The organism is Sphingobacterium olei (genome assembly GCF_005048855.1).
Classification (GTDB): domain Bacteria; phylum Bacteroidota; class Bacteroidia; order Sphingobacteriales; family Sphingobacteriaceae; genus Sphingobacterium; species Sphingobacterium olei.
The window spans coordinates 115,344-173,014 of sequence record NZ_SUME01000005.1 but is presented as its reverse complement, the minus strand read 5'-3'; the positions used below and the strand labels follow the sequence as shown (position 1 = coordinate 173,014).

The following is a 57,671-nucleotide window of genomic DNA, read 5'->3' as shown; positions in this document are numbered from 1 at the left end:
TTATGAGATTTATTATATCACTTTTGTTGACGGGACTAGTTATCGCATTAGCATCCTATATTATTCCTGGTGTACAGGTAGCTGGCTTTGGTTGGGCTATTGTAACGGGATTAGTAATTGGATTCGTAAATGCAGTTATCGGCGGGATACTGCGACTATTCACGTTTCCACTCAATTGGCTTACTTTTGGACTGGTATCATTTATCATCACGGTATTGATGGTTATGCTCAGCGACAGCATCATGGGTTCTAAGTTTGATGTTTCGGGGTTCTGGGCTGCAGCTCTATTTGCTGTTGTGGTTGCCTTACTAGAAATGATCCTTGGAAGAATTGGCGGCGAAAAGTCTGCTCGATAAAAAACACGCGAACAATGACGCTTTACTTGTCTTTCACGATAATGGCTTTATAGTCGGGGAATTTTTTTAGTAGTTTTTTGCCCTTTTTATTTCCTAAAACCATAATGGATGTGCTGAGGAAATTGGCAAACTCTGCCGATGTTCCGTAGACGGTTACGCTGGTAAGCCCGGTAGATGGCCAGCCGGTGATAGGATTGATAATATGCGCATAGCGTTTGCCGTGTAGTTCTGCAAATTTCTCATAGCTCCCGGATGTTGCCACCGAGCCGTACCCCAATTTCAGGACCTTTATCATTTTATGGGGTTTGAACGGATTACGCACCCCTACTTTCCAGGGCTGTCTGTCAGGTTGTGTACCCCAAGCTGAAAGATCACCGGAAGCATTTACAATACCGCCTTGGATACCCAAAGATCGTAGGAGCTCGCGACCTTTGTCAGCGGCATAGCCTTTCCCGATAGAACCGAAGCCGATTTTCATACCCTTCTTTTCCAAAAAAATGGTCGAGTTTACGCTATCCAAAACAATATATTGGTAGCCTACATACTGCACAGAGTTACGAATAGCATCATCAGATGGCAACTGCTCCATGCTGCCGTCGAACACCCAAACTTTATCTAAAGCAGCTATGCTAATATCGAAAGCGCCGTCTGTTAGTTGGGAATAATAAATGGCACGGCGGGTAAGCTCGAAAACTTCTTTGTCTACTTGTACAGGGCGGATACCGGCATATTGGTTTACCTGGGCTATTTGCGTATGTGGCCTCCACTCGGAAATAAGGTTTTCGATGCGCTCTATTTCATTGGCGGCGTCCTGAATATGCTGGTCTGCCTGTATACTGTCACGAGCCACGACCGTGATATCGAAAAGCGATCCCATTTTGGTCAGCTGTCTTTTGACCAGAACCTGTGCATCCACCGTTTGAAATAACAGTCCCAAACACAAAAACAAGAGTGTGCTTCCAAGGTATTTAGACATTCCCAAATTTAATACGTACATATTCTATGTCTTAATGAGCCACCAATCACCAGTCACGAATCACCAGTCACTAAACTAATAACAATCCGCTAAAATCTGTCCTTTATACTGGCTGAGGTCTTTTGTTTGGAGTAGTTCACAAAGCAATTGTTCGACGTCCTTTTGCATAGCCAAGGAGCCACAGATCATGATGACACCTTTATTTTCTAATAATTCGGAAAAGAATATCGCATCTTGTCGGATCAAGTCCATTACATATTTCCGGTTTTCCTCGCGTGAAAAAGCGCTATAATAACCAATCAATCTTCCCGCAGCTATTTCTTCCTGGGCAAAGGAGTCGTATTGCTTTGACAAGCTGTTATTGTACCTGAAGCCTGCGTATAAGTGAGTCGAAATCGTTTTTTTGTTTCCCTTAATCATCCCTATAAATGGTGCAATACCAGTGCCATTCGCAATCATTGCGACAATGGGCGCATTCTTCGGAAAATGAAACTCCTTGTTGATGACGACCCGGGCAGATGTACTATCGCCCTTTCCGAGATGATATAAGTATTCGGATCCTAATCCGCTGGGATGCAACTTGACGATAAGCTGTATATTGCCATCTACTTTAGCTATGGAATACAACCGCTCTCGGCCATCGTTTGCGGGGTAAATAGCCAACAGATCGCCCGACTGGAAAGCTTGCGCGCCTTGTGGCTTCAGGGTGATTCTAAACGTTGCGTTATCTTCGGTAACGGTAGTTCTTTCCAAGACGGTGAATTTCTTCAAACCGGTTATTTTGGTGGCGTAGAGAGCGGGTGTGGTTCCTAATCCGCAGGCGGTTTTCCCATTCCATGCATTCACCCAGGTCATAAATTCTTCTACGGAACGGTCGTTCACGGTATGCAGATCGAGCAATCGTGTCGCCCAACTTTGTCGTGCCAACAGCTCGTCGACCTGTCCTGCATAGGCACAGAAGTCGGGATAGGCCTTTGATCCAAACCCGATAACGGAATATTGAGCGGGTTGATTTTGCGGAAACTTGGCAATCAATTTATCAAAAGCTATCGCATTTGCCGGTGCTGTACCCAACCCATATGTAGAACTGAAAACCAAGAAATGTGTTGCTTTGGGAAAGCGTGTAAACTTGTTCATCTCGGTCAGAAAGGATTTACACCCGAGGGCCAGTAGCTGCTGATGGATTTTATTGGCAAAAGATAGTGTACTGCCATTTTCTGTTCCGACCAAAATCACGTACTCGGCAGCGGAAGCATTGAACTTGTTTTTGACTTTAGTTCCTGATCTGCGGAAGGTAATCGCAAAACCAGTATAGATGAAAAACAGAATGTTGAGCGAAGCAAAACCCAAAATAATTGCCCAAATTGCATTCGTTCGTCCGGTGTGCAAATCCAAACTGAGTCTTTCCAATATCAAGCTGTAGGGGTATCGGGTTTCTTCCTTTATTTCGCCGGTAATTTGATTTACCGCCAGTTCCCTGTCTTTCAGCTTCAATACGTAAAACTCTTCGGGATCATCGGGTATAAATGGAAATTCGATTTTATCCACATCTGCCAGCCGTGTTTCGTTGAAAACGGGGAAATCGGCCAGCGGTTTCTGCGCTGCTGCCTCTTCATTTAATACGTAATCAACAGTTTGGTTTTCGCCACCGGTCAGACCAATCCTGACCATAAAAAGGTAGGTACCTGTGAGGGCTAGTATGAGTACCGGGATCAGAAAAATCCGTCCACTGACGACGTGAAAGTACTGGGCAAAGAAGTCTTTATTGATCTTGGCAAAGAAATTTCGCAGTCCCTGTTGGCGTTTGGCAATCAGTACAATTCCCGAAATAGTAATTAGAAAAAGCAGAAAGGACGCCACGCCGACGATGATACGTCCGGTTTCTTTCAAGAATAGCGAACGGTGTAGTGCAATATTCCATTGGATAAAATCGCTTTGGGGCTTTACTTCTCCCAAAACGGCTCCGGTGCGGGGGTCAATGTAGGCTTTGAGCGAATTGCCCTCCTCATCGAAAGCATCTATCGTTACGAACTGATTGTGATCTACGGTAAGTTCTGTAATTTCGGAATAAACCTCCCACAGCGTCGGAATGGTCTGTGCGAGGTTTATTTCATCAAAATTACTGACTTTATACCCCTGTGTCTTTTCGTCCACTGCCCCGATTGCCAGGATCACTCCTGTTACTGAAAGTATCAACAGGAACAGTGCCGAAACTAGGGCTAAAGCCAGGTGCGCATACCGCCAGATGGATAGGGTCATTTGTTGCGGCTTACTGAACTTTACTTAATTTCACGAAACGGATATATCCCGTGCCCTCGGCACGTTCTATCAGCCCTTGGGGTGTTACAGCAAGTTCTACGTCTTTTACGTGGTATTTTTGTTCTTCTACGGCTGATTCAAAGCGTAATTTATATCCTTTATTCAGTTTGGCATTGTCTATTTCGATAGTACGCACAGCACGGTCGCCACCGCCCACGGATGCACCGGTCACGGCACTGATTTTCTCTTTTGTCTTGGTCTGGAATTTATACCATTCTTTTAGGGTATTGAACCATTGCTTATCAGGACCAAGTACCGAAAGTGTCTTTTCGTATTCGCCTTTGGGGTTGATCAGGGAGATAATGACGTATGCTTTTTCGCCTTGGTAACTCACCATCTGGATCATGCACTTGTATTTACTCGTCTGGGCAAGAGATTGATTGGCAACTAAAAATAGGCTGCAGATTGCTAATATAAGTTTTACGTGTATTTTCATCTTATTATTTTAAGAAATCGATAGCGACATTATTGCTTTTCAAAAAGTCGTTGTCTTGAGCCAGATCATAGGCCGTCTCCTCGAACTCTGTTTTCAAATCTTTTTTTGCCCCCAATGCGACAAGTTCCTTTAAAAGCACATCGTCTTTAGCTATCAGAGCGGCTTTGTGCAATGCGGTCGTTTTTTCTGCGTCTTGGGCATTGATGTCTGCGCCCAATTCAGCTGCTTTTTTTATAAGGGCTGCATTTTCTTTAGCAACGGCTAAATGAAACAAGGTGCGTCCATTTGCTTGTGGAGAAATTACGTCAAGACCATTGGCTTTTAAAACAGCTAGCTTTTCGGCAAAGTCATCTGTCTGCGGTTGAGTCGACGCACCTCCTTGTGAACCTTGGCCCTGCGGTGCCCCCATCGGCCCGCCCGGTCTGCCTTCTCTGAATGAATTAAACCAATGATAAGCCAGATTGTTGCCATCCCGGTCTTTTACATTAATATCTGCACCATTTTTCAATAACAGGGACACGATCTCAGTCGAACCATCGGCAACTGCTTTCATCAGGGCCGATTCGCCTTTTTCATTGACTGCATTGATATCCGAGGTTTTGGCAATCAAGGTAGCAACTAATGCGGCATCCCTGCCACTTGCGGCATTCGCCAATACGGTATTGCCTTCGATATCTTTTTTGTTGACATCGACACCTTTAGCTAAGAAGTAATTGATAATATCCGTGTTCGGACGGCGCACTAATGGGTGTAAGATTGTAGAACCGTCTTTTTGATAGATCGCTTTAGGATCTAACTTTAATTCTTCGACTAGATACTGGTAGGTTTCGATACCATTCTGGGATGCTCTGGAGCCTTGTGTTGCGAAGAAAAGTGCATTGTTGGTTGGTTTTAGACCTTTAGCCATTAATTTCTGCATCAATTCTTTGTTACCCAATTTTGCAACATAATCAACAGCGGTGCTTCCGTACTCGTCGGTATCGTTGTATGACAGTCCTTTGGACACAAAATAGTCGGACTTCTTCAGGTCATTGTCGGTAGAAATCCCTAACAATAGTAATGAAGCACCGTCGCCGAATTTCTGCTTTGGATCTACACCAGCTTTGAAAAGGGCGTCTAAAACGGCGAAGTTATCCGTACTACTTAATGCAGCATTCTCGATAACGGAACGGCCGTGGCTGTCGTTTAGATGGATATCTGAACCTTTTTCGATGAGGTAATTTACCAGTTCGGCATTTCCTCTTCCTGCCGCCCAGTGTAAATAAGAAGCGCTGTGGTGTGTCTTTTTGGCTACGCCATTGCCTTCTTGTTCGACCATAAACTTGATGGTTTCTAAGGGTGCTTCGTTAAGAATAGCTCGTGCTGTTGGATCCCAGGAAGCGGCATCGGGTTGTGATGGGCTATTACCTTTGGCGATTTCTGCTTTTACCTGCTCTATAGTAGGCTGTGATTTCCAGAACTCGGGATTCATCAAGGTATTCGTGTTAGCTCCGCGCTGCTGTGCGGTGGCATATACCGAAGCGAATAAAAGTGATGCTAGAAGTATTTTTTTCATATGTGTGAATATTTATTTTATCTGGATAACATCGAAATTAATAACAAAATCTATCTTAAGCACAAATCAGGTAAGGTTCGTGGAACCTACCTGATTTGATAACTAAAGATATCTGCTTTAGTTTTTTATCGATTAATAAGAACCGATAAAGTGACTTCCTGCTTGCCCTTTAAGTTTGATTCCTTTAGCAACAGTTTTATTTTTCCAGTTGACAATATAAAGATTCCCTTCTTTGCCGCTAGGAGTCAAAGGCACATACACATCGTCTCCCGCAAAAGCAATATTTTGTAACTGGCCAAATGTTGTAGAGAAGGAAGCATCAGCTTGGATATCAATAGCCAATTTAGTAGCCGTATTATTATTCAGATCTACAAGTGCTATATAACCGCCGGCGACATCCGTTTCAGTATACATTACGATGCCAACACCATCTTTGATATATGACCATGCTTTGATAGCGACATTATTTGGAGTATTTAATGCTGCTTTCAAATCAAAGTTGTAGGTGTTATCGTAATTACCTGTTGACTTGTTGATGCGTAATATTTGGGATCCGGATGTAGCGGTCGCTTGGTAAACGTTTCCGTCAGTACCGACATACTGTGTCATCGTACGATAGCTATTGTTAGAAGATTTGCTTTGGGTAGACCAAATCAGTTTTGGGTTAGCCAAAGATGGATAATCAACAACCAGCGTTACGGAACCTTTAATATTCGCAGCATCATTAGCCCACCTCCAGCTCACAACACCTGTCTCTGAATTTACTGATTTCACTGGTGGCTTTGTAGGATCCACTTTACTAAGTGAACAGCCAATATAAATTTTATCTCCATTAATAACAGGAACATCAATTCGACCTACAGAATAACCAGCTTCTTTTTCTGCTTGTGTGAACGGGAATTCAAATTCAGTGGTATTAGGTACTCTAGGATCATCCAAATTGATAATTGCTACACTTGCAGTTCCTCTTATATACTCATAAGTTTGCGTGCCTGCCTCTGCTTTAGCAGGGTCTATCGGTGCAGAAGCACCTTCAAGTTTTACGCCGACTCCAATACCTTCTGCAGCTTTTACCCAACGCGGAGATGTACTTAATACTCCCGCAACATTCAATTCTTCTTTTGTATCCTCAAACTGCTTTCCGCCTAGAACCCTGTACTTATTAAAGATTCCTCCGTTAACTCCTGTATATTGGATGTTGTACAAAAAATTACCGTTAACGGATCCTTGCACGCGTGCAGTTCTTTCAGACCGAAGTCCATATCCATTTGCGTAAATATCTAACTCTTTTGTGGCATCCTTTGCCTCTTCAAGGCTTAGGCCGTATGCTAATGTTCCTCCATTACCTGCGGTATTACTTTCAGCATCTGGAAACGCAGCGGTCAACGTGATGAATTTCCTTGGACTGTTATCCGGACCTGAGGGACCATCGTTAGAATCATTCGGTCCATCGTTTTTGTCACATGACACCATCGTACCTAGCACGATAGCTGAACCGAACAATACGGATTTGAGTAGTCTTTTATTCATTTTATGTAGATTTTATTGTTTTCTATTTTCGATTAAAGTTATTAAGCATGTAATTCAATTTTACATATACACCCCTGCCCGGCTTTTGGACACCAAAGTTATCATATACCTCTGCATTGGTAATATTTTTCAGATCTAAGCTGACTACTATACGGCCATTTGGCGTACGATAACTACCTCCTATGTCGTGATAAAATTGCGTTGGAGTTGTAAACCATCCATCGGAATCAACCCAAACAGTCTGGAAAGGAGCAACATACCCGGTATTGTAAAATATATTAAAAGTTGATTTTCTTTGGATAAGGTTATCTATCCGATACTGTACACTGGCGTTCAGCATGAAATACGGTTCGTTGGGTAGTTGTCTGTTATAGAAACGATAAGGCTGACCATTTTCATCAAATTCTGTTTTCATTAAGGAATTAAATTTGGAAAAGTTTGCCAACACATTCAACCTATTATTATACACGTAAGTAACTTCTGCTTCAAATCCTCGGGATTGGGTTCGGCCGAGGTTAATGTAGCGTGTTGTCTCAATGTTAGCATCACTTTCTCGACCTGCAATCACGGAATCTACAGCCTGCACGGCTATTTTGTCATAGCCATTCCGCCAGAACGTATTTGCGTAAATCGAAAGCTTATTTTTCTTACCTTCTAAAACCGTGTACCTAAAACCTAAATTATAATTGACGTTTTTTTCAGGTTTTAACTCCAAATTTTCTAAAATATTCGTTTCGGGGCTTCCGAAAATTTGCTCGTCTCTTGGAGAGATAAACGAATTCTCACTAGATGCTATCACAAATAACTTGGGTATCACATTATAGGATGCAGTAATACCGTACCCAGGATTGCTATTAGTTAAGGTGGTTACCTGCCCCGCGTTATCGTAATGATTTTGATTAATCGTATACTTAGCCAGTAGATTTGTTCTTAATTTATTTCCGAGCGTCTGTGCTTCGTAATTAAACCCAAATATATTTGTCGTCGTAGTGCGATCATTCCCGGAATTCATTACGGCATTTGGATTGAGCAAATCTTCATCCTCACGGCGAGTGGAATTCAGATTGTGATTCACCGACAAACGATGACCTTGGGCGACTGTGTAGGACAAATTAGTCCGAGCGTTGATAATCTGACGGTCTATATCAGTAATAACCGCAACACCTTGTTGCCCCATACCGGGCCGCTTAACCCACGGAGTAGGTACACCATTAAACATACGTTCCATAGGACTTCCATCCCAGTTGTACATCATCCTTGATGTATCTTGTAGATAGGTACTTCTATTGCTATAAACGGCGTTTAAATTGAGTGCTAACCCGTCGATAAAAAGATTTGCCTTATTATAATTCAAACTAAACACATGCGCTTGATACTCGTTGAACCTTCCCACATAAGGTTGTGCCATAGTCGTTCCATGTGGAATATCTTGGTAGGTATCTGATATGTTATATCCTAAGAAAAATTGATCGGCCCATTTGACATCTGTAAAACCAAACTCAAAGCGTCCTCCGATGGATTTGTACGTATTATTGAACCGATTAAATCTGTTAAATCTCGTCAATTTTAGCTCAGCATCAGTTTTCATCGCAAATTTGCCCCACATCTCGTAACTATTATCTGTATAGGTATAAAATCCCGAAACCCTTGAAGTGAATCCTGTTTTTTGATCTCTATAGATAGCACTCAAATCTGATTGGAAGGTGTTAAAAGATCCATAGGAGACCGCCGCAGAGACATTATTAGCAGATGCATCTTTCCTCATAATCACGTTAATAGCTCCACCTACATAATCGCCCGTAAGGTGCGAAGGCAATACACCTTTGTACACCTCGATACGTTCGATCATCGCCGGAGGAATATTATTTAGGTTGAAAGAAGATCCAAAGGTCGAGATAGGGGTTCCATCTAGAAATATCCCGACAGCACTGCCGGACATACCATTCAAATTGTACTCTATCTGAGACCCAATTCCCCCATTCTGCCTTACCCTTACACCAACCGCTCGATCCAACAGCTCGTTCGTAGTCAGATTTCGTAACGAAGCTTCTCTGGTTTCAATTACTGCAACCGCAAATCCGCTGGTTTCCATTTCCCGCTTAACGGTCATGCCTTTCACAGCTACTTCATCTAATGTGATATCGCCCTTCGGACTGATATGCACATCCAGATGTTCTTTTGCCTTTCTCACGACAAGTGTCAACGTCGTTGCATCAATTTCTACCGATGAAACACGGATTTTTTGCGTTCCAAAAGGAACATTTTTTAAGGTATAGAAACCTTTGTCATTCGACATACCTCCAATTTCAGTCCCGACAACACGGATCGTTACGTTACTTACCGGTCTACCATCCTCCAAATGGACCTTACCTGTAATATCGCCCGTCTGCGCTGATACCAACACGGATAAAAAGGTAAATAAGACAGTCGAATAAAATTGTTTCATCAAAAAAGACTAATATATAACATTGATACTCTCCTTAGAACAAGTCTAAATAAAATCCAACGACGCAAAATTAGAATTATTCTAAATAGAAGAATGACGTATTCGGAAAAAAAACCTTCATAATCGGAAATATCTCTTGTTTTAGGTACAATCAATAGCAATAATGGGTGTATTCACTGTATTTGGTTGTTCATCCATGTGTGCTTTCAAAGGTATGCATGAGCTCACTGCATTCAGTTTGTAAATACAAAGCATTTTTTCTAAGTTTGTGTTTAAGTTGGAACTAGTCTAAATAAGATATATAAAAACAGGATCATTAATCGAGGTAGCGAAATGACACCATTAGAGAGTAACGATTCATTTTCAGAATTTACGACGCCTTTGCCGGCAAACAGCTTCTTCTCTGAGCTGAGCGCTGTTATGCAATATGGTATCTGGAATGGAGGCACTATCTCTGAACTTATTCTCCCAATATCAGGCTACTTAAATATACTCTGTATCGAAGGGCAGAACCCCTGTTATTATGCGGTAGGTAACTGTCAATATTCGTTAGCATGTGATTATACAAACGTCCATCTTGTAACAACAGGACAACTACTCGATATTTCCACGATAAAGGAAAATGCAAAAATCATGGCGTTCATTATTCCCAAGGAATATCTTGATGCATATCATACCGCAGGATTAATGCTTTCTTCAGACACATGGGTAATCCGAACCAACAGCCGTATCGATCTGATAAAGCAACGCATAGCAGATCTATATACCAGTGGAGACTTGTTGAGTAACATCAAGATGCATAGCCTATTATTGGAAGCCTTGGCGTTGCAGATGGAAATACTGCTGTCAGAGAATAAATCTATCGTGAAAGACCAACTGTTGGATAAGGTCATTCAAGCAAAAAAAATCATTCAGGAAGACCTCACCCAAAATCACAGCATAGGTGACCTGGCAAAAATGATCGGCACGAATGAACAATACCTCAAAAAATATTTCAAGCTGCATGTCGGGAAAACGGTGATGAGCTTTACGTTGGAAACGAAGATGCTATATGCTAAAAAACTGATCATGACCGGTAACCTCCGTATATCAGATGTGGCCCGTCTTACGGGGTACAAACATGCTACCCACTTTACAACGGCATTCAAAAAGTACTTCGGGTTTATACCAAATTCGTTAAAATATGCATTCTTAATATTCCACGAAGCCATCCTATCTCATTTAGAATTCGAAAGCTTAGCATTTTCCGTTGTTTTTGTATAATAATAACGAGAACATATCCCTTTTAATCATATCCAGTAGTGTACTGTTTGACTTGGATGCTTTCTTTAAGTTTCGCAGCGAACTGCCTGATTAAAATAAGGTACTGATCTCTAACTGCAAAAATTCTTGCCATGGCAAGTTGCTATCACCAACTAAAAGAACCCGATCGGGCTTTTGGGTTTTGTGAAATACTTGCATCCCGGATGTTTTTTGTGCCTGTCCGCTTTTTATTTCTATACCTATTACTTTACCACGATATTCCAAAACAAAATCCACTTCATGATTTCCTTCACGCCAATAATACACCTTAAATCCGGATGCGTAAGAACTATTGACAAGGTATGCTCCGACTGCTGATTCAACAATTCTTCCCCAGGCGTCGGGATGAGACCGTACTTCTTGAAATGTTTCTACTCGTTGCGCACTAATAAGAGCCGTATTATGTACTTGGAATTTAGGACTGGACGATCGTTTGCGTATAAGCTTGCTATCAAATTTTTCCAACCCATTTAATAATCCGGCTGTATCCAATAAACCAAGGTAGTGGGCGAGTGTAGTCGTATTTCCGGCATCTAATAGCTGCCCCATAATCTTGGTATAAGATAGTATCTGACCAGAAAGTTGCATCCAATTTCAAATAGCCGTTTCATGAGCGCAGGTTTATCCACCCGAGTGAGCATCAAGATGTCTTTTGAGATACTGGTTTCAATTAATTTACTCAATATATTGAGTAAATCAAAATTAACCCATAAATGAGGTGATAGAACGAAATGAGGTTCAACCGCAGGGTAAATTTGTGGACCCCTTATGAAGTAATCTCGAAGGAAACAACGTGCAGTCCATCCAATAACGACAAGAGGACAAGCGCCAATCTTAAAGGAAAAAGGAGCTGCTTAAAAGCAGCTCCCTCTCTTTTTACTATATAACTTTTAATCAAATTTCCAACGTACAAAAGCTTCAATCGCTTCGTAATTGGCAAGACCCAACTTATGGTATAGGTTTGCGGTATCGCTGGTGCGGTCTTCGGCACGCACCCAGAATTCACGTGGATCATCACCCGGGAAAACCGGAAGATCTTTCTGTGACTGGTGTTTGAATATGGCCAAACGTTTACGTTTTACCTCTTGTGGTGAAAGTGGTACTGCCATCTCTATTTCATGAATTGGATATTCATGCCATGCGCCACGGTACAACCACAGCCAGCAGTCTTTCGTCCATTCATCGGTCTTCGATAAGCGGTGCAAGGCTTCAAATAATATATCGAAACATACTTTATGTGTTCCATGTGGATCAGCAAAATCACCGGCAGCAAAAACTTGGTGTGGTTTTACCTTGCGAAGCAATTCTATGGTTTGCTGGATATCATCTTCGTAAGATACCTCTTTTGAAAATTTACCTCTATCATAGAATGGAAGCGCCTGAAAATGTATATTTTCGTCAGGAAGCCCTACAAAGCGTGCCCCTGCAATGGCTTCACCCTTACGGATATATGCTTTGGTGATACGAATGATTTCGGGATCAACCTGGTTTGGTTGTTTTGTCTTGAAAAATTCTCGTGCCTCTTCGTAAACTTTACGCGTGGTGCCATTATCATCGGCAATGGCCTGTGCAAAATCCATAACGAATTCAAGGTAACGCAATACATCGTCATCCCACACTGCCGTATTGCCGGAAGTCTGATAAGCGACATGAACGTTATGTCCTTGATCGGCTAAGCGGATGAAGGTACCTCCCATCGAGATCACGTCATCATCAGGATGTGGTGAGAACAACAATACATTCTTACGTGCGGGTTCGGCACGCTCTGGACGGCTACTGTCATCGACATTGGGCTTACCCCCTGGCCAACCGGTGATGGTACGTTGTAATTCGTTGAAAATACGAATATTAATATTATAAGCCGGTCCTTGTTCAGTAACAAGCTGTGCCATACCATGATTATTATAATCATCATCGGTTAACTTCAGGATGGCTTTATCAAGGTGTAATGACAGCCATACAACTGCTTTTTTAGCTAACGATTCGGTCCAAATAACGTCTTCAGCTAACCAAGGTAGATCAAAACGTGTCAGCAAGGAAGCGGCATCTTGATCCAGAACAAATTCTACATGGTCGGATAATTGCAGATAGGTTGCTGGAATATCGGAAGAGATATCTCCTTCTATCGCTTTTTTCACTATCTCTGCCTTCTTCTCGTTCCACGCCATCAAAATAATTTCTTTGGCTTTGAAAATAGTACCCACACCCATGGTAATCGCTTTGGTCGGTACATTTTCTTTACCCCCGAAATCACGGGATGCATCTCTTCGTGTCAAATCATCTAACGTAACAAGACGTGTCCCTGAATTAGGTGCAGATCCTGGTTCATTAAAACCGATGTGACCCGTACGTCCGATACCGAGAATCTGAATATCTAATCCCCCGAAAGAAGATATTTTTTGCTCATATCCTTCACAGAATGCGGGCACTTCTTCCAACGTCAGCGTTCCATCTGGAATATTGATATTTTCTTTTGGAATGTCGATGTGATCAAATAACTGTTTGTCCATAAACTGAACATAACTTTGATCGGCTGTCGGCTGCATTGGATAGTATTCATCCAAGTTAAAAGTCACTACATTTTTAAAACTCAACCCTTCTTCTTTGTGAAGACGAATCAGCTCTTTGTAGACTTTGATCGGCGTCGCCCCTGTAGCTAAACCTAATACAGCGGTTTCACCCTTTTCTTGTTTTTCTTTGATAATGGAAGCAATACGTCTTGCAACATCTAGCGAGGCCGCATCTTGATCTGGATATACCTTTACGGGCACTTTTTCAAAACGAGTCTCCTCTAACAAATTTAATCTTGCCATTGATAAGGAATAATAATTTAGAACGTGAATAACAAATTTAGAAATAAAAACATCGTTTTATCAATAAACTCTTATTTTTTTTGCGGTTTCTTGCGTTTTTCGTCTCCGCAACCGTTTGTCTATCTCATAATTCTTTTAGATGCTGAATTGCAGAAACTAACGTCGCCTCTTTTTTAGCAAAGCAGATCCGCAAGAGCTGCTGATTATAGACTTTGGAATAAAATGCGGAAACCGGAACCATCGCGACTCGGTGTTCTCTGGTGATATATTGGGCAAAAGATAACTCGTCTTGATCGCTGATATTGGAGTAGTCTACTAACAGAAAATATGTACCTTGGCTTGGCAAAATATTAAATCTGGTTTCTTGTAACCCCATCACTAAGAGATCTCTCTTTTTTTCGAAGAAGGACGATAGATTCAAATATCTCCCCTGCTGTTCCAGATAGCGCGCAACGGCATATTGCATCGGCGTATTCGAAGAAAACACATTGAACTGATGAATTTTTCTGAATTCGGTGGTGAGAAACGGGGGCGCAATGATATAGCCTAGTTTCCATCCAGTGGTATGCAGCAGCTTACCGAAAGAAGCTACTAGGAAAGATCTCTCCCGTAAACCAGGATATTGAATCACACTTTGATGGACACGTTCGTCATATATGATATGTTCGTACACCTCATCACTCAATACATAGATATTCCGATCGACTACAAGCCGCTCTAAAGCGAGTAAATCTTCTTGCGCCAGCACGGTAGCGGTGGGATTATTCGGGTTATTGATGATAATAAGCCTTGTTTTTTCTGAAATCAGACTTTCCACTTCATCCCAATCAATCTGAAATATAGGAGTCTGTAGGCGAACAGGAATTACTTTTCCGCCGAAGAGTTCTACACTGGGTTTATACGAATCGTATGCAGGTTCGAAAATGATCACTTCGTCTCCGGGTTGTACCACGGTACCTATCGCTGTAAAAAGCGCTTGGGTACCTCCCGAGGTGATGGTAATTTCGGTTTCTGGATTTACTTGTACACGATATAAGTATTCCAGTTTATTGGCAATGGCCTGTCGAAGTTCCATTATTCCGGGCATCGGTGCATATTGATTAAACCCCTGTTGCATATATTCAGTCACAAGGTTGATCAATTCTGGGTCGGCCGGAAAATCAGGAAATCCCTGTGATAAATTAACGGCACCATGCGCATTGGAAAGGGCTGTCATCTGTGAAAAGATACTTACAGCGGTTTCGGGAAGTTTGGAAGAGAAGGAGTTGTTCATAGATATGTTTATCTTTACATAAATTTTAATGACATGATTAGATTACTATTATCCCTATTGCTAATGATTCCGGTTCTTTTATTTGCCCAGTCAAAAGAGGAACTCGTGGCACAAATAAAAGATAAACCAACCGAAATTGCAACAATCCGCTTAATTCAACGGGCAGGAGGATATGACCCAGATTATAAGGAGTTAAAGGCGCTGTTTAAAGGTTTAGATAAAAAGGTAAGAAAATCCACTGAAGGTAAAATCTTCGAACGTTATTTGGATGCGCTGAAGAAGAGTTCGGTTGGAAAAAAGGCACCGGGTATTACACAGCTGGATTTACGTGGTGAACCCTATTCACTGCAAGATCTGAAAGGCAAGTATGTATTGGTGGACTTTTGGGCTTCGTGGTGCCCTCCTTGTCGGGCAGAAAATCCCAATCTAGTTGCTACATATGCCGAATTCAAAGACAAAAATTTTGAGATATTGGGTGTTTCGCTGGATCGGGAATTCGGACCGTGGAAAAAGGCAATCGAAGACGATAAGCTGACCTGGAAACATATTTCTGATTTACAGTATTGGAACAGCGGAGCTGCGCAGACTTATGGCATTAAAGCAATCCCACAGAATGTGCTGGTGAATCCTGAAGGAATTATCATCGCCAAGAACATTCATGGAGAGGCGCTAAAAAATAAGCTGAGAGAGGTACTGAAATAAGGACTGGGTTAAAGATTAAGGATGAAGCAGCAAAGACTAAGGACAACATGACCTTAAAGACTGCCGCGTCGTACCTCCTCGCAGTGACGAGATCAAGATCAGATTAAGCAGCAAGCACAAAAAGCCACTACCCGAATAAGGCACTGAATAGATTCTCTAACGTAGCCATTGGACGGATAGCGATATCATACTTTTTGACATCCAGTCCTTTTACATTGTATTTGGAAATAAATATACCGTCAAAACCTAGTTTTTCTGCTTCGGCAATACGTTGTTCTATACGGTTGACGGCACGGATCTCTCCGGATAAACCGACCTCACCGGCAAATGTGACATTCGTTGGCAACGGGATATCCTGCTGAGAAGATATCAGGGCCGCTATAACGGCCAAATCTATTGCGGGATCTTCTACCCGAATACCCCCAGCTATATTTAAAAACACATCCTGTGCACTTAACCGGAATCCAAATCGCTTTTCGAGCACGGCCAACAGCATACTCAATCGCTTCGCATCAAAGCCTGTAGTGGTACGCTGTGGTGTTCCAAACGCAGAATTACTTACCAAGGCCTGTACTTCGATCATCAACGGTCTGATACCCTCCAACATGGCCGCAATGGCTACGCCGCTGACGGGTTCTTCCCTTTGCGACATCATAATTTCGGATGGATTAGATACTTCGCGCAATCCCGAGCCTTGCATTTCATATATCCCCAGTTCGGAAGAAGATCCAAAACGATTTTTTACAGAACGGAGAATCCGGTACACATGATGACGGTCTCCTTCAAATTGTAGCACCGTATCGACCATATGTTCTAATACTTTTGGCCCTGCAATAGCACCATCTTTGGTGATATGCCCTACGATAAATACAGGTGTGCTGGTTTCTTTGGCAAAGCGCAGCAATTCTGCTGTACATTCACGGACTTGGGAAACTGAACCGGGTGCTGACTCAATCTGCGCCGAATGGAGCGTCTGAATGGAATCAATAACAATAATATTGGGCTCTATAATCTCAATCTGCTTGAATATATTTTGTGTAGATGTCTCTGTAAGGATGTAGCAGTTCGCTTTGGAATGTTGTACCAATCGCTCGGCGCGCATCTTAATCTGTTGCTCACTTTCTTCGCCCGATATATACAGCGTTTTGACCTGTGGTATATTTAACGCAAGCTGTAGCATCAACGTGGATTTCCCGATACCGGGTTCTCCTCCAATCAAGACGAGCGACCCGGGGACTATGCCCCCTCCCAGCACCCGATTGAATTCCTTATCGGGTGTGGCCAGCCGATGTTCGTCCTGGTATACGATTTCATGTATGATCGCTGCTTTGTTGGCTCTTTTGGAGGATGTAGCAGAACTTCGCCATTCTGGTACTTTGGAACTGGACTTTTCGACAACTTCTTCTACAAAAGAATTCCACTGCTTGCAGGAAGGGCACTGACCAAGCCATTTTGCGGATTCATAGCCACAGGATTGACAGAAGTATGCTGATTTTGATTTTGCCATCGTACGAAAATACTAAAAAATAAAGCGCATTAGAGATAAAACTTAAACACTATTCTTCTTCTGGCGGTTCGGAATCCGATTGCGGAAGCTCTTCGGTAAGTTCTGCTAATAGCTTGTCTACTTCTGCTTCCGTCGCGGTAAGTTTCATTTTGCAAAGGGCAATTAATTGAGAAGCTCGCTTTATTTTTTCAGAAAGCTCGTCGACATTTACTTTCCCCGTTTCAATTTCAGCCACGATGATTTGTAGCTCTTCAAAAGCTTCTGTATAGGTATAACTATTGGCCATGATCTTCTTCTTTATGTGTAACTGTACCGGTAATTTTTCCGTCTATAAAAATGGTTTCTATTTGATCTCCAACACGCAACTGATTTATATGCGTCACAATTTTTCCATTTGTTCGGGTGATACTAAACCCTCTTTTTAATAATTGTGCAGGATCGGCTAATTTAACGAGTCGGCCGAGATGCTCGATACTCGCCTGTTTCTCCCGTAAGAATTGGTCGCTAAAGAGTTGCAAACGCTGTGTAAGTATGAGTATCCCATGTTTTTCGGAAGCAATTTTATTTTTACTGCTCCAACTAATCTGTTGCATCGATTGTGCGATTGAAGTTCGCTCCCTTGAAAACTGCTGTTTGGAAAAATAAATGAGTTTCTCCCGGGATTGATCCAACGGGATCGCGAAGTTGTGGAATTTCTGGATTAGAAAATCAGCAAGTTCACTTGGGGTTATCGCATTTTTATACGCGACCATTTCACTTACTGTTTCATTTGTCGAATGACCGATACCTGTTAATACAGGTAATGGGAATATCGCAATGGCTTTGGCAAGAAAGTAATTGTTGTAGCTGGACAGGCCGACTTCGCCCCCTCCTCCCCGGATAATGGCAACCGCATCATACTTATCTGTGCGCTCGGCTAACAGACTGAGCTGTTTGATGATGGAGGGAATTGATTTATCGCCCTGTAAAAGTGCCGGATATAGGGTTGTTTCGAAGCGGTATCCCCAGGGATTGTTATTGATGATTTTGTAAAAATCGGATAAGCCTTTACTCGTTTCGACAGAAATAATGGCTAAACGTTTGGGGACTGCTGGAAAGGGTAGCTTTTTATTGGTATCGAAAATGCCCTCTTGCTGCAACTTTAAGATACTCTCTTTTTTCTCTCGCTCCAGTTCTCCCAATACAAATGTGGGATCAATATCGACGATTCGAAGGCTTAGTCCATACATGGGATCGTACGAGATGCCAGCTTGAAATAGCATGGTAATCCCATCCCGCAATGGTTCGTTAAGCAGCTTGATAAATTGTTGATTGATGCGTTGAAAATCGGTTTTCCAAAGGATGGAGCGTATTTCAGCAACTATTTTACCGTCTTTCTTTTCAACCAACTCAGGATAGCAATGTCCGGAGTGTGAATAATGGTTTAATTTATTCATTTCGGCTTTGATCCAATACAAATTCTTATAGCGGTCCGCAATTGTTTTCTGAATACTGCGTGTTACTTCTAGTAAAGAAAAAATGGTTTTGCTGTCAATAACCTCCGGCATAACCAAACATAACTAAAATGTGTTGAATTTTCGAATACCTCACAAAAAAAACATTGAGGGCTCCATCACCCGACCCTTACTGTCGCTTAATCAGCACGTAACCTTTAAATTGCCGCACTTCACCGCTTTTGTATCCGTAGATAACGTAATAATATGTACCGTCATTAATACCTAAGCCTGACCATTCATCTCGATAGTTTTCATTTCTGTACACCTCGTTCCCCCAACGGTTAACGATCAATAGTTCCACCCGATCATACGCTTCTGCGCCAACAATGACAAACCGGTCGTTATAGCCGTCGCCGTTTGGTGTGATGACATTCGGAATCTTCAGTTCGCGTGGTATGATCGTTATTTTTACCCGTGCTTTCGACGTCAGGCCATTCTCATCAGTGATCTCATACTCCAGTTCGTCTTCCCCAACAAAATTAGGGTAAGGCCTGTAGACAATGCTACCATTTTCAACGGTGTAGGTTCCATGGACCGGTGGGAGCGTAACCCGCAAACTATTGGCGACGATAGCGGCAGAGCCTTTTGCATCGTTGAGTAGTACATTAATGGTAACGTTGTCTCCAAATTCGACGCGGGCTTCGTCGTCTATTGCTGCTGGGGGCGTATTCGTAAACTTCGTAAACCACGTACCGGATAGGGTAAAAGGGGCTCGGGATGCGATATCCCTCCGTTTATGGATCCCTGTACCATCTAAATGTGTAACATTGCCGATCCAGTTGCCTCCATCAGCATTTTGAACGATCTGCGCACTGGCATCCACATACATGATACCATTGCTCGACATATTATGTATCAAGGTATAGTCCATATTCATCGCCCGGTCACCATAGATATTCCAAACGCGATCTATACCAATGGTTTCATCTTGAAAGAATATACCGGATGCCAGGTAATCGGTTACTGATACATATACTTTGCAAACGGGCTGTGACGGCACCAATTGTGCCGGTGTGTAATCATCCTCTTCTTTCCCGACAGGAAACAGCCACATTCCTGTTTTGCCGAAATTTTTGACTAGATGTCCCTTGACGGAATTGCCAGTTACCACCATGCGACGGAAGCTATGGTTCAGAATGTCTGCTTCAGCACCCATTTCGAGGTCGTAATCATTCAGATAGATGGAGGCACCATCTACACGTAGGTCAATAGATTTGGACAGCTTTAAGGCTCCTGCCTTCTCGGAGGCCATTTTACTGCTGGTATCCCATTCGGGAACTGCAATATTGTTAAGCTGTAATCCTTTTGGGTTGTTCAGCACAATATTGACGTCAATAAAGTTACCGTTGTTACCATCGATTTTGGTGGTCTCATCCGTCCAACTCTCGTAAAAAGGGTTGTCGCCCGGGCTGTGGATATAAATCTTGCCGGATCCCGAGATTTTGGCGGTGGGTGAGATCCATATTTGCCGGCTGTAAATATGCACCTCACCGTCGATATGCCAGTCTGCATTTGGACCAAGATAAATGCTTTCGGAGAAAATCAGCTTATAGTTGTCGGTAGAGACGACTTCTTGGCCATTGCCCGACTCAAAACTGCCCACACCCTCTTGGGCTTTCGACAACGAAGTCCAAAATATAAAGCCGATTATGAGTAGTACTCCTTTCATCACTTATCAGTTTGTTTTCGCCCGGTTACGTAGCATGGGGTTGGAGATTACTTTGCGAGGAGTGCCTGTACAATTTTGGATGGTGATGGTGATTTTAGCGCGTCCGCTAGGGTACACGATGGGATCTCCAGATCTGGAGTTGGAGATTCTATATTCTGCTAGGACCGTTCCGATGGTAAAGGTTGAAAGTGGGGTAAAGGTAACCTGGCCAGTTGTCGTATTAGCCGTAAACGTTCCTTTTCCGGGGATTGTCAATGTCGTCGAGTTGTTTGTTGTATTAGCTGTATTGCCAAATTCAAATAACCTGACAGTACCATATAAGACAGTAAATGACTGTCCTCCTACTGGATTGTGAGGCGCAACATTAGGTGGAGACAGCGAAAAGGTCTGTACCAACGGATCGCATAATGTTACGTTAAATGGACTTGTCGTGGGTGGATAACCTGCCACGGATGGGGACGCAGTACAATTGTATAGTTCGGCATCTATCGGAACCATGGTATCGGGGCGCATTACGTTCGTAACTGTACCTCCGGGTTGATCAAATATATTGCTACCTGTTTGCGAGGCGTCAAAGAAAAGAATAGAGTTGGGGCCATCTCCTATGATACTGCCGCTACTATTAGCGTTGGTATTTCCTGTGAAGTAAAATACTCCATAACCGCTGATATGTCCAGAATTCACAAAGTTAGCGCCTCTAATATGCCCCGTAGCGCTATTCTTAAGTATAGAGGCTTCTCCCGCAATTTTAACATCTTCAAAACCATCACCTGTCCCTTTAGCCCAGATTAGTCCGTTATTCTCAGCCACACCATTCCCTACAAAAAAGGTCTTACATTCTATTGTACAATTATTGACCAATAACGAACCTGCTGCATTTTGTTCAAACTGACCAGAAACATTTATCGTTCCATTATTGAATACCTGATTAATCGCTTGATTCATCTTAAAATTACCTGTGGTACTATGTGTCAACGTAATGGTTCCATTATTGGTCAGCATAGGCCCGTTATACTGAATTTCAGGAACACCAATAAATTCGAGCAAATCATCGTTGGTCAGATACGTTGTGGACGAGATATTGCTTGCGGCATTATATACCTTCATCTTTCCGTAGTTATTGAGCGTCGAGGACAGAGAGCTTATTCGCTCAAATTCCCAATAACCGGAGTTGTCCAAATCTCCGGTGAAGTTTACATTTCCGCCGTTGAAATAGACTTCTCCTCCTATACGGTTGTCCCAGAAGCCGCTATATACATTAACGCCGTTGGTTACTCTAAATTCAGCTCCATTATAGTTGTTGACAAGAGCATCATAAAAGTGAATAGCGTTAGCCATTATATCACCATAGTTGTTTATTTCTCCTCCTCCACTATTGGGCGTAGAAAGTCCCCCCGTTACTGATACAGCGCCGTAGTTTGTAAGTGTGCCGGCAAAATTCTGAATTGTAGCGGATGTGAATGTACCGTAGTTTTCAATCGTAGCCGTATAAGTAGCACTATTATACAAGGGGAATATCATGCTACCCCGATTGATTATAGTACCATTAAACACACCTCCTAGAGGAGCTTCGGAGGGTGTAAAAGTTGCTCCGTCGGCAATACAAATGATACCGCCTGCGACTAATGAAAATGTCCCGGTAAATGTCCCGGAATGCAAACAGTATACATCTCCCGGACCTACAGCGATATTTCCGCTTCCATTCGGAATAGTGTGGGTACATCCGCCACAAACATTAGTTGGTTCAACAGAGGCAGAATTATTAGTATATACGGGGTCTGTTCCATAGTGGGATACTGTCGCGGTATTCGTATAAGGCCCCGCAGTTTGCATCTGAGCCATAATCTGTAGGGTAGCAAATGTACTGCTAGCTAAGTTTCCTATTGTCCATATACCCGTTCCATTATTATAAGAACCTACAGTGGGCGTGCTGCTTATATATGAAAAACCGGGAGGCAACTGGTCAAAAACTGATGCACCCGAAGCTGTGTTTGGCCCGAGATTTTGTACTTCAATAGTAAATACAACATTGTCCCCGGGATGGGGAGTCAGATTGCTTATTGTTTTGGTTATCCCTAAATCTGTCGGTTCGCCTGTAACTGCAGGGCTAACAACACCTGTAATAGTAGGCCCTGTTTTACCACCCCAGCTATGCCTAATCCTAAGTGAGTTCCACGTGTTATATACATATAGCCTCACAAATAATGTTTGTCCTGGTAAAACCGGATTTACACTCGATAAACTTCCCGACTTAGCCGTCCAATTGGCATTTATAGTTCCACTAAAAGAAGAGTAGCCTTGCGAAAAATCTTTTGAATAGCGTACTTCAAAATCAGCGGTTCCTCCGTCCATCTGTACTTCGAAATTAAATTGATCTAAGTCAATTTTGTAATTAGCATCGGGAGTAATTGTAAACTGAACATATCTTAATGTATTAAGGGATCCACTAGGCCAACTACCTGTTTGAAAGTGTTGATTCCATTGTCCATTATTGGTTAGAGAGCCTCCTCCATGATTGGTAATATTAGATGCACTAATATTAGACACCAAAATATTCGGATTAAACCCATCACTAACACCATTCCACCGCACCAAATCTGTCTGCGCTCTTACTCCTCCACCAAACATTATGAGCAGTAGTAAAAAAAAAAGTTTATTGAACAGTTCCTTCTTCATAACGTTCAGTTTATGGGGAGGAAGGCGTTTCTCTCACCTCGAAAACAATATTCATAAAGGAACCTTCGTCTGGTGTTGATGCCGACACATGGTAGGTCAATGTCCCAGCGTTGGTTAGTTGGACATTGTCAAACAGTGTATTGTCGTACCAAGTAATATAATAATTAAGTTCATTGGCCGGAATAATGGGTAAAGTGCCTGTACCGGCACCTGGGCTTCGTACAGATGATCCAGAAATCCCATTAAACTGTGAACTGTATAAGGCATGTAAGTTTATGCTACCAATTTTTGTACCGTCATCAAATGTCATGGAACTATTGTATTCGGTTGGTATATGTGCTGCTGCCGTTGGAATAATAATCGATGGCATATAGAAAAACTTGGGCAATGCTGCTTTCAATTCCAATGCTGTGATATCTGCATCATTGATTAACCTGTTCCAACGTTGATTGGCGGTCGTCCAGTAATAATAACCGGGGGTGACATTATTGGGGGCTGTACCAGCCGTAGCTGTATTATATATCAATAAGGAATTGACTTTAGACGCATTTGTAGCCAATTCACCTTGGATTGGATCAAAACTATCTAGCGAAGTTAGCGCCACCCGAGGGGTCAGTAACCCTTTAGATGGAGACAGCATCTCCATAACGGAGGCTTTACTGGGATCACTGGTACCATGACCGATCTGCCCGTATACGGGAACCCCGACGATCATAAATATACCAGTGATTAAACCAAAAAAATGCCTCTTCATATTTAAATGCTGTCTCTGCTAAAAAAATAATAGTACCCGTTTTGTCTTTCTAATGGAACCGTACACCTGTCGTATCTTTAGTCCCAAATGTTGTCTCAGCTCCACATTCCCACACGCCACACCATGATGCTAGACCCATTCAACTCCACTTCGTTTCGCTCAGGGTGACGTAATTGTGGAGAATAACAGATGATGTATCTTCAATGATCTCTTCGTGACTCTCGTAACCTCGACATGACAAAAGAACGTTTCCGCCTTAGTTACGCCCTACAACAAGCCAGCCTGTACCATTAGACTTTAATACCCAGCCCTGAAAAGGTAATGCACCATAGGTTAACGTACCAGCAGCGCTGATAATGTTAAGGTAGCCACTATGGCTATCATCTGTATTTGTGATTTTTACATTTATCACCTGTCCTTCTGCAACAGTGGCGTCTGGAAGCGTAAGATCTATATCTGAAGCAGCAAGTGTAACCGCAATATTCACCTCCTGCACATACGGGCTGTAATCCGTAGGAAGCGAAGTGCCTATTGTCGATGAAGCACCGATTGCGGCAGAGAGTGACCTTTTAACACTACGTAATACACCGCCTGCTTCAGTGACAACAATGCTATTAGCAGCAGTTGCATTTTGTAGACCATCGATTGCTAATGTGTTCGTTGCATCCGCTGTAATGGTTGTAACTTGATTCAATGCTCCGCCTAATTGCACTTTTCCTGCATCGGCAGCATTGGTACTTCCATCATTGATGGTCAAACCGTTGTCGGCTTTTACCAAAGAACTTAATTTGGTTTTTTGTAAAACACCCCCTGTAGTCAGCACCATAACAAAACCGTCGGCATCAGCTTGAAAACCTGCAGTAACATCTTCTAAGCCATCTATAGCAAGCTTACGATCATTTGCAGGATCAGTACTTCCACTAACAGTTGTAATCGTTGTTAAAGCTGCGTCTAATTCTCCGCCCAATCCTATTTCAACCTTGTTGGTTGTTGTGTTTAATGTTGTCGTGATACCATTAACTCCCTCAATAGCGTCATTGACAAATTCTGAAGGATTAACCCATTTTGACATTAATTGATCAGCTGTAGCAGGGTCATTGTCGTGGTCGCCCATCGCTGTCACTAAAACAAGCCCATCTGTGTCACCTGCTTTGACGCCTACTGTATATGTGGTTTCATTTCCTACAGTCTCTTCCTCGACTTGTACATTTTCTCCTGCAGCGACTTTGGTAGTCTTTACATCCTCAGACGAAATAAAACGTACCCATTTAGCACCAGCTGCTTCCCAGTAGTAGTAACCCGGTGTCACATCATTTGTTCCGGTATTAGTTGTAGCCGTATTGTATACGAACAACGAGTTTGCCGGAGCCGTTACCGGCGCAGCACTGTTTAAAGCTTCCAACGCTATGCGCGGTACCAAAAGACCACGTTTTGTGGATACAATATCCACTGCTGCCGACTTGTCAGGCGTATTTGTTCCGAAACCCTGTTGGGCGTAAACGGCTTGGCCGACCCATGCTGTAGCTAAAAATACAGCGGCTAATATTAAATTTTTCATTTTCATTTTAATTATTCTTTAGATGATTGATTAAGTTGATTCTTTTGATATATACGATTAAAATTTATTAACGATTCGCCATCTTGTTCCGTCCGAAACAAGATCCCATCCGGAAAATGGTAGTGCTGTATAAAGGCCATCGCTGGATACGCCAATGATATTGCCGACGACGTTGACATAGCCATCTTCATTGTTGTCTTCTTTCTTGATGGTGTATTTTTTTCCTTTATTACGAATGTTGGCTTCTGGTAGTATGATGGTGATATCCCCGGCGCTTGCATCGCCCAATATAACAGCATCTTTGAAGGCTGCGGTATAATCGACACCGGTTTCTACGATATTGGTGCTTTCGGCGGTGGATATTCTGTTGAATATTTCATCAATCGCTTCCTGCACGCTGTTGGCATTAATTCCAGAACCGGCGTTGTTATAACCAAGGTTGCCAGCATTGACATCTATCATGGTCAACGGATTGCCGTCGGCATCCCGAAAAGTGTACACACCGTTTGACACTGTAACATGTACCATGCTTGGGTCGATATGAAATGCTGTACCTTTCTCATTTTTATAGGTGTAAGTACCATTATTGTTGCGGGTAAGGGTGGTCTCTGTTTCCGTGCCGCCAACCTGGACCAGTTGCTTAAAATCAATAGTAGTCGGAGTACCGTCGGAATTGATAAACGTAAGCTGATAGGTAGCTGGATCGTACGTAATGTTACTGGCTGTGCCGCTGGAGGCTAAGACCCACCGGGAGCCATTGTTGTAGTATATCCCTGCAACGACATCATTATGCTGCTCGGTATTGTACACCATCATACCGGCGATGTGTGCTGAAAGTGGCGCGGGATTCGTCGAAGAAACCAGCGATACGCGGGCATGAAGCAATCCTTTATTTTTGCTTGCTAATTCTAAAATAGCATCGACATTTGCTGCAATAGCACCTCCATCACTTCCGTCCGAAAGTTTTTGTTGGCCACGAGCAATGTTCGCAAATACAGTAAGCACTAAAGCAATATACAGGGTTAATAACTTCATAAAATAATTTCTTTATTCCTGATAATAGGTAATAAAGGCACGGCAAATGTATCCGCTCATATAGCATATAATACTCCGTAGTTTCACAATATTTAATTCTGCAGCCTTTCCGCTACAAAACTTAAAAACATCATACACAACAAGCTAATTGCATCTTTTTCAAATACTTGTTCGGCAAAGATACTATATGGATCTACTCTAAACCCCACCCGAAAGGGTGGTTTTTTTATTCTTCTCGGATTGTATTATAATCCGTTCACACTTGTGCGGTTTTATGCGTTTTATTATTAACTTTACTTCAAGAAACGAAATTATGAAAACAACAACGCCTTTATTTTTGCTCTTCACAGTGGTCGGTATTTTCGTAAGTACTTTACACCTGTCGGCGCAATACAAACAAACAATCGTAAATAAAACTATTCTGGTACAGAATAAAGGAAATATTATTCCCCTGCAGCGTTTAGACAAGCTAAAAATAGCCGTGGTAACACCCGTAAAGGGCAAGTACAATACGTTTACCGAGCAACTCCAAAAATATGCCGAGGTAGGTGTTTTCGACTTTAACATGTACGAAGAAAACACCAAATACTTTAATATGATCATTGTAGCCGCCACGGAAAGGGAGCTAAGGAGTGATCTCGCGGCACTCTTACAACAGTCTGTCGTAAATAGAAAGCATGTGATCTTATGCCTGTTTAGCGAATCGGGTTCGCTTGAGAGTCCATGGGCTGCTGCTAACTCGCAATCGGGATTTACCAAACTTGTGTCTCCGAGTTTCGATGCTATATCTCAGCGAAATGCGGCGCTGTCCATTTTTGGTGGTTTGGCACTCACGGAAGGGAAATTGAAAACAGAACAAACACGCATTCAATATACAGCGGGGGAAAGTTCAGGATTAAATATTTCGAAGATGACAACCAGAATAGATGCCATAGCAAAAGAAGCGATTAGCAAGCATGCTGCTCCGGGACTGGTTGTAATGGCCCTAAAAAGTGGACAGGTTATTTTTGAGAAAGCCTATGGCTCACATACTTATGAAAGTAAACAGGTAACTGCTGTTGACGACATTTTTGACTTGGCATCTATAAGTAAAATTGCGGGCACTACGCCCGTCATTATGACACTGCAGGAACAGGGCATTATTCATCTGGACAGCACAATCGGGCATTATCTAGGCCAGGCCAAAACGACGAACAAAGCAGATATCACGACACGTTCGGTACTGCTGCATGAAGCAGGCTTCACGCCTTTTATCCCTTTCTACCGTAATTTAAAACCGGGCGACCTGCAATCGCATGAAGATGCTGAACATCAGGTTAAAGTAGCGGATAATGCCTTCCTGAAAAATAATTATTACCAGAATGTGATGTGGCCTGAGATGCTTAATTCAGCCGTGAAGCCCACTGGAAATTATGTGTATTCGGATATCAGCATGTATGTGATGAAAGAAATTGCAGAACACGAAACGAGTACCCCGATGGAAGAATTTGTACAGGATTTCTTATATAAACCAATCGGGATGAAAACTGCCGGCTATACGCCACGAACCCGCTTTGACAGATCACGCATCGTCCCCACCCAGCATGATACGGCTTTTCGTAAAGTGTTGTTGCAGGGCTATGTCCATGATGAAGGAGCTGCCATGGCGGGAGGTGTAGCTGGTCATGCAGGGTTGTTTGCCACGGCCAATGATCTGGCGATATATGGTCAGTTGTTGTTAAATCGGGGAGAATATGGCGGGGTTCGTTATTTCAAACCCGAAACGGTAGATCTATTTACCTCTAATCAATCGCAATCTAGTCGTAGGGGATTGGGCTTTGACAGGGCAGATCCGGATCTTAAAAAGGAATATCCTTCTAAATTCGCGAACAGTTCGGTATACGGCCATACCGGTTATACCGGAACTTGCATCTGGATCGATCCAAAACATCAATTGGTGTATATATTTCTTTCCAATCGGGTACATCCGCAGGTGACGGGGAAACTATATGAACTAAACATCCGCAGCCGCATTCAAGATGTTATTTATGAAACAATTAACGAAGCTAAATAAATGAAGAAGTGGTTTTATATGGGGTTATTACTCACGAGCTATAGCTTGCAGGCGCAGGATTTTAAAACTGTACATCGTGATTTAATCGTGGTCGACGGGCATAATGATGTAATTATAGAATCTATATTGCCGGGTCACGATATTAGCAGTCGTCTTACAACGGGACATACTGACATTCCACGATTGATAGAAGGGGGTGTTGATGTACAGGTTTTCGCAGTTTGGTCGGATGACAAAAAGTGGCAGACCGGTGCTTTTAAGCATGCTAATGATCAATTAGATGCTTTAGAAAAGGTATTGGATAAAAATCCGAATCAAATTGTCTTAGCAAAACATACAGGAGATATTAACCGTATTCTCAGCGAAGGTAAGATTGCCGCTGTAATTGGTATAGAGGGTGGAAATATGATTGAGGGGAGTATCGCTAATTTGGAAAAATTGTATGAGCGGGGCGCCCGCTACCTTACCCTCACTTGGAATTATAATCTACCTTGGGCTACTGCTGCAGCGGTAGAAGTGTTAACAAAATCGGACAAAGGAAAGGGACTTTCGGAACATGGGAAACGTATCATCCGTAGAATGAATGAACTCGGTATGATGATCGACTTATCGCATGCCGGTGAAAAGACGTTTTATGATGTCATGCGCATTTCGACTAAACCCGTACTGGTATCACATAGCAATGCGGCGGCCATTACACCGCATTCTCGGAATTTGGACGATAAGCAACTTGCAGCTTTAAAGCAAAACGGCGGAGTGGTAGGGGTCAACTTCTATTCTGGTTTTTTGGATGCTACTTATGAAGATCGGGTACAAAAATTGTATCGAACACATTTTGGCGAAAGAGGAGATTATTCCCTTTCGGTAACACGCCAATATGGGAAACTACCGCCTGATTTAAAGCATAAAGCCAACGCGCCTTTGCCTACCTTGTTAGACCATATCGATTATTTGGTTCGTAAGATGGGTATAGACAACGTCGCGATTGGTTCTGATTTTGACGGAATAGAATCTCCACCTCAAGGACTGGAAGATGTTTCCAAGTTTCCAAACCTCACGAAGGCATTGCTCGAACGCGGTTACTCTCAAGAGGATATCGCGAAGATCATGGGGCTTAACTTCTTGAGGATATGGAAAGAGAATGAAAATTAGTGATCCAGCTGAATGAGTTCTTTGTAATTTTTATAGAGTTTCTTGGTAAGACGTATATACAGGACATAATAAAACAATGCGATGAGCGAGAAAAGGATTGCAGCCAAAACGAGCATAATGCCAATAAATAAACTATATTCAATCCAAGTTGGTGCACCGTTACGTACCATGGCATCTGCGATGTTATGCCAGCCATCCCATATACCGTGTATAAACTCAACCGTAATAACAATAAGATTGACATAGATATACAGTTGTACTAATTTTCGGGTTGCTATAATGTCTTCTGTTAATCTTTTTGTGTTCTTTTCGGCTTTAATATTTTTATACTTTTTAAAGAAAAGTATGATGAAAGTGAACAAAACAACGTAATAAAACACATATACAATATCTTCCCATAGGGTATCTGGGCTCGCCTGCCAATATTTCCGGGAGAGATAATTGAGTAGGATTCCGGCCAGGAATTCCATACAACTGATTGCAAAAATCCATTTTACAATAGAAGAAGAACTCTTGTGAAGCATTTCTCTGATCTCCTCCCGATTGATCTTTGGGAAATTATGGTCTTTATTCCAGTGCTGTTTTAATACATCCAATTCATCCATTATGCACCTCCTTTAATACTTAACATGTTTTTCAATTTTGTTTTAATGCGGTTCATCTTCACCCGGGCATTGACCTCACTGATTCCTAATGTTTCGGAAATCTCCGCATAGTCTTTATCCTCCAGATACATATATACTAAAGCCTTCTCTATATCGTTAAGCTCGTGCACTGCCAGATACAACGACCGTAATTGTTCTTCTTGCCTGGTATCGTACTCTTCGTAGCGAATATTGTGAAGCGAATTATCCCATTGTACAGTCGGGACGTTACGCTTTTTATTTCGGTAAAGAGAAATGGCTGTATTTAAGGCAACCCGATAAGCCCAGGTTGTAAACTTGGAATCACCTCGAAACGAAGGATAGGACTTCCATAATTGTATCGTCATCTCTTGAAACAAATCTTTATGCGAATCCATATCACCTGTATATAATTTACAGATTTTATGAAGGATGTTTTGATGCTCCTCCAGTTGATTGATAAATTCTGCTTCGAGATTGGAATACATAATATACTATGTGTCGAAGGTAAGAAGATATTGTTACACCGAAATGGTATGTATTGCAATAATTTACGTAATACGTAATCGCAAGATATACCGATCCCGTAAATTGCATATGAGGTACAATTTATCTAGCTTTGTAGGCTATGCAAAAAAAAGCAGAAAACAACCCACGATCATATATTCAAATAAAAGGGGCTCGCGTCAATAATCTAAAAAATATTGATGTAGATATTCCTAAAAATAAACTCGTCGTCATCACCGGGATGTCTGGCTCCGGAAAATCATCGTTGGCTTTTGACACATTATATGCCGAAGGCCAACGTCGCTATGTCGAAAGTCTTTCTTCTTATGCGCGCCAATTCATGGGTCGTATGAATAAACCGGAGGTAGATTACATCAAAGGTATTGCTCCGGCCATTGCTATAGAACAGAAAGTCATTACTAGCAATCCACGTTCTACCGTAGGAACTTCAACAGAAATATACGATTATTTAAAATTGCTGTTTGCGCGGATAGGTAAAACCATCTCTCCTATTTCTGGGAAAGAGGTAACGAAGGATACGGTTTCTTCTATCGTAGACACACTTATAGCTTATCCAATCGATAGCACGCTTACGATTTTGAGTCCGCTGATCCCATTAAATGAACGAAAACTTAAAGAAGAACTGTCGCTGTTACTTCAGAAGGGGTTTGTGCGTGTGATTTTCAACGGGAATATGCACAAGATTGAGTCGTTGCTCGAAGATAAGGATGTGCCAAATAAACAGGTCAAAGAGGGCGAAGTAGAGATCGTAATAGACCGCATCAGACTGGATAAGGAGGAGGATACCATACACCGCATAGCGGATTCTGTACAGACAGCATTCTTCGAGGGAAAGGGCACCTGTGCTATTGAAATTGATGATGAGCGACTTTCATTCTCTGATAAATTTGAGCTGGATGGGATGACTTTCGAAATTCCTACGGCCAACTTCTTCAGCTTTAACAATCCATTTGGCGCTTGTCGGAGGTGTGAGGGGTACGGTAAAATTATCGGAATAGACCCCGACTTAGTTGTACCGGACAAAAGCAAATCGGTATACGACGGTGCTATTGCTCCCTGGAGAGGTGAGAAAATGAGCACCTGGTTAGACAAATTAGTCCGTACAGCGCTCAAATTTGACTTTCCCATTCATCGGTCCTATGGCGACCTCACGCCAGACCAACAAAATCTGTTATGGACAGGAAACCGGTATTTTAATGGATTGGACTCCTTTTTTAAAGAACTTGAGGAACAGACGTATAAAATACAGTATCGTGTAATGCTCTCTCGATACCGTGGAAAAACAGATTGCCCGGAATGTAAAGGCAGCCGTCTACGCAAGGATGCTTCTTTTGTGAAAGTGAACGACAAATCGATAATCGATGTGGTCCTGATGCCAATCGATAAAGCACTTGCTTTTTTTCAAAGCCTCAGCCTTACGGACAATGAACAAATCATTGCGAAAAGACTGCTCGCAGAAATATTGAACAGAATACAATTTTTATGTGATGTTGGATTGAGTTATCTGACATTGAACAGACTGAGTAATACCTTATCTGGCGGGGAATCTCAGCGTATTAATCTGGCCACCTCGTTGGGAAGCTCTTTGGTGGGTTCGATATATGTACTGGATGAACCCAGTATCGGCCTTCATCCACGTGATACACAGAAACTGATCGGTGTATTGAAGTCGCTTCGCGATGTGGGTAATACCGTCATTGTAGTAGAACATGAACAAGAAATGATGGAAGCTGCGGATTACCTGATCGATATTGGCCCGGAAGCGGGAATCAATGGCGGCGAGCTGGTATTTGCTGGAGATTACGACCAAATATTAAAAGATAAACATTCTCTTACGGGTAAATATTTAAGCGGCGAATTACAGATTCCTGTCCCTAAAAGTCGCCGTAAATGGACGGACACGGTTCGGATCAAAGGTGCACGTGAGAACAACTTAAAAGGTATAGACGTGGATTTTCCACTAAATGTATTTACCGTTGTGACGGGCGTTTCGGGTTCGGGTAAGACTTCTCTCGTAAAACGGATCCTCTTCCCTGCATTGCAAAAGGCAATTGGAAATTACTCCGGCGAACAAACCGGTATTTTTGACGCACTCGAGGGCGACTTCGAACAAATAGAGCAGGTAGAAATGGTGGATCAAAACCCAATTGGACGATCCTCCCGCTCTAACCCGGTGACGTATGTAAAAGCCTGGGATGAGATTCGTGCCTTATATTCCAATCTTCCTGCTGCCAAAGCTAATGGGTTAAAACCTTCGGCCTTCTCGTTCAATGTAGAAGGTGGCCGTTGTGATGTATGCCAAGGAGATGGTGAAGTAAAAATCGAAATGCAATTCATGGCAGACATTGTATTGCCCTGTGAGGCCTGCGATGGAAAACGTTTCAAACAACATGTGCTGGATGTGCAATATAAAGAGAAATCGGTTGCGGATATCCTTGACTTAAGCATTGATGAGGCGCTTTCCTTTTTCGGCGATCAACCAAAGATTTTGGGCAAATTACAGCCGTTACAAAATGTGGGACTGGGCTATGTCAAGCTCGGCCAGTCATCGAGTACCCTTTCGGGAGGTGAAGCACAACGGATTAAGCTAGCATCCTTCCTCATTAAGGGAAACAATCAAAAGAAAACGTTGTTTATCTTTGACGAACCGACCACTGGTTTGCATTTCCACGATATCGAAAAACTTTTAAAATCTTTCGATCAATTAATTGCTTTGGGTAATAGTATATTGGTTATCGAACATAACATGGATATGATCAAATCCGCAGATTGGGTGATCGATATTGGCCCTGAAGGAGGTGACAAAGGAGGAGATCTAGTCTACGTAGGAACGCCGGAAAAATTAGCGGATTGTAAAGAATCTTTTACGGGGCAATTTCTTATACCCCATCTAAAGTCCTAACTTGGCATCCTATAATATATACATATGAAGAAGCTTTCTTTTCTACTACTATCACTATTTTTAAGCCTCTATTCGATTTCAAGAGCACAGGTAGACCGTCCTAAACTTGTCGTTGGACTGATGGTAGACCAGATGCGCTGGGATTACCTCTATCGCTTCGCAGACCGGTACGGAGATAAAGGTTTCAAGAGAATATTGAAGGATGGTTTTTCATGTGAGAATACAATTATCAACTATATCCCTACCTATACCGCCATCGGTCATAGTTCGGTATATACCGGATCTGTTCCCTCTATACACGGTATTTCGGGTAACGACTGGATTATACAAGCTACTGGTCAACAAATGTATTGTACGCAGGATGACAATGTAAATGGCGTCGGCACGACGGAAAAAGAAGGACAACAGTCTCCTCGAAATCTATTGGCCTCTACCATCACGGATCAGTTAAAACTGGCGACTAATTTTAAATCAAAGGTGATCGGTATCTCGATAAAAGACAGAGGTGGTATATTACCGGCAGGTCATTTTGCCGATGCGGCTTACTGGTTTGAAAGTAAGTCTGGAGATTGGATTTCGAGCACATTCTACATGGAAGAATTGCCCCATTGGGTAAATGGCTTTAACAAACAAAAGCTGGCTGAAAAGTACCTAAAACAGGATTGGAACACACTCTATCCGATTGAAACTTACCAAACAAACAGCATAGAAGACGATAATATCTATGAAGGGAAATGGGCTGGTGAAACTACATCCGGCTTTCCGCGCAAAACTTCCGAGCTCATGAAAGATGCCGGATTAGAGCTGATAAAAACAACACCTCAAGGCAATACATTTACGTTAGACTTTGCAAAAAAGGCTATTGAAAATGAAAAACTAGGACATAATCCAAGTCAAAATACAGATTTTTTGTGTGTCAGTCTTTCCGCAACAGATTATGTGGGCCACCGTTACTCGCTTTCGGCAGTAGAAATTGAAGATACGTACCTGCGGTTGGATCAGGATATAGCCGATTTCTTGGCTTATTTAGATAACACAGTGGGTGAGGGTAATTATACGTTTTTCCTTACTGCTGATCATGCCGCTTCTTATAATCCCTTATATTATACGGATCAAAAAGGCAACGGAGGATACTTATTTACCCGTCAGATCCTACGCGATCTTAATGCGGAGTTGAAAGCAGAATTTGGAGCTGACAAGGTGGTAAATAGTTTGCTAAACTACCAGGTGAATCTTAATTATGCGCTCATCGATTCGTTAAAATTGGATGCCAATGCGGTGAAGCAAGTTATTTTCAAAAACCTGAATAAAGTGGATGGAATAGCTTACGTGATTGACATGGAAGGCGGTGAAAATATGTTCATTCCTGCTCCACTCCGGGAGAAAATTATCAACGGATACAATCGGAAAAGAAGTGGTGCAATTCAGCTAATCACGGAGCCACAATGGTATTCGGGGACACCTAGAGGCACGGGCACCACACATGGCGTATGGTCGCCATATGATTCGCACATCCCGTTGGTATTTATGGGATGGGGGATTAAGCCGGGTGTTAGCAATAGAGAGGTGCATATTGTCGATATAGCGCCTACGCTATCTGCTTTATTGCGTGTAATGGAGCCAAACGGAAATATCGGGAAACCTATTACGGAGGTGCTCGGTCAATAATTTTTTTTAGCGCTTTAAATTATGTATTTTTGAAAGTTAAGAGGAATTACTATGCTTTCTAAGAAAACAAAATATGCGATAAAGGCGCTGATGGTACTGGGTAGAAACTACGGTCAGGAGCCAATACAGATTATAAAAATTGCAGAAGAAGAACGTATTCCAAAAAAGTTCCTAGAACAGATTCTCTTGGAAATGAGGAACGCGGGAATTTTGTATTCCAAGAAAGGCGCTGGAGGGGGATACAGCTTAAATAAAGCTCCTGAAGACATCTTCCTGTCGCAAGTGATGCGTTTGATCGATGGGCCGATCGCATTGCTCCCATGCGTTAGTCTCAACTTCTATCGCTCTTGCGAAGAATGTGTCGAAGAGCATGCGTGTGGCATCAGGGATACTTTTTTAGAAGTGCGGAATGCAATGCTTCAGATATTGAATGACACCAGCATTGCTAGTCTAATCAATAAGGAAAAAGAACTTAATCTCGATTAAAGAGAAATTAAAAAAGGGGATTCAAATTTGAATCCCCTTTTTTAATTTCTTTATTATAATTTGATTTCCTCTTCTTTCGAATTGAAGAAACGAAATTCTGTTAGGTAATACGACTGTATAGATTTTACCTTTATCCATTTGCCATATTTAAAAAACCACTTGATTCTTCTTGAGATAAAACCTGACTTAATGTAGGCGTCGATATAAGGATGTACACATAATGTAATACCTTTTTCGTTTTGTTCTTCAAGAATAAAACTCAAATTATTTTCTATATCATCAAGCAACACAATGCTTGATCTTATTTCTCCTGTACCATCACAAGCCGGACATTTTTCGCTTGTCACGATGCTCATTTCGGGTCGTACTCGCTGACGTGTAATCTGTACGAGACCAAATTTACTTGGAGGAAGAATGGTATGACGAGCTCTGTCCTCGTTCATGCATTCCCTAAGGAAGGTATACAACTCTTTCCGATTTGGCGCTTTGTGCATGTCGATAAAGTCGATAACGACTATACCTCCCATATCACGTAATCGCAACTGTCGTGCGATCTCTTTTGCAGCCTCCTTGTTTACTAAAAGTGCATTATCTTCCTGATTTTCTTTATTCGCAATGCGGTTACCACTATTTACATCGATGACGTGCAGGGCTTCGGTATGTTCAATAACCAAATATGCACCACCTTGTAAATTAACCGTCTTGCCGAAAGACGCCTTAATCTGCTTTTCAACACCAAAATGATCAAAAATAGGCTCTTTATGTTTATAAAGCTTGACTATCTTCTCCAGTTCTGGTGAAATTTCCTGTATGTATGATTTCGTTTCCTCGTAAATAACAGGATCGTTAACATATATATGTGTAAACTCATCCGTTAAAAGATCGCGTACAATGGTAGAAGCTCTATCCATTTCACCCAATATTTTTTGCGGCGGTTCTACAGTTTTAAGGCGTTTGGTAAACAGTTCCCATTTAGAAATCAAATCCAGAAGATCTTTTTGAAGTTCATCAACTCCTTTACCTTCTGACACTGTGCGTATGATGACGCCAAAATTTGCAGGCTTAATACTTTCTACAATTTTCTTCAATCTACTCCGTTCAGCGCTGCCTTTGATTTTTTTTGAAATAGAAACCGAACTTGAAAACGGGACCAATACTACAAAACGTCCTGCAATGGACAAGTCCGAGCTTAAGCGCGGGCCTTTTGTAGATATAGGTTCTTTGGCTATCTGTACCGGTAAAATCATATTTCGGGATAAAATATCCGAAATCTTTCCTGCCTTATCGATATCCTTTTCAAGCTTCAAACTATTGAGCAGTTTCTCTTGATAACTGCCATTCTTTACTATTCGAGTCAGTTTAAGCAACGATTGTACTTGAGGACCTAAATCCAAATAGTGCAAGAATGCATCTTTTTCGTAACCTACATCTACGAATGCTGCATTCAGACCAGGCATAATTTTTTTGATACGGCCGAGATAAATATCTCCAACAGCAAAATTACTCCCAGCTTGCTCACGATTGAGTTCAACAAGTTGCTTGTCCTGTAGTAAAGCAATAGTCACTCCTTTTTCAGGAGTTGAATCGATAATTAATTCCTTTACCAACAGCTACTAAATTATGGGAAATAGCACCTCGCGCACTATTCTAATCCCTTATGAAACATAAAACTCGCTTAATGAAAAATACAATCTATGCTAAAACAAGCTGTTTTGTCATAGATTGTACTATGTCTTGAAGTAATAAATACCTCATTTGACTATTAGCTACAAGAAGTTATTTTTTCTTGTGTCTATTTTTTCTTAAACGTTTTTTACGTTTGTGAGTAGCCATTTTGTGTCTTTTTCTTTTTTTTCCGCTTGGCATAGCTTTAATGTTTTTAAAAATGATGTAAATAAAATCTGTTAATTACTTACTCAATGCTTCGATCTGACGATCGATGTATTGAGAGAGAGTTGGATCTGCAGCCATTTCCTTACTTTTTTGAAAAGCAGCAATTGCCTCCGTCCTCAACCCAATTTTTTCATATCCTGTCGCTAAGTAGAAGTACGACTCTGCATCGGGCTTCATTTCTACAACCGTCTTGAAGCGTTCGATAGCCTTGTCATATTGTTGTGATTGTAGTGAAAACAACCCCAACGTTCTATTCGCTTCGATATTTTTTGGTTCCGTTTTTACTACTTCTTGTAGCAATGCAATACCTGCCATAGGATTATTAGACCCTGTTACCAAGGCAGCTCCAAGGCCGGTTTTTGCAGATAAATTGTTCGCGTCTAATTCCAACGCTTCTTCATACGATTGAATGGCTAGCTGATTTAAAGCTGATGCCATTGTTGTATCCTGCAAATTGGTATACGCCGCACGGTAAGCATCTCCAGCTTTCAACCAATAGTCGAACTTGGGTGTAATCTTGGCCATTTCGGCGTAGATAAACCCTTGAGGTGCCGCTTTTGCCAAGTCATCCCACTTATTTGCCAATTCTTGCAACAACGCAACTTTCGCCTCTCCTTCAGCACCTTCCACTTTAGCTTCTATCTTGGCAATATCCTGAGCGAGTGATGTATTGATACTTTGTTTCGCAATATCCGAAACATTTTTCAAATTATACATAGATTCGGCAGAATTCGAAGAGGCAGCTGCTGTGTCCTTCTCCCCATCAACCAAACCTTTAATAGGACGTGCCAATAGAACGCCCATTAAGACGACTATAAACACAATGACTACTATTTGTTTGGTATTAAGCATGGGACGAATTTACTCTTATTTTTTTGCTTTATTCCCAGTTTTTACTTTTTCAACAAAAACTTTTGCTGGTTTAAAACTTGGAACAAAATGTTCAGGGATGATAATCGCTGTGTTTTTGGAAATATTACGCGCAGTTTTTTCAGCTCTCTTTTTTACAACGAAACTTCCAAAACCTCTAACATAAACATTTTCTCCTCCAATCATTGCATTTTTAACAACTTTGAAAAACGCCTCTACTGTCTCTTGAACGTCTACCTTCTCTAAACCTGTCTTGGTAGAGATTTCCGCAATAATTTCTGCTTTAGTCATATCTATTATACTGTAATTATTTATTTCTCTCTCATCCCATCATTTGGGGTTGCAAAAGTATCTTTTTTAAATGAGCTTTAAAAATATTTTCATGTATTTTTGATACTGAAAATTTTCATTTTCAAACATTTAACGTTTTAACTGATGCGATGATCCCCCAAAAATGTCTGCAAAGTTACTATTATTTTGCTGACTGTCAAATATTTATTACAATTTTACCTTAAAGGTAGCAGCAATGTGACGTAAGTCTGGCTCTTCATGCAAAGCCGAAATTACAATGCGATTCAGCAGTGGACTCGTTGGAAAAGGGTAGGGAAAGCTGGAAATCAATACATTGTTATTCAACAAATAATGGTATAAATTGGAATCTGTCGTACTAAAAACCGGGAAATGGGGAATGCTACTAAATGGCAAAGACGCAAGTAATTGTTGCGCTAGAGAAATGTTATCGTGTAGCTTATCAAAAGCCTGTTCGTATATCGTTTGTCCGTTCAAAAGGGCATACATACTGGCTGGAGATGAAGGCGATGCACCGGTAAAAATAGAGTCGTTCCGCAGCATATCTATATGCTCGCTATTACCTAAAACGACACCTGCATCGGTCCCCATCCCCTTGGCCAGGGAGGCAACGATCACTACGGTTAGATTATCTTGATTGGCAAAATCCAACGTTGTCGAAATTCCGTTTTTTCGTAACACCCCGATACCGTGCGAGTCATCTAGCACGAATAATATCTTTTTATGTGATTTTATAGCTTTAAAACCTGAGAAATCATACAGCATAGGCATCAAATTATCCAGTGCATTGGACACGATGACAAAATTACCCTTGTTAGAGTGGTTTATGTAATCTACGGTTTTGTCTACCCAAGTGTCAAAATTCTTCTCCACTTGTGGATCTCGATCAATCCATAGGGCAGGATGCGTATCTGGCGCATAAATTAGTTCGCCGTAATTACGAAAGACCTTTACCGCCAACTGGGTTGCCAAATAACCACTTGAAAGCAAGACCGCATCTTCAAATCCAAAACGCTGTGCGATATAACGCTCCGCTTCAGGATATATCCCCAACTGAATGTTGTTGTTACGCGAGGTTCCATTGTTAAGGCCATACTTGTCTATCCCCTCTTTGTAAAGCGAAATATAATCCGGATTGTCAAGCAATCCCAAATAGGCTGTGCCACCAAAAAAAAGATAGTCTCTCCCCTCTTGTTGGATGAAGCGGCCGGTAGGTTGATTTAAATATTGAAAATTTTTCATCCAAGTAAATTATTTATTAATGTAAGAGTTTAATGGCATAAATAAACTCTTATACTCGGTTATTCTTTAAAGGTGAAGAAGCTATCAGGTGTCATCAGCTTAATACAAATGAAAATTCAAGGGGAAATTTAATCCGACAGAAAATGTAAACCCATCAATCTTCTTAAAATCAGATTTTTGGTTGATATTAACACCATATCCCACCCCGATATCGACCAACGATGCCAAACTTATACCGACCTTAGGTGTCACGGTATAGGGTGTGATCTCTCCTTTAACAAATGGCCATACCCCTTTATCACTAAGATAGTAGGTTAGCCCAAGTTCTGGCACTATAGTAGTGCGATCCATCATCCAGGTAAAATTTGCTCCTCCGTCTATCTTGATATACTGATATTCATTGGGCGCAAAAAGTCCCCAGCCTGACAGCTTTAAAAAGTTACCATGTTGATATTGATAGCCAATCGATGGCCCCCATATCCACGAATTACCACCGGGCTTCCCGCCAACACTTTCCTGGCCCTTCACCGAGGCAACATAGGATAATAAACCACAGCAAAACACTACAATCTTCTTCATACTCGGGATTTTTTGAAAAGCACTAATCTACAATATATAATTAAAAAACTAAACCGGTATTAGTCCAGTTCATCTAATATTTCCTTCACCGCTCTTTCTAATTGCGGATCCCGATCTGCCAAGCGGTCAGCGATTGTATTTTTAACGTAAATATCCGGAGCCACTCCTGTTTGCTCTAGATCTTGTCCATCTAGGGTATAACAGCCCCATGCCGGCACTCTGTACATCGACCCATCGACTAATCCTTTTGCGGAGGTAAATATGATCCAGCGATACGTCTCAGTGCCGATGACCTTGCCTAATTTTAATGCTTTAAATCCGGCAGCAGTCATCTCGGCATCGCTCAGCGACTGTTCGTTAATCAACAGCACAATAGGCTTGGATGCTGGCGAAAAATTACTTTGTGGCGCTCTTTTACCATTTCTATACTGCCATTGCAGGTAAGGCCGTTGTGATAAAAATCTCAGCACCTCATCGTGTACATTGCCTCCGGTATTGTAACGTAAATCCAGAATGATGGCTTCCTTATTATTTTCGTGTTCGGCCATATCCAACAAAAACTGGTTCAGCTGATCGCCACTCATATTCTTCATATGTGAATAGGCAATACGATTGTTACCCCAAGAATCGACTTTGCCTCTATTCGATTTGATCCACTCATCGTACAACTGATCTTTTTGTGCGGTGGATGATTGCGGGCGGATGTTAACGACGACCTCTTTCCCCTGACGCAAAAAAGTAAGCGTCATTTCCTCCTTCAACGAGGGTTGTGCAAAATAATAGTCTCTGTCCTGCGTAGCTGAAACCTTATTTCCATTTACAGCGACGAGAATATCACCAGCTTGGATGTCGACATCTTTACGGGAGGCCGGGCTACGTTGGATAATCTGAGCGACTTGAAGTGGATTCCCGGAATCAAACGACACACCGATTTCATTGGAAACCGTCGTAAAATCTTTGCGTTCTTCGGGACCGGAAGAATTGAAGCCGAGATGTGAGGCATTCAGCTCTCCCAACATGTCGTTGAGCAGAATACGCAGGTCGCTCCTGTTATTTACCTGAGGGAGATATGTTTCATATCTTTTTTTAACGGCTGCCCAATCTACACCATGAAAATTGTCATCGTAAAAATTCTCTTCGATACCTGCCCAGGTTTCATAAAACATCTGTTTAAATTCACTTTGCAGATTCCGTTGAAATTTTAGTGCAAGCTCTACCTTGTCTAATTTATTTGCCTCTATCGTGTATTTATGGATTGCTCCTCTGCTCAATGCGTAGTATTTCCCTCCCACTTCAAGAAGATTGGATACACCGCCATCAGCTACTTTCTCGGTCTTATTAGGGGTAAAAGGTTCCATGACGGTACGATAAAGTGCTGTGCGCCCTTCGCCATGATTAGAAGAATAAAAGACATATGTCTTTTCTCCTTTCTTGAGGATCGTAGGATTCGCCTGTGTCCCGAAAGCAGGGCTTACCAAGGATATGCGATCCAGTAGTCCTTGCGTGTTGATCGCTACCACCGGCGAGGGGGCTGTGCTCTTTTTTGCATTTGTGGTATCCTTTGTCGGTTTTTCCGTTTCGTTAAAGAGTTCGTCAAACTTGCTGATACGATAGTCTTCATCGAAATTGTCAAGTGCCATCCGGTATATGCTCGCATTCTGCATACCTGTTGGGTATGAGGGTTTTGTTCTGTTACTAGCAAAGTAGATATACTTTCCATCAGGCGACCAGGTCGGCGACGTTTCAGAAACACCCGTATTGGTTAAATTGATGGTACTGTTGCTTGTTAGATGATGCACAAAGATATCCTGTTCAAAGTTGCGATATGCTGTGAATAGGATATAAGCGCCATCTGGGGAGAATGAGGGTGAGGAATTCTGGAATGCCCAAATCTCATCCTTCACGATAGTGCTGCTTTTAAGAGAAGCGAGGTCCAATAGGCGTACTTCATCCCTACCACTTAGATAAACGGCTTGACTGCGGCTTGTGTTCATCTCAAGATCTCTATTGTTGCGCAGATCCTGCGTGAGTTGCTTGGCCTGTCCTTTCCCATCTGCATTGATCGTGAACCAATTGAGATATCCCTGATACGTCTGATTATATATTAGGGTTTTATTATCCTTTAGCCACATGACCTCCATGACCCGCTCGCCCTGACCGGGCATTTGCCTTACGAATTTTCCGTCTATATCACTTACAAACAGCTCGCCTCTTGACACAAAAACCATTTTCTTTCCGTCAGGAGAAACATCAAGATTACTGATATTTTCTTTTACATCAAACTCCTGCTGCTTATCCAGAACAAGGTTGCGATTAAGTGCGATCTTGGGCTGTGTTATCTTTTTTGAAGACACATCATATATAAAGAGTTGATAATCCTTTTCGAAGACCACGCGTTCGCCATTAGCGGCCACAAAGGGCCTCTTTATAGAGGTTGAAAATTTAGTCAGCGCCGTTTTCTGACGCCCTACGAACGTATAGAGATTAAACTCATCATTTTCTTCATCGGAGGCAAAGTAGATGTTGCCTTTACGATCCGCACTTGCCCAAAAATCTTTACCTTCATAGTCGGTATATTGCTTGAACGTATTATCCTTCGGACTGTAGGAAAGAATATCTGGATTGAAAGCACCTTTATAACGTTTGCGGTTGGCTGCACTGTAACTTTCCCACGAGTCGTTAAATAACAGCTCTCCTTCTGGGGTCTCTACAACATTATGAATGGTATTAAAATAATGGGGAAATAACCGCTCTGCTGTACCTCCGCTCCGCACTACTTTGTAACTGCCAAATCTATTGTGGCGTGATGACGTGAAGTAGATTGATTTGCTATCCCAGCTCCAGCTATCTACCTCATCTCCTGCTTCATGATAGGTTAGCTGTTTAATATCACCTCCTTCAAGTGGCATAACATAGACATCCATATTACCGCTTTGATTAGATGAGAATGCGAGCCACTTTCCATCCGGAGATATACGTGGTGCTATTTCATTACCTTTCATGGCCGTGAGTCGGAATGCTGCTCCCCCTTCTACAGATACGCGCCATAGGTCGCCATCATAACTAAAAACGATTGTATTGCCATCAGGACTTAGTGTGGGGTGTGATAAAAAAGATAATTCAGATGGAGATTGCGCCTGTGTGAAAAACGAGCAGCCAATGGACATCCCCAATGCGCAGAGGAAAACTTTTATCATGATTAATATGAGGTTTCTGTATGTTATTTATTTTGTAAAATACAAATTTAAAATACCTATTGACTTTTTTATCATCTTGATAACCTGGTATTCATTTTTTTACAAGATTCTGTCGACACCAATAGATAACAGAATAAATAACAATTAGTCACTCTACCGACTGCGTTGCGGAGTCAAAACGTAGTTGGTGATTTACAGAAATAATATTGCCCGTTATTTAGCAACTGTCGAATCCCGCTTTTCGCCCTGGATAACATGCCGTCGCCGTTCCTGCTCTTCCTGTATTTTTTGTAGGTGGGATTCCAGCTCACGCTTCAGGTCGGCTTCGCTAATGGTATTGGCATCGGGATCGTCGGGCAGATTTAACCAGGGACCTTTCTGTGAAAAATCATAGCTGCCAAACACGATAACCGGAGTGCCTTGGGCTTTTACGTCATGTTCGCCTTCCAGTACCCACATATCTGCCCAGTCATACAGCCATCGCGCATCGTTTTCCAATAGGCGTAGGCAGGAATGCGATGCTGGATAACCGGGCATAGCGTACAGATGCCAACCGACCCCCTTTTCATTTTCGATATTAAAATTCCATTTCAATAGCCATTCATCATCTACCGTGCTGATGTGCTCCTCGGCCTTCCAGTTGGCAAAGAACAAGCCGACAGGCGTCGAATCTTTTTGCGTGCCCATACTAGTAGGACCCCAGCGTACCTGCAATCCGTTTTCATAAACGGCAAATGCCTGATAAGGATAGGAGAAAAAAATGATCTTGTGAATTTCTTGCAATTCCTTAAGCCGCGGAGGAAAGGGGGAATATACTGAAAGATCTGTCCATACCGAATCTGGAACGACCAACATATCGGCCTGTTTTATATGATAACGGTCAATACGATTCAGCGCCAGGATAACCTGTCTTTGCTCTTCACTGTACCTCTTTTCAAATTCAGCCAGTGCGCTGTCGGGATCAGCAGCCCCTTTGATCAGCAGCGAATCATACCCTCCCTCAAAAGGTTCTATTTCTTTGTGAGCCAATGAATCTGTGCTGCCGTCGTTATTGTTTTTCGCGCCACGGTTACAGGCCGCTTGTGTAAACATAATGGCACACAGAACGATTAAATGGATATATTTTGTCATATAGCTTAACTTATTAAACCTTAACAATCGTAGCACTGTTTTGTTGGTTGTTGGTTAAACAAACACGATTAAATGGCGCAAGAATATTCTTTCAACGTCTGGACCGTAAATAACTTCAACTTAGCGGAGAGCTCGCTGAGAGACTTGCGTAATCACCCAATTACGGTTTAATTCCTTAATGATATGGATTCTTAGAAACGAAAAAAGTCGTTTTTCTGTTGAAAAAACGACTTTTTTGATTGGTGACCCCGGAGAGGCTCGAACTCTCGACCCACTGATTAAGAGTCAGTTGCTCTACCAACTGAGCTACGGAGTCCTTTTCAGCAGACTAAAGGTACAATAGATTATCACAAAATCAAAAGAGTTTCGTACCTACTACAAGTATTGTTTACTTCTAAATTTTCTTGTTTTCATAGTTCTTGCCGTAAATTAAATCTAAAAGTAAGGAAATAATCTGACCGTAAAATGCTCAATTTTAATTTTAGGTTACTTAGTTTTGTGTTCGAAATTTCATTCCCATGTCTACGTTAAAATACTACGATCAACCTGATCTTTTACAACATAAAAATAGAATCCGCATTGCTGTTTCACTTTTTTATTTTTGCCAGGGAATAGCATTTGCCTCTTGGGCAAGCCGTATTCCGATCATTAAATCAAATTTACAACTATCTGAAGGGGAACTCGGAACTATCCTATTAATGCTTCCCATCGGTCAACTGGTTACCATGCCGCTGTCAGGGAAATTGGTTTCTAAATACGGTAGCCACCATCTCCTACCTAATACGGCTATCATTTACAGTTGCATATTATGTCTGATCGGAGTAGCGACTAATGCATGGCAACTAGGAGGCATACTGTTTCTGTTTGGCGTATTTGGGAACATGTGCAATATTTCAGTAAACACACAAGGGGTATTGGCAGAGGATATTTTTAAAAAACCAATCATGTCATCCTTCCATGGGGCATGGAGTATTGCCGGATTTACAGGCGCTCTGGTAGGCTTATTGACATTAAATTTAGGTCTTACTACCCTCCAGCATTTTTTGATTATTCTAGGAATGGTGATTCTAAGTACATTGATTAACAAAGCATTTTTGGCTCCTCCTAAGCAAGGTGCCTCGGAAAAGGAATCGAGCTCATTCAAACCCGACCGCACCCTTATTTCATTGGGCATAATCGGATTTTGTAGCATGGCTACTGAAGGTGCGATGTTTGACTGGAGTGGCGTTTACTTTCACGATATCGTAGGAGCTCCTGAAAACCTCGTCATTGTAGGTTACGCTTCTTTTATGGTTATGATGGCATCGGGCAGATTTGTAGGCGACTTTGTGATCAGTCGGATCGGACGTCAGCGAACGCTTCAGATTAGTGGGATTCTAATGTTTTTGGGCATGATGCTATCGGTGGTATGGCCACACTTCATCGTATGTACAGCGGCTTTTATGCTTGTTGGCCTAGGGGTTGCATGTAATATTCCTACTGTTTATTCGATCACTGGAAAACACAAAACTATTCCTTCTGGTGTAGCACTCGCCATGGTTTCGAGTATTAGTTACCTCGGATTTCTGATGGGACCACCATTAATTGGATATATCGCCGAACTCTTTAGCTTAAGATATTCGTACGGTATCTTTGCTTGTTTTGGCCTTTTATTATTTATTATGACAAGTAAGCTCAGGGTATTCAAAGAGAATTAGCCAATAAATTTACCTAAAGATGAGCCCGGTTAAAAACGTACATCTACAATCTCTATTGCTGTTGGTGCAGTTTGCTGAAGCCCTTCACCATCTTTCTGCGTCACCTCTTGTGTAAATAAGCTGAGTACCTTTCTGTGTTTCCATCTCTCGGTGTCATAGGAGGGCTCCCAATCGCCAAGACTACGATTCGTCAACGAAACAATGCGGTAGGCAGATTTCCCAGCGTTGGGAATAATAGCCACGGAAGCTTTAGATCCAAGATCTTCATCTCGAAACAGGAGATATACTTTAGCTTTTTTCCCGCCACCAGAAACGAGTATTTGCGGTCTGGAGATCGGTATTTTCTTCGTTCCCCCTCCGGCAAGTCTAAAGTCGTTCTGACGGAAGTTCAATACACGCGTCTGCCACTTCTTTTTATCTTGAAACACGACATGGTACTGTGGTAGATTACTTGTCGTATCCCGCCAATAATTGGCAATATAAACCTTTCCGTCGTCGTCCGTAGTCATGGATGTTTGATTCATGAGATCACTGCTCTCGGGGATGATATGAATGATGTCGGACTGCAGATAATCTATCGGTAATTGATAAGTTGCTCCTGAAGATTTTTCCCATGTCTTACCTCCGTCTTTAGACATTGCATAGCAAAGGTTGTGATTAGTCGCTACATCCGGCGTATTACGCCACACCCAGGAAAGATGCATATGATCATGACGATCCAGACAAAATTGCGGGTATGCATTTCGTTTCCCCTCTCCATCTATTAAATTATCGTGTATGCGTATCCAATTTTTGTCTGCGAGGATATACTCATTCAGCACCAAATTACCTCTACCTGAACCACCATCTCGGTACAGAAATAGAATATTACCATTGCTTTTCCGATAAAATTCCGGATAGGTTACACTTCCTTCTGATGAACCTATCATTGCCGATTTTTCAAACTGATCTATTTCAAAAGGTTGCTTGCTTTTTGCATAGTTTAGTGCGTTATTGTGATGATCCCAGGATAAATGAAGGTAGCCTTCTCCGTCTACCATGATGCTAATTGAGTTATGGGCGTCTTTGATATTTCCGACAAAAGAAGTCTTTTTTATGCTCCAATCATTATTACCCAATGATCTGCGGGCCACACACACAAAACCGTCGTTGTCATAATAGGAAGTAAACTGATACTTGGAACCGGAGATTATCGAATTTTTACGAAAAATGGTGGTGTTGATAGAGTTACTCGCCCAACCCAAGCCAACTGTACTCTTCTCCATTTTTTGTGCAGAAGAAATTCCCACATATAGTAGAAAAAATAATGTTAATTTTTTTTTCATTTCGCCTTCAATAATTTTTTGAGCTCCTTTTTTGAAATTTTGAATACAGTACCATGACGAATCCCCTTAGGCATCGTGATTTTTGCCGAAATATCCTCCCAATTTATCAAGTCACGCGATTTTATGGCACCATATTGATGATTAGTATACTTATCAAAATATACAATCCACTCGTCATTTATTTTTATGGCTGTAGGACCTTCTGCCCAATACTTCCCTGTAATCGGAGCGGAAATATCGGAATAAGGCCCTGTGATAGATTCCGCAATTGCTGTTTTTATATTTTTCTGAACAGGAACTTTTGTTTCATCTTTTACAAACATTACCCACCTACCGTCATGTCGTACAATCGAGGCATCAATAGCATTAAACCCAGGGTCATACAATAACTTCGTATCTGTAAAAGATTGAAAATCTTTGGTCGTTACGTAATACATACGGTGATTGTACCGATTGTCGTCTTCTATCTGTGTCTCGGAAAATTTACCTTCGATGGTCGTTGCCCAATAAATCATATATTCTTCGTTAATGAAATCGTAAGTGATTTCAGGTGCCCAGGTATTCCGAGCTTTCAGTTCATGTTCCATTACCGGAATATATTGCTGATCTGACCATTTGATCAAATCTTTTGAGGAAGCATAGCCTATTCCTTTTTGCGTCCAACTCACTGTCCATACCATATGAAACCGACCGTCGACACCACGGATAATACAGGGATCGCGCATCAATTTATCTGCACTTATCTCAGGCTTCAAGAAAGATTCATCATTTTTTAGTGCTTTCCACGTTAATCCATCTTCGCTATAGGCCAAATGCAATCCATCTTGCCCATTGTCTTTAAAATAGGAAAAGGCATACACCGAATCTCTTTTCTGCGCATAACTGTTTACGCAGATGAAGAAGCTAAGTAAAAGAAACAAGCTATTTTTCATGTATAATTTTGTTATTACACTAGGTTTTGGGTTTATTGGTGTAAACATAACAATTAAAAGTCATCCATCTTCAAGAATAATCTAAATTTTACAAAAAAGAAGACGTGGGTTCACCTTCTATGGAGAAAGACTTGTAAATACTGAAAAACAAAAAAACCGTTTAATTTTTCATTTAAACGGTTTTTTGCTAAAATTATATTAGATTTATTTCCTTTCCAATCCTTTTGCGACCAGGTTCTCCACGTATTCGCGCACTGCTTCATTTGAAAAACGGGAGGTGACATCAAATGCAAATGCATGAACCAATAAAATTCGTGCGGATTCTTCACCGATACCGCGAGCTCTTAAGTAAAACAACGCCTCATCGTCAAACTGTCCCATCGTACAACCATGTGAACATTTGACGTCATCTGCAAAGATTTCCAGTTGTGGTTTGGTATAGACTGTTGATTTATCGCCAATCAACATATTGTTGTTTTGCTGAAATGCGTTCGTCTTTTGGGCATCTTCGCGCACAAAAATCTTACCGTTAAAAACGGCAGTTGAAGAGTCCTGAGGAATGTTTTTGTACCATTCATATGACTCGCAATGCGGTTTCAGATGATCCACAATCGTGTGGTTGTCTGCAAACTGATTATCCGCCAATAGATTGATACCATATAAATGTGACTCTACATTTTCCGCATCCAGTCGTACATTGATATTATTACGTACAAACGAAACTCCCGGAAAAGTACAGTTGTAATTATTATATAGACTGTATTGGTGCTGATATACTTCGGTATGATTGATATAGCTCCCGGTATCGCCGGCTAACTGTAGATAATAATGTTGCGCTTTTGCATTTTCCTCCAGTACGATTTCGGTCACCTTATTGTGGAGATTTTTTGCGGTATTGTCCAATGTAATGAAAGATTCGATAATCTCGACTTCTGCATTGGCCGCTACTACGAATAAATTACGCGTTTGGGAAAAGAAATCCGCACCTCCAGTCGCAACGTGTACGATCTGAATAGGTTTAGATACTACTTTGTTCTTCCCGACATAAAGATAAATCCCAGAGGTGTATAAAGCTGTATTCAGCGCCACTAACACATTATCGGTTTTGTCCGCATATTGCGCAAAATGGTTTTTAAATCCGTCCTCGTGAGCGGCATCTTCAATTGATTTTACCGTAACGCCGATTTCATCTTCCAAAGAAGAGAATGCCATCACATATTGGCCATTGATCAATACGATACGGTGTGCATCCAAATTAGGAATATCGGCTTTACTGAAATCAATATCTGCTATATCCACATCTTCGTTCAATAAGTAGGTCTTATTGACAAGATTTTGAATGTTTGTATATTTCCAGTCTTCATTCTTTACAGTTGGGAAACCTTCTTTCTCAAAGCGATCAAATGCTTCTTGACGTATTGTTTTAAGAATTGTAGGTTCGTTTGATGCTTCCAATTCTTGGAAAGTCGATGTCAACTGTTGGAATAAAGAGTTTGCTACTAATGTACTCATGTTATTTATTATCAATCCGCTCATTACCTTAATTAATTATCGTAAAACCGATTAGGCATTTTGCGCATCTAATTCTTTTAACCAGTCGTATCCTTTTTCTTCTAACTCTAATGCCAATTCTTTCGTACCTGTTTTTACGATACGCCCATCATGTAGTACGTGTACAAAATCAGGAACGATATAATCCAATAGACGTTGGTAGTGGGTGATAACTACAAAAGCATTGTCTTTGGAACGCAAATGGTTTACGCCTTTTGCAACAATACGTAAAGCATCAATATCCAATCCAGAATCGGTTTCATCCAAAATGGATAGTTTGGGATTCAACATCGCCAATTGAAATATTTCATTACGCTTTTTTTCTCCTCCTGAGAACCCTTCGTTCAAAGAGCGATTGGCTAAATTCGCTGAGAATTCGACTAATTTTTGCCTGTCTTTTACCATTTGTAAGAACTCTTTCGCTTCCATTGGAGGAAGACCCTTGTATTCACGAATATCATTTACCGCTGTTCTTAAGAAGTTAATGTTTGAGACACCCGGAATTTCCACAGGATATTGGAATGCTAAAAACAAGCCCTCCCGCGCACGGTCTTCTGGGGAAAGATCCAATAAATCTACCCCATCCAATAGCGCTGTACCGTCTGTTACTTCGTATGAATCACGACCTGCTAAAACGTTGCCCAATGTACTTTTTCCAGCACCGTTGGGTCCCATTATCGCGTGAACTTCTCCAGCTTTAACTTCTAAGTTTAGTCCTTTTAATATTTGCTTGTCTTCAACAGACGCATGTAAATTCTTAATTGATAACATTTTTTTAGTATTGAGTATTGAGATATGAGATATGAGACCTACATCCTCAATGTTTCATTCATTTTTTAAAATTAACCTACAGAACCTTCTAATGAAATTGCTAATAGTTTTTGTGCTTCTACAGCAAATTCCATTGGCAATTGATTTAACACCTCTTTGGCGTAACCATTTACAATTAATCCCACCGCTTTTTCTGAATCAATACCACGTTGATTCAAATAGAACACCTGATCTTCCCCGATTTTGGAAGTTGTTGCTTCATGCTCTAATTTCGCTGATTTATTTTTACTTTCTATATACGGAAATGTATGCGCCCCACAACGATCTCCTATTAATAAAGAGTCACATTGGGTAAAATTACGTGCATTATCGGCGTTGGGACCAATCTTTACTAACCCGCGGTAACTATTATGACTATTTCCCGCAGAGATTCCCTTAGAAATAATTTTGGATTTCGTGTTTTTGCCCAAGTGAATCATCTTCGTGCCGGTATCCGCCAATTGCTTATTACGCGTCATTGCTACAGAATAAAATTCTCCGACCGAATTGTCCCCTTTCAAAATGACTCCTGGATATTTCCAAGTAATCGCCGAACCTGTTTCAACTTGAGTCCAGGAAATCTTGGAATTGTCTCCTTTACATATACCACGTTTGGTAACGAAATTGTAAATTCCACCCACTCCATTTTTGTCGCCTGGATACCAGTTTTGAACTGTTGAATATTTAATTTCGGCATCTCGTTGTGCAATCAGTTCGACTACCGCGGCATGCAGTTGATTCTCGTCACGCATTGGCGCGGTACAGCCTTCAAGATAGGACACGTACGAACCTTCGTCTGCAATAATTAATGTTCGCTCAAATTGCCCAGTATTCTGTGCATTGATACGGAAATACGTAGATAGCTCCATTGGACAATGAACGCCCTTAGGAATATACACGAATGAACCATCGGAAAATACTGCAGAATTTAACGCTGCATATACATTATCTGTTTGTGGCACTACTGAGCCTAGATGCGCGCGTACTAAATCGGGGTGCTCTTGTACGGCTTCGCCAAATGAGCAAAAGATCACTCCCTTTTCTTTTAATTTTTCACGAAAAGTTGTCTTTACTGAAACTGAATCGAATACAGCATCTACCGCAACAACACCCGCTAATATTTTCTGCTCATCCAAGGGAATCCCTAATTTAGCAAATGTGGAAAGCAATTCTGGATCAACTTCATCTAAACTTTCTAACTGCTTTTTAGGCTTCGGAGCCGCATAATAAGATAAATCTTGAAAGTCAACTTCTGGATTATCAAAATTTTGCCATGTAGGCATTTTCATTGTTAAGAAATGACGAAAGGCTTTCAATCTCCATTCCAATAACCATTCGGGTTCATTTTTCTTTGCAGAAATCAAGCGAACAGTATCTTCATTCAATCCTCTCGGTGCAATATCCATTTCAATATCGGTGGTGAAACCGTATTTATATTCTTCTTGCTCCAGCTCTTTCAGTAATTCGTCGTCTTTGGTACTCATAACTCTTTCCCTTTTTATCTGATTTAGGCATAACCTAACTCTATTTCGGACAACAAAGTTACGACTTATCCCCCAATAAAACAGTATCCTTCGACGGCTTGAACATGATTTTTGACGAAATTTGTGATAAAAGTCATTTCTTCTAACTATAGACGCATTTGCATCCCATTTATTATGACATAAAAATGATGTCAAATAAATCAAATCTATTTAAAGAATCCTTAAAGATAGTTTTTAACGATATATTCTTTCGGTTTGTGAATGCAAAGCATTTTATCTAAGTTTACATACCTTTGATAGTACTACCAGATAATATGACATATCAACTCGATAAATTAGATTTAAAGATTTTGCGGTTGTTACAGGAAAATGGACGCATCACCAACCTGCAATTGGCTACGAACATTGGTCTTTCGCCAGCCCCTACCCTGGAACGTGTACGCAAATTGGAAAATGGCGGTTTTATAAAAAGCTATCACGCTTTTGTTGATGAAGAAATGTTGGGTCTTGGTATTAAATCTTTTATTCAGATCTCTTTGGACTTTCATACGCACAATGCTATTCCTGAATTTGTTGAAGCAGTAAAATCTATTCCCGAAGTAACGGAATGCCATCATGTGACGGGTAATTGTGATTTTATCCTAAAAGTATATGTTAAAGACATCAAAGCCTACGAGGCTGTTATCATGGAAAAAATTTCGAAAATACCTTTCGTTAAAACCTTTCAGACCATGATGATTATGTCTACATCCAAGAAAGAACCCATTATCCCTTTAGAATATTAACCCATCCTATGCTTAAAAAAAACTCATCCTTTAACGATTTTGCAGTTATCCTTACCTGGCCAGATGCCACTATAAGGGGAGACGAAAAATGGATGATGTTTTTTAAGAAAATTGGGATTGTCAAAAATCTAAATTTTAAAGTAGGCCACACCGGTATCGTGATTGTAAATCAAAAAAACGGTGAAATGTTGTTTTATGATTTTGGCCGCTACATCACTCCAAGAGGATATGGAAGAGCACGATCCAAATTTTCTGATCCGCGGTTGGAAATAAAAGTCAAAGCAACGGTTCAACACAATGAGATCATAAATCTACCTGAAATTATTAATCATTTTGAAGAGCTTAAACCGGCGATGTATGGCGAAGGAAGAGTTTATTTTTCTGTGGTAGAAAACGTTGATTTCTACTTAGCAAAAAAATATGGTGACACTTGCGTGGAACAAGGAACTTACCCTTACGGTGCTGTAGCTAAGGACAACAACAACTGTTCTCGTTTCATCACTCGAATGCTTATGAAAGCTTCGCCGAAGTATCATTTTTGGCATGGTATTAACATTCCGGAAACTATAAAAGCTAGCCCGATAAGCAATGTAGTGAATACAGCTAAAGATGGTATAGTCTATTCTTTTACTCCTAAAGAAGGATTAAAAAGCTTTAAAATGAACCGCTGGCAATCGTTCTGGTTTTTAGTCAAGCAGTTGCGTGATAATGTTTACCGCAACAAGGCAAATCTCCTGCCCAATGACCAAATAATTGGAGCGGTAGATTTCAGGTCAAAACCCATTGTGATTCCGAAGGATGCCATGTATTTGGGCGGTGTCGGGGACGGCGCATGGTATTCCATAAAGCCTATCGATAAAAACAAGCTTACTATTAAGCGCTACACCTCATTAGGTGAGCTGGAATATATTGTGATTGGCAAAAAAGAGGAAGCTATTGATTTCAACAAACCCTGGAAAGTTGCTTACGACAGCCATTTGCTATTCACCCATATTGAACAGGGAGGAATCAAATATAAAATCCATCATGTAGAACGAGTTCTTGTTACGGATCAGATCAGTAAAGATGCGACGGAATTATATGCCTAACCAATCTGCCAATTTATCGGTTCCTTTCCCTGCTTAATGAGATATGTATTCGCTTTCGAAAAATGTTTACAGCCTGCGAAACCGCGATAGACGGACAAGGGTGATGGATGTGCAGATTTTAAAATAAGATGTTTCGACGAATCGATAAATACACTTTTCTTTTGGGCGTATGAGCCCCACAGCAAAAAGACTACATCCTCTCGCTCTTCAGCGATTTTCTTAATTATTGAGTCCGTAAACTCCTCCCAACCCATTTTTTGATGAGAAGCTGCTTGGTGTGCCCGGACGGTCAGGGTTGCATTCAACAATAGAACCCCTTGCTGAGCCCAATTGGTTAAATCCCCCGTATTGGGATAACGAAAACCCGAAATATCAGAAACCAATTCCGTAAAAATATTCTTAAGTGATGGAGGAAAGGGAATCCCGACGGGTACAGAAAACGACAACCCGTGAGCCTGTCCATCGTTGTGATAAGGATCCTGCCCTAATATCACTACTTTGATATCCTGAAACCCGGTAAGTTTGAACGCGTTAAAAACAAGCTCTTCAGGAGGAAAAACTTTATATTGCTTACGCTCTTGCTGAACAAAGTGAGATAATCTTTTCACATATTCTTGCGCGAATAAAGGCTTCAATATCGGGGTCCAACTTTCGTGATATTTCGTGTTCATATACTCAAACTTATGTAAAATGCCTCGTATTCACGAAAGCCTAATAGAAAAACATTATTCGTAATTTGTATTTACATACAATTATAATTGCAAAGAACAAAAATGCAAATTATTTTTCATGATGTGTCTATTTTCTGCATTCAAGAACGCTTCGCTTAAGTTCATCAATATTTGTTTTAAGACATGAATGAGATCACTGCGTTTGGTTTGTGAATGCAAAGCATTTTTTCTAAGTTTGTATGTAAATTTAGAAGGAGAGAGATGTCAAATTTAGTGCGCATAATAATTAGTAGTCTTTTATTGGTTGGAACCGTTGCTTTGTTTTGGTTTGGCCATTGGGGATGGGGTATTTTGGGGATACTGGTTACCATCCTAGCTTGGGTAACTGTTTTTTTTAATGAAAACATGCTTATTGCACAATGGTATTTTCGGAAACAAAATATTGCTAGTGCAGAGAAGTGGTTGAATAATATTAAAGAATATGAAAAGCAGCTCATTTCTGCTCAACAGGGCTATTATCATTTGCTATTAGGACTTATCGAGTCTCAGCGAGCTCCCATGCAATCCGAGAAATTCTTTAAAAAAGCATTGACTTTAGGGTTACATATGGATCATAACGTCGCATTGGCAAAATTGAGTTTAGCGGGTGTAATGATGGCCAAACGGAACAAAAGGGAGGCTGAAAAATTATTACAAGAGGCTAAGAAAGCAGATAAAAACAAATTGCTAGCCGATCAGATCAAGATGATGAAGGAACAGATGGCAATGATGGACAAACAACAGTTCAGGTATTCAAGATAAATTAAGGCTAACAAATTGTTAGCCTTTTTTATTGCATCACGCACAAACCATTGCATACCGATCTGTGTTTAGGGATTAACTAATCTTGATTTATGGAGCTACATTCAGGTCTTCCTTATTGGATTGTAAAAAACAAATTGTTTAATCATTTCAATCCCCTCAAAACAAACATACAAACAAAAGTGGCCATTATCGGGTCTGGCATAACAGGAAGCCTAGTTGCTCATGAGCTCTGTAAGCAAAATATCGCCTGTGTGATCATCGATAAACGTTCTATTGGCTTAGGCAGTAGCGCCGCCAGTACATCTCAATTGCAGTACGAAATAGACGAACCTTTAACCAATCTGATCGAATTGGTAGGTGAAGACCACGCCGTCCGTGCCTATAAAGATTGTCTTAACTCCATTGCTGATATTCGTGAGGTATTAAAAGAAACAAAAGCAGATGGAAGTTATAAGCAGATTCCCACTTTCCTCCTGGCCAGCAATCAGCGTGGGGTTCGACTGCTCGAAAAAGAATATGAAGTGCGCAAAAAAAATGACCTACCGATACAATTTCTGAATAAGCAACAGCTTGCTAAAACATTGGGCGTCGACAATGAAGCTGCCCTTTACAACGACAGCTCTGCTCAAATAGATTGTTACCAATGTGCTACCGGCATCCTAAATCATTACCTGAAAAATAAAAAATTGGAGATCTACTCCCACACCTTAATAGAAAACTACAGGAAGCAAAAGAACGGCTATACCCTAACCACAACAGAAGGCTACACCGTTACCTGTGAATACGTGGTTGTGGCCGCAGGGTTTGAAGCGGGTGATTTTTTACCGCAAAAAGTCATGACATTACTATCTACTTACGCAATCATTTCGCAGCCTGTAGATCCCAAATTATTATGGCACAAAAGAGCGTTGATATGGGAAACTAAAAATCCCTATCTCTACATGCGAACTACAGACGACAACAGGATAATCGTCGGCGGTGAAGACATCCCTTATTCCGCTCCCGACATACGGGATGACAAACTCAGAACCAAATCAAAAGCACTAGAAAGGAAATTCAGAAAAATGTTTCCTGAGATACCTTTTGTTACGGAAATGAGTTGGTGCGGTACATTTAGCGCTACGGCAGATGGGTTACCATTTATCGGTGCTTGGCCTCGTCATCCAAAAATGCTGTTTACATTAGGTTATGGGGGAAATGGCATCACGTTTAGCATGATTGGCGCACAGGTAATCAGCAACATCGTGAGGGGGATACACGATCCTAGACTGGAAGTGTACGGATTTAAAAGGTTAAAAAACAAAAAAGATTGTTGATTATAACTGAACAATCTTTTCTAAATATTTACCTTCTTCTTTGCTGTCCTCAAATACCAGCTTCAGATATGTGGGTTTTCCCCTGTCTTTAGTCCAAGTTGCTACCTTGATTTGCAAAGGTACGGGAACATCCTCTTCCATAAAATAATGAAGATAATTTTGACGGTCGGCC

General features: G+C 41.4%; 46 protein-coding genes and 1 tRNA gene (1 of these 47 only partly in view). 13 read left to right on the top strand and 34 right to left on the bottom strand.

The window, feature by feature from the left end:
* Positions 1-2 precede the first annotated feature (2 nt).
* The gene (locus tag FAZ15_RS13280) at positions 3-356 is read left to right on the top strand and encodes a phage holin family protein (protein ID WP_136901804.1); all 354 of its coding nucleotides are present in this window, start codon (positions 3-5) and stop codon (positions 354-356) included.
* A gap of 22 nt (positions 357-378) precedes the next feature.
* On the opposite strand, the gene FAZ15_RS13275 is transcribed toward FAZ15_RS13280, so the two are convergent.
* The 6 genes from FAZ15_RS13275 to FAZ15_RS13250 all read right to left on the bottom strand — a co-directional run bounded on the left by FAZ15_RS13275 (position 379) and on the right by FAZ15_RS13250 (position 9,618).
* On the bottom strand, positions 379-1,353 hold the full coding sequence (locus FAZ15_RS13275) for an FAD:protein FMN transferase (protein WP_238387249.1): 975 nt from the start codon (positions 1,351-1,353) through the stop codon (positions 379-381).
* 54 nt (positions 1,354-1,407) lie between these two features.
* Positions 1,408-3,591, bottom strand: a complete 2,184-nt coding sequence (locus FAZ15_RS13270) for a PepSY domain-containing protein (protein WP_136901803.1) — start codon at positions 3,589-3,591, stop codon at positions 1,408-1,410.
* 10 nt (positions 3,592-3,601) lie between these two features.
* On the bottom strand, positions 3,602-4,087 hold the full coding sequence (locus FAZ15_RS13265) for a DUF2271 domain-containing protein (protein WP_136901802.1): 486 nt from the start codon (positions 4,085-4,087) through the stop codon (positions 3,602-3,604).
* A gap of 4 nt (positions 4,088-4,091) precedes the next feature.
* The gene (locus FAZ15_RS13260) at positions 4,092-5,642 is read right to left on the bottom strand and encodes an ankyrin repeat domain-containing protein (protein ID WP_136901801.1); all 1,551 of its coding nucleotides are present in this window, start codon (positions 5,640-5,642) and stop codon (positions 4,092-4,094) included.
* 132 nt (positions 5,643-5,774) lie between these two features.
* Entirely contained in the window at positions 5,775-7,172 is a 1,398-nt protein-coding gene (locus FAZ15_RS13255; protein WP_136901800.1) for a hypothetical protein, read from the bottom strand.
* A 22-nt stretch (positions 7,173-7,194) separates the two neighbouring features.
* Positions 7,195-9,618: a TonB-dependent receptor gene (locus tag FAZ15_RS13250; protein WP_136901799.1), complete on the bottom strand. Its 2,424-nt coding sequence runs from the start codon at positions 9,616-9,618 to the stop codon at positions 7,195-7,197.
* Positions 9,619-9,951: 333 nt separating this feature from the next.
* On the opposite strand from FAZ15_RS13250, the gene FAZ15_RS13245 reads away from it, so the two are divergent.
* Positions 9,952-10,881 (top strand): helix-turn-helix transcriptional regulator, encoded by a 930-nt coding sequence (locus tag FAZ15_RS13245; RefSeq protein ID WP_136901798.1) that lies wholly within the window; start codon positions 9,952-9,954, stop codon positions 10,879-10,881.
* A 90-nt stretch (positions 10,882-10,971) separates the two neighbouring features.
* Here FAZ15_RS13245 and FAZ15_RS13240 read toward each other — a convergent pair whose 3' ends face one another.
* From FAZ15_RS13240 to FAZ15_RS13230, 3 genes are all read right to left on the bottom strand, one after another.
* Entirely contained in the window at positions 10,972-11,469 is a 498-nt protein-coding gene (locus FAZ15_RS13240) for a DUF4143 domain-containing protein (protein WP_238387248.1), read from the bottom strand.
* Positions 11,470-11,810: 341 nt separating this feature from the next.
* Entirely contained in the window at positions 11,811-13,733 is a 1,923-nt protein-coding gene (gene nagB / locus FAZ15_RS13235; RefSeq protein WP_136901797.1) for a glucosamine-6-phosphate deaminase, read from the bottom strand.
* 124 nt (positions 13,734-13,857) lie between these two features.
* Positions 13,858-15,006: a methionine aminotransferase gene (locus FAZ15_RS13230; protein ID WP_136901796.1), complete on the bottom strand. Its 1,149-nt coding sequence runs from the start codon at positions 15,004-15,006 to the stop codon at positions 13,858-13,860.
* Between the two features lie 33 nt (positions 15,007-15,039).
* On the opposite strand from FAZ15_RS13230, the gene FAZ15_RS13225 reads away from it, so the two are divergent.
* On the top strand, positions 15,040-15,708 hold the full coding sequence (locus FAZ15_RS13225) for a TlpA family protein disulfide reductase (RefSeq protein WP_136901795.1): 669 nt from the start codon (positions 15,040-15,042) through the stop codon (positions 15,706-15,708).
* A 127-nt stretch (positions 15,709-15,835) separates the two neighbouring features.
* On the opposite strand, the gene radA is transcribed toward FAZ15_RS13225, so the two are convergent.
* From radA to FAZ15_RS13185, 8 genes are all read right to left on the bottom strand, one after another.
* Entirely contained in the window at positions 15,836-17,215 is a 1,380-nt protein-coding gene (radA, locus tag FAZ15_RS13220; protein WP_136901794.1) for a DNA repair protein RadA, read from the bottom strand.
* A gap of 49 nt (positions 17,216-17,264) precedes the next feature.
* The gene (gene xseB, locus FAZ15_RS13215; RefSeq protein ID WP_136901793.1) at positions 17,265-17,501 is read right to left on the bottom strand and encodes an exodeoxyribonuclease VII small subunit; all 237 of its coding nucleotides are present in this window, start codon (positions 17,499-17,501) and stop codon (positions 17,265-17,267) included.
* Positions 17,491-18,762 carry an exodeoxyribonuclease VII large subunit gene (xseA, locus tag FAZ15_RS13210; RefSeq protein ID WP_136901792.1) on the bottom strand — a complete coding sequence of 424 codons (1,272 nt, stop codon included), beginning with the start codon at positions 18,760-18,762 and terminating at the stop codon, positions 17,491-17,493. The genes xseB and xseA overlap by 11 nt, the downstream gene beginning before the upstream one ends.
* Before the next feature lie 76 nt (positions 18,763-18,838).
* Positions 18,839-20,380, bottom strand: a complete 1,542-nt coding sequence (locus FAZ15_RS13205) for a T9SS type B sorting domain-containing protein (protein ID WP_136901791.1) — start codon at positions 20,378-20,380, stop codon at positions 18,839-18,841.
* 6 nt (positions 20,381-20,386) lie between these two features.
* Positions 20,387-23,056, bottom strand: coding sequence for a DUF11 domain-containing protein (locus FAZ15_RS13200; protein WP_136901790.1), 2,670 nt, complete (start codon positions 23,054-23,056; stop codon positions 20,387-20,389).
* Positions 23,057-23,066: 10 nt separating this feature from the next.
* Positions 23,067-23,810, bottom strand: a complete 744-nt coding sequence (locus FAZ15_RS13195; protein ID WP_136901789.1) for a hypothetical protein — start codon at positions 23,808-23,810, stop codon at positions 23,067-23,069.
* 256 nt (positions 23,811-24,066) lie between these two features.
* On the bottom strand, positions 24,067-25,368 hold the full coding sequence (locus FAZ15_RS13190; RefSeq protein WP_136901788.1) for a hypothetical protein: 1,302 nt from the start codon (positions 25,366-25,368) through the stop codon (positions 24,067-24,069).
* A gap of 57 nt (positions 25,369-25,425) precedes the next feature.
* Positions 25,426-26,403, bottom strand: a complete 978-nt coding sequence (locus FAZ15_RS13185) for a hypothetical protein (RefSeq protein ID WP_136901787.1) — start codon at positions 26,401-26,403, stop codon at positions 25,426-25,428.
* Positions 26,404-26,716: 313 nt separating this feature from the next.
* Between FAZ15_RS13185 and FAZ15_RS13180 the strand changes: the two genes are divergently transcribed.
* Both FAZ15_RS13180 and FAZ15_RS13175 read left to right on the top strand, forming a co-directional pair.
* Positions 26,717-28,456 (top strand): serine hydrolase domain-containing protein, encoded by a 1,740-nt coding sequence (locus tag FAZ15_RS13180; protein ID WP_136901786.1) that lies wholly within the window; start codon positions 26,717-26,719, stop codon positions 28,454-28,456.
* Complete coding sequence (locus FAZ15_RS13175) at positions 28,457-29,608, top strand: dipeptidase (protein ID WP_136901785.1); 1,152 nt, start codon at positions 28,457-28,459, stop codon at positions 29,606-29,608.
* Here the strand turns inward: FAZ15_RS13175 and FAZ15_RS13170 are convergent.
* Positions 29,605-30,213: a hypothetical protein gene (locus FAZ15_RS13170; RefSeq protein WP_136901784.1), complete on the bottom strand. Its 609-nt coding sequence runs from the start codon at positions 30,211-30,213 to the stop codon at positions 29,605-29,607. The genes FAZ15_RS13175 and FAZ15_RS13170 overlap by 4 nt on opposite strands.
* Entirely contained in the window at positions 30,213-30,719 is a 507-nt protein-coding gene (locus FAZ15_RS13165) for an RNA polymerase sigma factor (protein ID WP_136901783.1), read from the bottom strand. Before FAZ15_RS13165 ends, FAZ15_RS13170 begins: the two co-directional genes overlap by 1 nt.
* Positions 30,720-30,859: 140 nt before the next feature.
* Here FAZ15_RS13165 and uvrA point away from each other — a divergent pair, with 140 nt between their 5' ends.
* Genes uvrA through FAZ15_RS13150 form a run of 3 tightly spaced genes read left to right on the top strand, consistent with a single transcriptional unit; the run spans position 30,860 to position 35,815 of the window.
* The gene (uvrA, locus tag FAZ15_RS13160) at positions 30,860-33,661 is read left to right on the top strand and encodes an excinuclease ABC subunit UvrA (RefSeq protein ID WP_136901782.1); all 2,802 of its coding nucleotides are present in this window, start codon (positions 30,860-30,862) and stop codon (positions 33,659-33,661) included.
* A 24-nt stretch (positions 33,662-33,685) separates the two neighbouring features.
* Positions 33,686-35,329, top strand: coding sequence for an alkaline phosphatase PafA (gene pafA, locus FAZ15_RS13155; RefSeq protein WP_136901781.1), 1,644 nt, complete (start codon positions 33,686-33,688; stop codon positions 35,327-35,329).
* A gap of 51 nt (positions 35,330-35,380) precedes the next feature.
* Positions 35,381-35,815, top strand: coding sequence for an RrF2 family transcriptional regulator (locus FAZ15_RS13150; RefSeq protein WP_136901780.1), 435 nt, complete (start codon positions 35,381-35,383; stop codon positions 35,813-35,815).
* A 53-nt stretch (positions 35,816-35,868) separates the two neighbouring features.
* On the opposite strand, the gene FAZ15_RS13145 is transcribed toward FAZ15_RS13150, so the two are convergent.
* The 8 genes from FAZ15_RS13145 to FAZ15_RS13110 form a co-directional block, all read right to left on the bottom strand.
* Positions 35,869-37,422: an Rne/Rng family ribonuclease gene (locus tag FAZ15_RS13145; RefSeq protein ID WP_136901779.1), complete on the bottom strand. Its 1,554-nt coding sequence runs from the start codon at positions 37,420-37,422 to the stop codon at positions 35,869-35,871.
* Between the two features lie 301 nt (positions 37,423-37,723).
* Positions 37,724-38,560 (bottom strand): TPR domain-containing protein, encoded by an 837-nt coding sequence (locus FAZ15_RS13140; RefSeq protein WP_136901778.1) that lies wholly within the window; start codon positions 38,558-38,560, stop codon positions 37,724-37,726.
* Positions 38,561-38,575: 15 nt separating this feature from the next.
* Positions 38,576-38,869: an HU family DNA-binding protein gene (locus FAZ15_RS13135; protein WP_136901777.1), complete on the bottom strand. Its 294-nt coding sequence runs from the start codon at positions 38,867-38,869 to the stop codon at positions 38,576-38,578.
* A 207-nt stretch (positions 38,870-39,076) separates the two neighbouring features.
* Positions 39,077-40,129, bottom strand: a complete 1,053-nt coding sequence (locus FAZ15_RS13130; protein WP_136901776.1) for an aminotransferase class I/II-fold pyridoxal phosphate-dependent enzyme — start codon at positions 40,127-40,129, stop codon at positions 39,077-39,079.
* Between the two features lie 99 nt (positions 40,130-40,228).
* Positions 40,229-40,708, bottom strand: a complete 480-nt coding sequence (locus tag FAZ15_RS13125; protein ID WP_238387247.1) for a hypothetical protein — start codon at positions 40,706-40,708, stop codon at positions 40,229-40,231.
* 59 nt (positions 40,709-40,767) lie between these two features.
* Entirely contained in the window at positions 40,768-43,905 is a 3,138-nt protein-coding gene (locus tag FAZ15_RS13120; protein WP_136901775.1) for a S41 family peptidase, read from the bottom strand.
* Positions 43,906-44,118: 213 nt separating this feature from the next.
* Complete coding sequence (locus FAZ15_RS13115) at positions 44,119-45,036, bottom strand: L,D-transpeptidase (RefSeq protein ID WP_136901774.1); 918 nt, start codon at positions 45,034-45,036, stop codon at positions 44,119-44,121.
* A 240-nt stretch (positions 45,037-45,276) separates the two neighbouring features.
* Positions 45,277-45,352 (bottom strand) — tRNA-Lys (locus tag FAZ15_RS13110).
* Between the two features lie 202 nt (positions 45,353-45,554).
* Between FAZ15_RS13110 and FAZ15_RS13105 the strand changes: the two genes are divergently transcribed.
* Complete coding sequence (locus FAZ15_RS13105; protein WP_136901773.1) at positions 45,555-46,733, top strand: MFS transporter; 1,179 nt, start codon at positions 45,555-45,557, stop codon at positions 46,731-46,733.
* A gap of 29 nt (positions 46,734-46,762) precedes the next feature.
* On the opposite strand, the gene FAZ15_RS13100 is transcribed toward FAZ15_RS13105, so the two are convergent.
* The 5 genes from FAZ15_RS13100 to sufB form a co-directional block, all read right to left on the bottom strand.
* On the bottom strand, positions 46,763-48,058 hold the full coding sequence (locus FAZ15_RS13100) for a BNR repeat-containing protein (RefSeq protein ID WP_136901772.1): 1,296 nt from the start codon (positions 48,056-48,058) through the stop codon (positions 46,763-46,765).
* Positions 48,055-48,990 (bottom strand): glycoside hydrolase family 43 protein, encoded by a 936-nt coding sequence (locus FAZ15_RS13095; RefSeq protein WP_136901771.1) that lies wholly within the window; start codon positions 48,988-48,990, stop codon positions 48,055-48,057. Before FAZ15_RS13095 ends, FAZ15_RS13100 begins: the two co-directional genes overlap by 4 nt.
* A gap of 204 nt (positions 48,991-49,194) precedes the next feature.
* Positions 49,195-50,502, bottom strand: coding sequence for a Fe-S cluster assembly protein SufD (gene sufD / locus FAZ15_RS13090; RefSeq protein WP_136901770.1), 1,308 nt, complete (start codon positions 50,500-50,502; stop codon positions 49,195-49,197).
* Between the two features lie 51 nt (positions 50,503-50,553).
* On the bottom strand, positions 50,554-51,312 hold the full coding sequence (sufC, locus tag FAZ15_RS13085) for a Fe-S cluster assembly ATPase SufC (RefSeq protein WP_136901769.1): 759 nt from the start codon (positions 51,310-51,312) through the stop codon (positions 50,554-50,556).
* A gap of 71 nt (positions 51,313-51,383) precedes the next feature.
* Positions 51,384-52,835, bottom strand: coding sequence for a Fe-S cluster assembly protein SufB (gene sufB, locus FAZ15_RS13080; protein WP_136901768.1), 1,452 nt, complete (start codon positions 52,833-52,835; stop codon positions 51,384-51,386).
* A gap of 314 nt (positions 52,836-53,149) precedes the next feature.
* Here sufB and FAZ15_RS13075 point away from each other — a divergent pair, with 314 nt between their 5' ends.
* Entirely contained in the window at positions 53,150-53,620 is a 471-nt protein-coding gene (locus tag FAZ15_RS13075; RefSeq protein WP_136901767.1) for an Lrp/AsnC family transcriptional regulator, read from the top strand.
* 8 nt (positions 53,621-53,628) lie between these two features.
* Positions 53,629-54,708, top strand: coding sequence for a DUF6695 family protein (locus tag FAZ15_RS13070; RefSeq protein WP_136901766.1), 1,080 nt, complete (start codon positions 53,629-53,631; stop codon positions 54,706-54,708).
* Here the strand turns inward: FAZ15_RS13070 and ung are convergent.
* A complete protein-coding gene (gene ung / locus FAZ15_RS13065; protein WP_136901765.1) occupies positions 54,705-55,379 on the bottom strand; it encodes a uracil-DNA glycosylase in 675 nt (224 codons plus the stop codon). The two genes, FAZ15_RS13070 and ung, sit on opposite strands and share 4 nt — an antisense overlap.
* Positions 55,380-55,640: 261 nt before the next feature.
* Here ung and FAZ15_RS13060 point away from each other — a divergent pair, with 261 nt between their 5' ends.
* Positions 55,641-56,180, top strand: a complete 540-nt coding sequence (locus tag FAZ15_RS13060) for a DUF2892 domain-containing protein (protein WP_136901764.1) — start codon at positions 55,641-55,643, stop codon at positions 56,178-56,180.
* 92 nt (positions 56,181-56,272) lie between these two features.
* Positions 56,273-57,499 (top strand): NAD(P)/FAD-dependent oxidoreductase, encoded by a 1,227-nt coding sequence (locus tag FAZ15_RS13055; protein ID WP_136901763.1) that lies wholly within the window; start codon positions 56,273-56,275, stop codon positions 57,497-57,499.
* Here FAZ15_RS13055 and FAZ15_RS13050 read toward each other — a convergent pair whose 3' ends face one another.
* Positions 57,500-57,671: the 3' portion of a hypothetical protein gene (locus tag FAZ15_RS13050; RefSeq protein ID WP_136901762.1), read on the bottom strand. It continues 284 nt past the right edge of the window; only the last 172 of its 456 coding nucleotides appear in the window; the start codon falls outside the window, past its right edge — the gene reads right to left on this strand; the stop codon is at positions 57,500-57,502.

Coding starts and splice junctions, on each gene's coding strand:
- FAZ15_RS13205 (WP_136901791.1), bottom strand. CDS start 20,380: ATGAAAGGAGTACTACTCATAATCGGCTTTATATTTTGGACTTCGTTG.
- xseA (WP_136901792.1), bottom strand. CDS start 18,762: ATGCCGGAGGTTATTGACAGCAAAACCATTTTTTCTTTACTAGAAGTA.
- FAZ15_RS13250 (WP_136901799.1), bottom strand. CDS start 9,618: ATGAAACAATTTTATTCGACTGTCTTATTTACCTTTTTATCCGTGTTG.
- FAZ15_RS13140 (WP_136901778.1), bottom strand. CDS start 38,560: ATGCTTAATACCAAACAAATAGTAGTCATTGTGTTTATAGTCGTCTTA.
- FAZ15_RS13230 (WP_136901796.1), bottom strand. CDS start 15,006: ATGAACAACTCCTTCTCTTCCAAACTTCCCGAAACCGCTGTAAGTATC.
- FAZ15_RS13255 (WP_136901800.1), bottom strand. CDS start 7,172: ATGAATAAAAGACTACTCAAATCCGTATTGTTCGGTTCAGCTATCGTG.
- FAZ15_RS13240 (WP_238387248.1), bottom strand. CDS start 11,469: ATGGGGCAGCTATTAGATGCCGGAAATACGACTACACTCGCCCACTAC.
- FAZ15_RS13180 (WP_136901786.1), top strand. CDS start 26,717: ATGAAAACAACAACGCCTTTATTTTTGCTCTTCACAGTGGTCGGTATT.
- FAZ15_RS13270 (WP_136901803.1), bottom strand. CDS start 3,591: ATGACCCTATCCATCTGGCGGTATGCGCACCTGGCTTTAGCCCTAGTT.
- FAZ15_RS13105 (WP_136901773.1), top strand. CDS start 45,555: ATGTCTACGTTAAAATACTACGATCAACCTGATCTTTTACAACATAAA.
- pafA (WP_136901781.1), top strand. CDS start 33,686: ATGAAGAAGCTTTCTTTTCTACTACTATCACTATTTTTAAGCCTCTAT.
- FAZ15_RS13115 (WP_136901774.1), bottom strand. CDS start 45,036: ATGACAAAATATATCCATTTAATCGTTCTGTGTGCCATTATGTTTACA.
- FAZ15_RS13100 (WP_136901772.1), bottom strand. CDS start 48,058: ATGAAAAAAAAATTAACATTATTTTTTCTACTATATGTGGGAATTTCT.
- nagB (WP_136901797.1), bottom strand. CDS start 13,733: ATGGCAAGATTAAATTTGTTAGAGGAGACTCGTTTTGAAAAAGTGCCC.
- FAZ15_RS13185 (WP_136901787.1), bottom strand. CDS start 26,403: ATGAAGTTATTAACCCTGTATATTGCTTTAGTGCTTACTGTATTTGCG.
- xseB (WP_136901793.1), bottom strand. CDS start 17,501: ATGGCCAATAGTTATACCTATACAGAAGCTTTTGAAGAGCTACAAATC.
- FAZ15_RS13190 (WP_136901788.1), bottom strand. CDS start 25,368: ATGAAAAATTTAATATTAGCCGCTGTATTTTTAGCTACAGCATGGGTC.
- FAZ15_RS13265 (WP_136901802.1), bottom strand. CDS start 4,087: ATGAAAATACACGTAAAACTTATATTAGCAATCTGCAGCCTATTTTTA.
- sufD (WP_136901770.1), bottom strand. CDS start 50,502: ATGAGTACATTAGTAGCAAACTCTTTATTCCAACAGTTGACATCGACT.
- FAZ15_RS13165 (WP_136901783.1), bottom strand. CDS start 30,719: ATGTATTCCAATCTCGAAGCAGAATTTATCAATCAACTGGAGGAGCAT.
- FAZ15_RS13195 (WP_136901789.1), bottom strand. CDS start 23,810: ATGAAGAGGCATTTTTTTGGTTTAATCACTGGTATATTTATGATCGTC.
- FAZ15_RS13280 (WP_136901804.1), top strand. CDS start 3: ATGAGATTTATTATATCACTTTTGTTGACGGGACTAGTTATCGCATTA.
- FAZ15_RS13130 (WP_136901776.1), bottom strand. CDS start 40,129: ATGAAAAATTTTCAATATTTAAATCAACCTACCGGCCGCTTCATCCAA.
- FAZ15_RS13120 (WP_136901775.1), bottom strand. CDS start 43,905: ATGATAAAAGTTTTCCTCTGCGCATTGGGGATGTCCATTGGCTGCTCG.
- FAZ15_RS13055 (WP_136901763.1), top strand. CDS start 56,273: ATGGAGCTACATTCAGGTCTTCCTTATTGGATTGTAAAAAACAAATTG.
- FAZ15_RS13075 (WP_136901767.1), top strand. CDS start 53,150: ATGACATATCAACTCGATAAATTAGATTTAAAGATTTTGCGGTTGTTA.
- uvrA (WP_136901782.1), top strand. CDS start 30,860: ATGCAAAAAAAAGCAGAAAACAACCCACGATCATATATTCAAATAAAA.
- FAZ15_RS13070 (WP_136901766.1), top strand. CDS start 53,629: ATGCTTAAAAAAAACTCATCCTTTAACGATTTTGCAGTTATCCTTACC.
- FAZ15_RS13260 (WP_136901801.1), bottom strand. CDS start 5,642: ATGAAAAAAATACTTCTAGCATCACTTTTATTCGCTTCGGTATATGCC.
- FAZ15_RS13175 (WP_136901785.1), top strand. CDS start 28,457: ATGAAGAAGTGGTTTTATATGGGGTTATTACTCACGAGCTATAGCTTG.
- ung (WP_136901765.1), bottom strand. CDS start 55,379: ATGAACACGAAATATCACGAAAGTTGGACCCCGATATTGAAGCCTTTA.
- sufC (WP_136901769.1), bottom strand. CDS start 51,312: ATGTTATCAATTAAGAATTTACATGCGTCTGTTGAAGACAAGCAAATA.
- FAZ15_RS13275 (WP_238387249.1), bottom strand. CDS start 1,353: ATGTACGTATTAAATTTGGGAATGTCTAAATACCTTGGAAGCACACTC.
- FAZ15_RS13225 (WP_136901795.1), top strand. CDS start 15,040: ATGATTAGATTACTATTATCCCTATTGCTAATGATTCCGGTTCTTTTA.
- FAZ15_RS13245 (WP_136901798.1), top strand. CDS start 9,952: ATGACACCATTAGAGAGTAACGATTCATTTTCAGAATTTACGACGCCT.
- sufB (WP_136901768.1), bottom strand. CDS start 52,835: ATGAGTACCAAAGACGACGAATTACTGAAAGAGCTGGAGCAAGAAGAA.
- FAZ15_RS13125 (WP_238387247.1), bottom strand. CDS start 40,708: ATGAAGAAGATTGTAGTGTTTTGCTGTGGTTTATTATCCTATGTTGCC.
- FAZ15_RS13170 (WP_136901784.1), bottom strand. CDS start 30,213: ATGGATGAATTGGATGTATTAAAACAGCACTGGAATAAAGACCATAAT.
- FAZ15_RS13150 (WP_136901780.1), top strand. CDS start 35,381: ATGCTTTCTAAGAAAACAAAATATGCGATAAAGGCGCTGATGGTACTG.
- FAZ15_RS13060 (WP_136901764.1), top strand. CDS start 55,641: ATGTCAAATTTAGTGCGCATAATAATTAGTAGTCTTTTATTGGTTGGA.
- FAZ15_RS13135 (WP_136901777.1), bottom strand. CDS start 38,869: ATGACTAAAGCAGAAATTATTGCGGAAATCTCTACCAAGACAGGTTTA.
- FAZ15_RS13200 (WP_136901790.1), bottom strand. CDS start 23,056: ATGAAGAAGGAACTGTTCAATAAACTTTTTTTTTTACTACTGCTCATA.
- radA (WP_136901794.1), bottom strand. CDS start 17,215: ATGGCAAAATCAAAATCAGCATACTTCTGTCAATCCTGTGGCTATGAA.
- FAZ15_RS13095 (WP_136901771.1), bottom strand. CDS start 48,990: ATGAAAAATAGCTTGTTTCTTTTACTTAGCTTCTTCATCTGCGTAAAC.